The organism is Paenibacillus sp. FSL M7-0802, from assembly GCF_038004945.1.
GTDB classification, from domain to species: Bacteria; Bacillota; Bacilli; order Paenibacillales; family Paenibacillaceae; genus Paenibacillus; species Paenibacillus polymyxa_B.
Genome location: NZ_JBBOSD010000001.1, coordinates 4,205,858 through 4,263,528, shown reverse-complemented (window position 1 = coordinate 4,263,528; position 57,671 = coordinate 4,205,858). Strand labels below are relative to the sequence as shown.

At 46.5% G+C, this 57,671-nt stretch carries 47 protein-coding genes, 1 tRNA gene and 2 riboswitches (2 of these 50 running past the window's edge); of the genes, 13 read left to right on the top strand and 35 right to left on the bottom strand.

Features of this window, described 5'->3' with window-relative positions; translation table 11 throughout:
- The 19 genes from MHB54_RS19630 to MHB54_RS19540 all read right to left on the bottom strand — a co-directional run.
- On the bottom strand, positions 1–1,215 hold the 5' portion of the coding sequence (locus tag MHB54_RS19630; protein ID WP_053325969.1) for a LysM peptidoglycan-binding domain-containing protein. Its footprint begins 117 nt before the window's first position; 1,215 of the gene's 1,332 nt are visible here — the first part of the coding sequence; its start codon is at positions 1,213–1,215; the stop codon falls past the left edge of the window.
- A 126-nt stretch (positions 1,216–1,341) separates the two neighbouring features.
- Positions 1,342–2,256: an RluA family pseudouridine synthase gene (locus MHB54_RS19625; protein WP_023989960.1), complete on the bottom strand. Its 915-nt coding sequence runs from the start codon at positions 2,254–2,256 to the stop codon at positions 1,342–1,344.
- Positions 2,253–3,557 carry a glutamate-1-semialdehyde 2,1-aminomutase gene (gene hemL, locus MHB54_RS19620; protein WP_071558353.1) on the bottom strand — a complete coding sequence of 435 codons (1,305 nt, stop codon included), beginning with the start codon at positions 3,555–3,557 and terminating at the stop codon, positions 2,253–2,255. The genes MHB54_RS19625 and hemL overlap by 4 nt, the downstream gene beginning before the upstream one ends.
- Positions 3,558–3,587: 30 nt before the next feature.
- Positions 3,588–4,586 (bottom strand): porphobilinogen synthase, encoded by a 999-nt coding sequence (hemB, locus tag MHB54_RS19615; protein WP_028541574.1) that lies wholly within the window; start codon positions 4,584–4,586, stop codon positions 3,588–3,590.
- Positions 4,587–4,633: 47 nt separating this feature from the next.
- Positions 4,634–6,190 carry a uroporphyrinogen-III C-methyltransferase gene (gene cobA / locus MHB54_RS19610; protein ID WP_023989963.1) on the bottom strand — a complete coding sequence of 519 codons (1,557 nt, stop codon included), beginning with the start codon at positions 6,188–6,190 and terminating at the stop codon, positions 4,634–4,636.
- A 4-nt stretch (positions 6,191–6,194) separates the two neighbouring features.
- Complete coding sequence (gene hemC / locus MHB54_RS19605; protein WP_264454645.1) at positions 6,195–7,121, bottom strand: hydroxymethylbilane synthase; 927 nt, start codon at positions 7,119–7,121, stop codon at positions 6,195–6,197.
- Between the two features lies 1 nt (position 7,122).
- Positions 7,123–7,770 (bottom strand): precorrin-2 dehydrogenase/sirohydrochlorin ferrochelatase family protein, encoded by a 648-nt coding sequence (locus MHB54_RS19600; RefSeq protein ID WP_071558351.1) that lies wholly within the window; start codon positions 7,768–7,770, stop codon positions 7,123–7,125.
- A gap of 8 nt (positions 7,771–7,778) precedes the next feature.
- Positions 7,779–8,606 carry a cytochrome c biogenesis protein CcsA gene (ccsA, locus tag MHB54_RS19595; RefSeq protein ID WP_264454644.1) on the bottom strand — a complete coding sequence of 276 codons (828 nt, stop codon included), beginning with the start codon at positions 8,604–8,606 and terminating at the stop codon, positions 7,779–7,781.
- A gap of 16 nt (positions 8,607–8,622) precedes the next feature.
- Entirely contained in the window at positions 8,623–10,017 is a 1,395-nt protein-coding gene (gene hemA, locus MHB54_RS19590) for a glutamyl-tRNA reductase (RefSeq protein WP_013311616.1), read from the bottom strand.
- Positions 10,018–10,265: 248 nt separating this feature from the next.
- Positions 10,266–10,664: an adenosylmethionine decarboxylase gene (speD, locus tag MHB54_RS19585; protein WP_264454808.1), complete on the bottom strand. Its 399-nt coding sequence runs from the start codon at positions 10,662–10,664 to the stop codon at positions 10,266–10,268.
- A 267-nt stretch (positions 10,665–10,931) separates the two neighbouring features.
- Positions 10,932–11,519 (bottom strand): non-ribosomal peptide synthetase module, encoded by a 588-nt coding sequence (locus MHB54_RS19580; RefSeq protein ID WP_264454643.1) that lies wholly within the window; start codon positions 11,517–11,519, stop codon positions 10,932–10,934.
- 288 nt (positions 11,520–11,807) lie between these two features.
- The gene (gene yihA, locus MHB54_RS19575) at positions 11,808–12,419 is read right to left on the bottom strand and encodes a ribosome biogenesis GTP-binding protein YihA/YsxC (RefSeq protein WP_013311619.1); all 612 of its coding nucleotides are present in this window, start codon (positions 12,417–12,419) and stop codon (positions 11,808–11,810) included.
- Between the two features lie 18 nt (positions 12,420–12,437).
- Positions 12,438–14,774, bottom strand: coding sequence for an endopeptidase La (gene lon / locus MHB54_RS19570; RefSeq protein ID WP_023989969.1), 2,337 nt, complete (start codon positions 14,772–14,774; stop codon positions 12,438–12,440).
- A gap of 110 nt (positions 14,775–14,884) precedes the next feature.
- On the bottom strand, positions 14,885–16,612 hold the full coding sequence (gene lonB / locus MHB54_RS19565; RefSeq protein WP_023989970.1) for an ATP-dependent protease LonB: 1,728 nt from the start codon (positions 16,610–16,612) through the stop codon (positions 14,885–14,887).
- 217 nt (positions 16,613–16,829) lie between these two features.
- On the bottom strand, positions 16,830–17,948 hold the full coding sequence (gene ispG / locus MHB54_RS19560; protein ID WP_023989971.1) for a flavodoxin-dependent (E)-4-hydroxy-3-methylbut-2-enyl-diphosphate synthase: 1,119 nt from the start codon (positions 17,946–17,948) through the stop codon (positions 16,830–16,832).
- Positions 17,949–18,058: 110 nt separating this feature from the next.
- Positions 18,059–19,315, bottom strand: a complete 1,257-nt coding sequence (clpX, locus tag MHB54_RS19555; protein WP_023989972.1) for an ATP-dependent protease ATP-binding subunit ClpX — start codon at positions 19,313–19,315, stop codon at positions 18,059–18,061.
- Positions 19,316–19,327: 12 nt separating this feature from the next.
- On the bottom strand, positions 19,328–19,918 hold the full coding sequence (gene clpP / locus MHB54_RS19550) for an ATP-dependent Clp endopeptidase proteolytic subunit ClpP (RefSeq protein WP_016324659.1): 591 nt from the start codon (positions 19,916–19,918) through the stop codon (positions 19,328–19,330).
- A gap of 410 nt (positions 19,919–20,328) precedes the next feature.
- Complete coding sequence (gene tig, locus MHB54_RS19545) at positions 20,329–21,642, bottom strand: trigger factor (protein ID WP_028541569.1); 1,314 nt, start codon at positions 21,640–21,642, stop codon at positions 20,329–20,331.
- Between the two features lie 143 nt (positions 21,643–21,785).
- The gene (locus MHB54_RS19540; RefSeq protein ID WP_023989974.1) at positions 21,786–22,694 is read right to left on the bottom strand and encodes a hypothetical protein; all 909 of its coding nucleotides are present in this window, start codon (positions 22,692–22,694) and stop codon (positions 21,786–21,788) included.
- A gap of 257 nt (positions 22,695–22,951) precedes the next feature.
- Between MHB54_RS19540 and MHB54_RS19535 the strand changes: the two genes are divergently transcribed.
- The 3 genes from MHB54_RS19535 (at position 22,952) to MHB54_RS19525 (ending at position 25,197) form a co-directional block, all read left to right on the top strand.
- Positions 22,952–23,025: transfer RNA gene (locus tag MHB54_RS19535), tRNA-Arg, on the top strand.
- A 311-nt stretch (positions 23,026–23,336) separates the two neighbouring features.
- Positions 23,337–24,416 carry a hypothetical protein gene (locus tag MHB54_RS19530; protein ID WP_069079907.1) on the top strand — a complete coding sequence of 360 codons (1,080 nt, stop codon included), beginning with the start codon at positions 23,337–23,339 and terminating at the stop codon, positions 24,414–24,416.
- A gap of 16 nt (positions 24,417–24,432) precedes the next feature.
- Positions 24,433–25,197 carry an exodeoxyribonuclease III gene (locus MHB54_RS19525; RefSeq protein WP_071558350.1) on the top strand — a complete coding sequence of 255 codons (765 nt, stop codon included), beginning with the start codon at positions 24,433–24,435 and terminating at the stop codon, positions 25,195–25,197.
- Between the two features lie 84 nt (positions 25,198–25,281).
- Here MHB54_RS19525 and MHB54_RS19520 read toward each other — a convergent pair whose 3' ends face one another.
- The 5 genes from MHB54_RS19520 to MHB54_RS19500 form a co-directional block, all read right to left on the bottom strand.
- The gene (locus MHB54_RS19520) at positions 25,282–28,515 is read right to left on the bottom strand and encodes a cellobiose phosphorylase (RefSeq protein ID WP_071558349.1); all 3,234 of its coding nucleotides are present in this window, start codon (positions 28,513–28,515) and stop codon (positions 25,282–25,284) included.
- Positions 28,516–28,533: 18 nt separating this feature from the next.
- Positions 28,534–29,880 carry a GH1 family beta-glucosidase gene (locus tag MHB54_RS19515; protein ID WP_071558348.1) on the bottom strand — a complete coding sequence of 449 codons (1,347 nt, stop codon included), beginning with the start codon at positions 29,878–29,880 and terminating at the stop codon, positions 28,534–28,536.
- A gap of 23 nt (positions 29,881–29,903) precedes the next feature.
- A complete protein-coding gene (locus MHB54_RS19510) occupies positions 29,904–30,722 on the bottom strand; it encodes a carbohydrate ABC transporter permease (RefSeq protein WP_025721486.1) in 819 nt (272 codons plus the stop codon).
- The gene (locus MHB54_RS19505; RefSeq protein ID WP_034095085.1) at positions 30,722–31,615 is read right to left on the bottom strand and encodes a carbohydrate ABC transporter permease; all 894 of its coding nucleotides are present in this window, start codon (positions 31,613–31,615) and stop codon (positions 30,722–30,724) included. Before MHB54_RS19505 ends, MHB54_RS19510 begins: the two co-directional genes overlap by 1 nt.
- A gap of 73 nt (positions 31,616–31,688) precedes the next feature.
- Positions 31,689–33,017 carry an ABC transporter substrate-binding protein gene (locus MHB54_RS19500; RefSeq protein WP_071558347.1) on the bottom strand — a complete coding sequence of 443 codons (1,329 nt, stop codon included), beginning with the start codon at positions 33,015–33,017 and terminating at the stop codon, positions 31,689–31,691.
- Positions 33,018–33,301: 284 nt separating this feature from the next.
- On the opposite strand from MHB54_RS19500, the gene MHB54_RS19495 reads away from it, so the two are divergent.
- Positions 33,302–34,342 (top strand): LacI family DNA-binding transcriptional regulator, encoded by a 1,041-nt coding sequence (locus MHB54_RS19495; RefSeq protein ID WP_071558346.1) that lies wholly within the window; start codon positions 33,302–33,304, stop codon positions 34,340–34,342.
- Between the two features lie 85 nt (positions 34,343–34,427).
- On the opposite strand, the gene glpK is transcribed toward MHB54_RS19495, so the two are convergent.
- Positions 34,428–35,921: a glycerol kinase GlpK gene (gene glpK / locus MHB54_RS19490; protein ID WP_103744880.1), complete on the bottom strand. Its 1,494-nt coding sequence runs from the start codon at positions 35,919–35,921 to the stop codon at positions 34,428–34,430.
- 32 nt (positions 35,922–35,953) lie between these two features.
- Positions 35,954–36,778 (bottom strand): MIP/aquaporin family protein, encoded by an 825-nt coding sequence (locus MHB54_RS19485; protein WP_028541560.1) that lies wholly within the window; start codon positions 36,776–36,778, stop codon positions 35,954–35,956.
- Positions 36,779–37,094: 316 nt separating this feature from the next.
- Between MHB54_RS19485 and MHB54_RS19480 the strand changes: the two genes are divergently transcribed.
- A complete protein-coding gene (locus tag MHB54_RS19480) occupies positions 37,095–38,573 on the top strand; it encodes a PTS transporter subunit EIIC (RefSeq protein ID WP_028541559.1) in 1,479 nt (492 codons plus the stop codon).
- Between the two features lie 141 nt (positions 38,574–38,714).
- On the opposite strand, the gene MHB54_RS19475 is transcribed toward MHB54_RS19480, so the two are convergent.
- The 7 genes from MHB54_RS19475 to MHB54_RS19445 form a co-directional block, all read right to left on the bottom strand.
- Positions 38,715–39,845 carry an acyltransferase gene (locus tag MHB54_RS19475; RefSeq protein ID WP_023989986.1) on the bottom strand — a complete coding sequence of 377 codons (1,131 nt, stop codon included), beginning with the start codon at positions 39,843–39,845 and terminating at the stop codon, positions 38,715–38,717.
- Positions 39,846–39,914: 69 nt separating this feature from the next.
- Positions 39,915–40,544, bottom strand: coding sequence for a malonate decarboxylase holo-ACP synthase (locus MHB54_RS19470; RefSeq protein WP_264454642.1), 630 nt, complete (start codon positions 40,542–40,544; stop codon positions 39,915–39,917).
- Positions 40,538–42,211 (bottom strand): biotin-independent malonate decarboxylase subunit beta, encoded by a 1,674-nt coding sequence (gene mdcD / locus MHB54_RS19465; RefSeq protein ID WP_053325981.1) that lies wholly within the window; start codon positions 42,209–42,211, stop codon positions 40,538–40,540. Before mdcD ends, MHB54_RS19470 begins: the two co-directional genes overlap by 7 nt.
- On the bottom strand, positions 42,201–42,500 hold the full coding sequence (locus tag MHB54_RS19460; protein WP_023989989.1) for a malonate decarboxylase subunit delta: 300 nt from the start codon (positions 42,498–42,500) through the stop codon (positions 42,201–42,203). Before MHB54_RS19460 ends, mdcD begins: the two co-directional genes overlap by 11 nt.
- A gap of 27 nt (positions 42,501–42,527) precedes the next feature.
- Positions 42,528–43,352 (bottom strand): triphosphoribosyl-dephospho-CoA synthase, encoded by an 825-nt coding sequence (locus MHB54_RS19455; protein WP_076264941.1) that lies wholly within the window; start codon positions 43,350–43,352, stop codon positions 42,528–42,530.
- A gap of 4 nt (positions 43,353–43,356) precedes the next feature.
- On the bottom strand, positions 43,357–45,003 hold the full coding sequence (gene mdcA, locus MHB54_RS19450; protein WP_023989991.1) for a malonate decarboxylase subunit alpha: 1,647 nt from the start codon (positions 45,001–45,003) through the stop codon (positions 43,357–43,359).
- On the bottom strand, positions 45,000–45,863 hold the full coding sequence (locus MHB54_RS19445) for an ACP S-malonyltransferase (RefSeq protein WP_023989992.1): 864 nt from the start codon (positions 45,861–45,863) through the stop codon (positions 45,000–45,002). Before MHB54_RS19445 ends, mdcA begins: the two co-directional genes overlap by 4 nt.
- 175 nt (positions 45,864–46,038) lie before the next feature.
- Between MHB54_RS19445 and MHB54_RS19440 the strand changes: the two genes are divergently transcribed.
- The 5 genes from MHB54_RS19440 to MHB54_RS19420 all read left to right on the top strand — a co-directional run bounded on the left by MHB54_RS19440 (position 46,039) and on the right by MHB54_RS19420 (position 51,509).
- Positions 46,039–46,911: a LysR family transcriptional regulator gene (locus tag MHB54_RS19440; protein WP_023989993.1), complete on the top strand. Its 873-nt coding sequence runs from the start codon at positions 46,039–46,041 to the stop codon at positions 46,909–46,911.
- Between the two features lie 229 nt (positions 46,912–47,140).
- Positions 47,141–48,424, top strand: coding sequence for an ABC transporter substrate-binding protein (locus MHB54_RS19435; RefSeq protein ID WP_023989994.1), 1,284 nt, complete (start codon positions 47,141–47,143; stop codon positions 48,422–48,424).
- A 31-nt stretch (positions 48,425–48,455) separates the two neighbouring features.
- Positions 48,456–49,331 carry a carbohydrate ABC transporter permease gene (locus MHB54_RS19430; protein ID WP_034095207.1) on the top strand — a complete coding sequence of 292 codons (876 nt, stop codon included), beginning with the start codon at positions 48,456–48,458 and terminating at the stop codon, positions 49,329–49,331.
- Positions 49,332–49,353: 22 nt separating this feature from the next.
- Positions 49,354–50,181: a carbohydrate ABC transporter permease gene (locus MHB54_RS19425; RefSeq protein WP_023989996.1), complete on the top strand. Its 828-nt coding sequence runs from the start codon at positions 49,354–49,356 to the stop codon at positions 50,179–50,181.
- Between the two features lie 155 nt (positions 50,182–50,336).
- Entirely contained in the window at positions 50,337–51,509 is a 1,173-nt protein-coding gene (locus tag MHB54_RS19420) for an iron-containing alcohol dehydrogenase (RefSeq protein WP_103744882.1), read from the top strand.
- A gap of 57 nt (positions 51,510–51,566) precedes the next feature.
- Here the strand turns inward: MHB54_RS19420 and MHB54_RS19415 are convergent, their stop codons facing one another.
- Positions 51,567–52,985, bottom strand: coding sequence for an alanine/glycine:cation symporter family protein (locus tag MHB54_RS19415; protein WP_023989998.1), 1,419 nt, complete (start codon positions 52,983–52,985; stop codon positions 51,567–51,569).
- Between the two features lie 159 nt (positions 52,986–53,144).
- Positions 53,145–53,239, bottom strand: a riboswitch (glycine riboswitch).
- An 18-nt stretch (positions 53,240–53,257) separates the two neighbouring features.
- Positions 53,258–53,334, bottom strand: a riboswitch (glycine riboswitch).
- Between the two features lie 172 nt (positions 53,335–53,506).
- Complete coding sequence (locus tag MHB54_RS19410; RefSeq protein ID WP_071558341.1) at positions 53,507–54,964, bottom strand: glycoside hydrolase family 1 protein; 1,458 nt, start codon at positions 54,962–54,964, stop codon at positions 53,507–53,509.
- A 213-nt stretch (positions 54,965–55,177) separates the two neighbouring features.
- Here MHB54_RS19410 and MHB54_RS19405 point away from each other — a divergent pair, with 213 nt between their 5' ends.
- The 3 genes from MHB54_RS19405 to MHB54_RS19395 form a co-directional block, all read left to right on the top strand.
- Entirely contained in the window at positions 55,178–56,149 is a 972-nt protein-coding gene (locus MHB54_RS19405) for a LacI family DNA-binding transcriptional regulator (protein WP_023990000.1), read from the top strand.
- A gap of 233 nt (positions 56,150–56,382) precedes the next feature.
- Positions 56,383–57,225 (top strand): BglG family transcription antiterminator LicT, encoded by an 843-nt coding sequence (gene licT, locus MHB54_RS19400; RefSeq protein WP_028541551.1) that lies wholly within the window; start codon positions 56,383–56,385, stop codon positions 57,223–57,225.
- A 230-nt stretch (positions 57,226–57,455) separates the two neighbouring features.
- Positions 57,456–57,671, top strand: partial view of a beta-glucoside-specific PTS transporter subunit IIABC gene (locus tag MHB54_RS19395; RefSeq protein WP_075154656.1) — the start only. It continues 1,641 nt past the right edge of the window; 216 of the gene's 1,857 nt are visible here — the first part of the coding sequence; it begins with the start codon at positions 57,456–57,458; its stop codon lies off the right edge, out of view.

Sequence of the window (57,671 nt, the reverse complement as noted above, 5' to 3'; positions counted from 1 at the left end):
GCGCTGTACAATGCATAAGCGCACCTTGCGAAAAGGTGTTTCATCTTGTGTATGAAAAAAAAGGTTCTTCCACTTGGCATTCTCCCGCTCTTCTTCGGCTTTCTGATCCTGATCCTGCGGCTCCTGCTCCAATTGCTGCTGGTATTCGGCTTCCTTCACCGAACGGCTGGATTGGAGCAATGATGAGTAGACAACCGGGTCTGGCTCGTCTGCCCCTTCATCCTTTTTACTGTTAAGCGCCACACGCATCTCTGGCTTATCCTCAGTAAAGGTGTCATGGGCCTCGTAGTTCACCTGTTCTGACGCTTCAGGCCTGAAGTCGAAGTTATCTACTTGACTCTCCTCCAACTGTGGCTCCAAATAGACCTCGGACTCCGTGGCAAGATGCGGTTCATTCAACAAAGGGTCATATACTACATTGGGAGATGCGGAAGATACTTTAGGTTCATTCCCCCCTGTCCATGCTTCCTCTTGCTGAAATCCCCACACTTCCGGAGACCCATGCTCATGCTTGACCTCTGGAGAGCTGTCTTCAACTGCTTTACCCGTCCAAGGCTCATAGAATCGGTTAGGATCTACTGCCGACTCATAAGCTTGCTGTTCCGACGATGCCTTCTGTTCTCCTTGGCCCTCAGACAGCTGTTCCCATGAAACGGACTCCTGTTGTGCTGGCACTCTGTAGGAGGTTTCAGGGTCTGTAACGTAATCGGAGGTCGAGTCATTGGTAGAATAGACCTCTGCATGGCGATGCTCTCCATCGGCGGAATGGGATTGAACCGGTTGCTCAGGTGCATGCACTACGGTGAATTCCTCATCCAGCCAGACCGCCGTCTCCTCCGCGTGCGAGCTTTCCACGCCATGCAAAGAAAGAACACCTGTAATGTTTAGACTACGTAAAGAGAGCAGGTCCACATCAAAATTTTCAATCTCGACAGAGATATCTTCCAATCTCCCTACGCGGTTTAGCGGAATGGTAATTTCCACAGGGATCAAATGATGAAGCTCGCTCGTGATCTGTTCAGGTGTGCGGTACACGCCCTCCAGCAGCAAATGCCCTCGCAAAGCGGCATGGTCGCCGTGGGTTACAACCTGAATGCGTGGCAGAAGCTCAATTTCCTCCAACTCAGCAATCCCGGCAGCTTCCTCCGTCAAATGAATGCGTTCATAAATATCAAAACGCAAGCCTTGCGGCTGATCATTCTGTTGTTTGTTCAAGGATGGCATCCTCCTTTGGGCAGTCTCCGCACATCCTCTGACTTCTGGTCAGGCGCACGGAAACTCCATATTGCAAACCGTTTCTAGGTTCAAGTATATGCGCCAAAATAGAAGGCATGCCATCTTTTATAGCTGTTTGTGCAGCTTTTGAAAATCATCCGGCCAAGCATCCTCCACGGTAATCGTTTCGCCACTCAGCGGATGACAGAAGATAAGACGCTCTCCGTGCAGCGCCTGCCTGCCAAAATCAGTAGCCCGCCCCCCGTATAATACATCCCCAAGCAACGGGTAGCCAGCATGACTAAGATGTACGCGAATCTGGTGCGTCCGGCCTGTCTCCAGCGTCAGATATACGAGACTCACTGCACTTGAACCGCTTCCCCATACTTCCCCAAGTTCAATATGGGTAACCGCCTTCTGCCCAGTCGGAGATACACGGCGGCGCTGCTTATGATGCCTGTCCTTGCCAATAGGCCAATCCAACGTTCGCAGCGATGGAGGTACTTTCCCTCGTACCAAAGCTACATACCTGCGGCCGATATCCTTAGCTCTCATTTGCTCGTCCAGCTTGAGCAACGCAAATTCATTTTTGGCATACAGCACTGGGCCCGTCGTATCCACATCCAGACGATGTACATGCCGTACCGCCGCATGTATGCCATTCATCTCATAGTAGGATGCGACAGCATGATCCAACGTCAGCGGACCATCCTGCACAGCGCCGTCCGGATGTACTGCCATACCTGCTGGTTTATGCACTACCAGGCAAAAATCATCTTCATACAGTACCTTCAAATCATACCAACGAGGGGTGATGCCAAAGTTCATTACAGGAAAAAGGGCCAGCCGCAGCCGGTCCCCTGTAAGTTCAATCTCTTTTTCATGACGCAGTCTGCGCCACAGCTTTTCCGGTAATTCCAAACGATTCAGCAACCACTGATCTACAGCATCAGCGCTGTTTTTTTCCCCGTCTGTGACTTCCCGTCCTGGCGTGACTTCCAGCCACGGTCCTCTTCTTTTCCAGCCACCTTGCCAGCTCATAGACGTTTGAGCGCGCGATAGTTCGCCTCAATGGTAGCATCAATATCCTCTACCGTATGCACGCCCGACACAAACATACCCTCAAATTGAGATGGTGCCACACTAACTCCCTCATTCACCATTTCAGTAAAGTAACGGCGGAAGTGGTCCTGATTACTCGTTTTAGCTGTGTCAAAATTGACAACCTTTTCTTCTGTAAAAAATGGACAAACCATAGAACCCACGCGATTGATCGTGACAGGGATACCCAGCTCGCTCGCATTACGTTCGAATCCGGCTTGAAGCCTTGCTGCCCGCTCTTCCAGACGTTCGTATACTTCTGGCGTCAGCAATTTAAGTGTCGAATAACCTGCTGCCATAGCCAGCGGATTTCCGCTAAGCGTACCCGCTTGATATATTGGTCCCGATGGAGCAATCTGCTCCAGAATATCGCGACGTCCGCCGTAAGCACCTACAGGGAGTCCACCACCAATCACTTTACCCAGACAGGTAAGATCCGGCGTCACACCAAAGCGACCTTGAGCCGAATGAAGTCCAACCCGGAATCCAGTCATTACTTCATCAAAAATCAGCAGACTTCCGTACTGCTGGGTTACCTCACGCAAACCTTCCAAAAATCCAGGCTGTGGCGGTACAACGCCCATATTGCCTGCTACTGGCTCGACAATAATTGCGGCAATCTCTTCGCCAAATTTCTCAAAAGCTAGCTTCACCGAAGCCAAATCATTATAAGGGACGGTGATTGTATGGGTGGCCACGACTTCAGGTACACCCGGACTATCGGGCAAGCCTAAGGTCGCAACACCAGAGCCTGCTTTAATCAGCAAGCTGTCCGCATGACCGTGATATGATCCCTCAAATTTAAGAATTTTACTACGGCTCGTAAATCCGCGTGCGAGTCGAATCGCACTCATAGTCGCCTCAGTTCCGGAGTTAACCATACGTACAATATCCATGGAAGGAACACGTTCACAAACGAGCTTGGCCATTTCAGTTTCTGCCAACGTTGGTGCGCCGAAGCTGGTTCCTTTTACAACAGCAGCCTGTAAAGCTTTAACCACTTCGGGATGTGCATGCCCCATAATAAGCGGTCCCCATGAACATACATAGTCTAAATAGGATTGACCATCAATATCATATACGCGCGATCCTTCGCCATGGTCGATATATACAGGTGTAATCCCAACAGATTTAAAAGCCCGTACCGGGCTGTTTACGCCACCCGGAATGTATTGTTTTGCCTCATCGAAGGCTACTTTGGAGTTCGTATCCTTGCGCACTGTTCGTTGTTCATCGATCAATCTGACCACTCCTATCTTCTGAAAATAGACTTATTGCTTCAACCATCTTGCCGCATCCTTGGCCGAATAGGTAATAATCATATCTGCACCCGCACGCTTCATGCTTGTCAAAATCTCTAGCACCATTGCTTTTTCATCAATCCAGCCTTGAAGAGCTGCTGCCTTGACCATGGCATATTCACCACTAACGTTGTAAGCCACCATAGGCAGATCAAATTGATCCTTAATCGTGCGCATCACGTCCAGGTAAGAAAGAGAAGGCTTCACCATCAGCATATCCGCACCCTCCAGCACATCAGATTCCGCTTCTCGCAATGCTTCACGTGCATTAGCAGGATCCATCTGATAGGATTTACGGTCACCAAACTGCGGTGCAGAATCAGCAGCTTCCCGGAAAGGACCATAAAAAGCAGACGCATATTTGACGGAATACGACATAATCGGAATATGTGAAAAGCCTTCTAGATCCAGCCCCTGCCGAATCGCCTGTACAAAACCGTCCATCATATTAGATGGCGCGATAATATCCGCACCAGCTCTGGCCTGAGAAACGGCTGTACGTACCAGCACCTCCAGAGATTCATCATTCAATACTTCACCGCATACCTCACCATCATGCTCATGCATGTGTACCATACCGCAGTGTCCATGGTCCGTAAACTCACACAAACAAGTATCAGCCACAACCAGCAGTTCGGGATAACGAGACTTGATCAAACGAGTTGCTTCCTGAACAATACCATCGTCCACAAAAGCCGAAGTCCCTACACTGTCTTTTGTTTCCGGTATGCCAAACAGGAGCACGGCGGGAATGCCAAGCTCACTAATCTCTTTCAGTTCTTCCTCCAGCCGATCCAGAGAAAAACGGTATACACCTGGCATAGAGCTAATTTCCTGTTTCACTCCAGTGCCAAATGTTACGTAAATCGGTTGGATAAAATCAGCGGGATTCAATACCGTCTCACGCACCATACTGCGGATTGCAGCTGACTGGCGCAAACGACGATGTCTAGTAAAAGGAACACTCATGAATACAAACCTCCATTTTTTATACATTCATTAGCAAAAACAAAAAATTATAATGTCATAAGAGTACTTGATCGTTTCCAGTCACATAACGATTGAATCAGACTTTCAATGGTTGCCTTCTCTGACATAAAACTCACAGTCAAACCGGCTTGGGTAGCTGTCTCACCGGTCAAAGGACCGATCACAGCAATCGTAACTCCCTCCAGCAGCGACAACGGATCATGGATCCCCATTTGTCTGAGCGCTTCCAGAAAAAAGGTGACGGTTGAGGAACTCGTAAACGTAATCGCGTGAATGGCACGTTCCTCAAGCAGCTTGAGGAGCTCGTCATCCTGTGTGTTGGCTGCCAGCACCGTTTGATACAAATCAGCCTCGGTCACATGAAGGCCCATCTCCCTCAGCTTTTCTGGCAGCCACGACCGAGCTAGATCACCCCTTGGGAGAAATACATTCTGCCCTGCCTGCAAATCCTGCTCAAACCCTTCGAGCAAGCCCTCTGCCTGAAAAGGGCCTTCGATCTGTTCTGCCGCAATTCCGTGCGTCCGAAGCGCGGCTGCTGTAGCCGGTCCGACTGCGGCAATACGCGCTTTGAACAACGCGCGTACGTCCTTGCCCTGTTCCTTTAAGTGCGTGAAAAAGTATTCCACTCCATTAACGCTGGTAAAAAACACCCAATCATATTCAGGCAGTCGTGCAAATGCCTCTTTAATTTCCTGTTTGGTTGGCTCGTCCGAAGGGGCGACAGTCTGAATAACTGGAAATTCATAAGGCTCGCCACCAAGCTCTTCAATCCGGTGAACCAGACTGCTGGCCTGCGCACGCGCGCGAGTAACTAAAATCCGCTTGCCAAACAAAGGCATGTCCTCAGCCCATTTTAACTGTTCACGTTGATTGACCACTTCTCCGACAACGATGACGGCGGGAGGCTGAAAATTCGCGGCCTTCACCTTAGCTTCAATATCCGCCAGCGTACCCACCAGCGTATCCTGCTCGGCGCGGGTCCCCCAACGGATCAAGGCAACAGGAGTATCTGACGGCTTGCCGTGTTTTATGAGCTGTTCACTGATATAGCCGATCTTTGCTACACCCATCATAAAGATCAGTGTGCCCGTTGCGTTCGTCACTTTATCCCAATGAATACTTTTGTCGAGTTTATCCGGACTTTCATGACCTGTAATGATAGAAAGCGATGAGGCCATATCTCGGTGTGTGACTGGAATGCCCGCATAGGCGGGCACACTGATCGCTGATGTGATGCCGGGTATAATTTCATAGGAAATACCGTGTTTACGCAATAGCCCGGCTTCCTCGCCGACTCGTCCAAATATAGTGGGGTCTCCCCCTTTAAGACGAACAACTGTTTTGCCCTCCAAGGCCAAATCCACCAGCAGCTGATTAATTTCCTCTTGCTTCATGGTGTGACGATCTGGCAACTTGCCGACATATATTTTTTGGGCACCTGGCTTCATCAGTCCCAAGAGGCGTGGGCTTGCCAGTCTGTCGTACACAATGACATCGCCCAATTGAATGCATTCCCAACCCTTGACCGTAATTAATCTTGCGTCTCCGGGTCCTGCACCTACCAAATATACTTTTCCTGCCATGCTATCATCCCCTCACCTGCGCCAGAATCTGTTCCGCTCCGTTGGCTATCAAACTGGCCGCCACCGCTTCTCCCAGCTTTTGCGGATCATTTCCCTGGAGCGTTTCCTTCAAAATAACCTCGCCATCTGGCGATCCTACCATGCCCGTGAGGCTGATTTCTTGACCAGCCCAGACCGCATGAGCCCCGATCGGCACTTGACATCCCCCATTTAACACGCCCAGAAAGGTTCGTTCTGCCGCAACGGTAGCCGAGGTATCCCGGTCGTTGTAAAGGCGCAGCAAGGCCAATAGCTCTTCGTCGCTCGCACGACATTCAATACCCAGCGCTCCCTGCCCAACCGCCGGCAAACAGTCTTCTTCCGGTATATAGGACGTAATTCGCTCTTTCCAGCCCATCCGATGCAAGCCTGCTGCCGCCAAAATGATAGCGTCAAAACCTTCCGTCTCCAGCTTTTTCAGACGGGAATCAATATTACCACGCACAGGCTCCAATTGTAGATCAGGTCGCATGGACTTGATTTGACTGGCTCTGCGCAGGCTGCTCGTGCCCACCTTTGCCCCTTGAGGCAAATCCTCCAGGCTCTTGGCGCCCAATGTGATCAGGCAATCACGTGGATCCTCACGGCGCGGCACAGCGCCGTTGACAAGCCCTTCCGGTAATTCGGAAGGCATATCCTTCATACTATGTACTGCCATATCAATCTCACCAGCCAGCATGGCCTGTTCAATTTCTTTGACAAAAAGCCCTTTGCCACCCACTTTGGACAAGGTTACATCCAATATTCGATCACCCTTGGTCAGGATTTTCTTCACGACAAATTGCAAATCCATTCCATGCTCCGCGCACAGCGCGTTCAAATCTTCAATGACATGCCCGGTCTGAGTTAACGCCAGCGCACTCTGTCTGCTGCCTACCACAATTGTTCGCATGTTATTCCTCCTGATTTTGCGCAATCCATAGGTCTATTTCTTTTTCGGTCCAAGCCATAAATTCATGACGGCGTATTTGATCCAAAATTCCGCTACTCGCCAAGCGCCTCAGTAGTTTGGTCCTTTGCTGTGGAGAACTTATCTTATGTTTGATGATCTGTCGCATATCGTGCATGAAATCCAGATATGGCTCGTATTCGCTACCAAACAACGTATCCAAAGCTGATGTAATATCAGCGGTCACAGCAGGGCCAGCCCCTTCTGTGGAAATACTAATCGTCAATCTTCCTCGTCGAATGATACCCGGCGTTATAAAGTCTCCATCTTCCGATCGATCCGCCACATTTACCAGTATACCCCTTTGTCTGGCCTCATGCGCAACCTCATTATTCACTTCTCTCTGGTTCGTCGCCGCATATACAAGAAAGGCTCCCTGGAGGTCACCCTCGCGATATACGCGATTTACCCAGTGGAGCTGCTTGTGATCCGCCAGAACCTGTAAATCCGGCGTTATATTCGGGCTAATGACGGTAATGAATGCCCCACTTTCCATCATCCCCTTTACCTTTCGTTCCGCAATCCTACCGCCACCTACAACACAACAGATCCTATTCTTACAATTCAACGAAATCGGGACAAAATGCTGCAAAAGGCTTTTCACCCTCCCGTCCACTGATGAAATACAGACCAGGAATTCAGCAAAAAATTAAGAATCAATAGCGTGTAGCCCACCAATGCCCACTTTGCCATCACAAGCCCTGAACGCTGATTCAATCTTTTGCTCACTAAAAATACAATATACACGCACAAGGCAATCGCTGTCATCAGCACCTTGGTATCGAGCAAGAGACGCCAGCGTTCCTCGGCAATAATAGAAATAACGGCAACTACAATAGAGACTCCCAGCAAAGGAGTACCAATCAACAGCGCCATATGCGTATACCGATCCATCATTTCCAGACTCGGCAGGCGCCTGATCGTGTCATTCCATTTCTTTACTTTCAATTTACGATGCAAAAACAGATATAACCCCGAAAATACAGCCGCTACCGTCATTGCTACAAAACCAAGATTAGCCAGCGCAATATGAATCAGGAGCAGCCCATGCACTGTATGCCAATTTCCAAGCGGGTTGTCGAGAGGCTTCATCCATATATTGTTGAGCACTAGCACTGCAAAACTAATAATATTAAGCAGCAATACCGCAAATTCGGATCGCTGATAACGTGTCAGAATCAAAGAAATCAGTACCAAAATAACTGAGAACAGAAATAGAAAATCATAGGTCACGAAAATAGGAAGATGCCCTTCATTCCAGGTTCTTATCCCCATATAAGCAAGCTGGAGCACCAGAACGACAACAAGAAGCCCTGTACCTGTCCGTTTAGCATTCGCATTGCGACGAATCCCATCCGAGAATACAAACAGAAGGCTCAGGGCAAAAACATAAATCATTGAATCATATATAAGCATGCCTGAAGCCACGTCTGTTCACCCACCTTTACAGGCTGGCCGGCGCAAACGACGCTGGCAAAGCCTGAGCCTGAACGGTCTTTTCATGAACACCGGCTTCCGGTTTCATTAACGCAGATGCATCGCTTTTATCTACTTTCTGAGCGGCGTCATCCAAACGATCCTCCAGAGCAAAAATGTGGCTAAACATGTCTAGGGCCTCATTTCCCTGCTTTTGGACAGCCAGTTCCTTTACCCGATTGATCGGATCATGCATCATCTGATTCAGCATACTCTTCGTCAAGCGGCTAATCACTTTGCGTTGCCGTTCATCCAGCTCGGGAAGCTTATTGAACAAGCTTTCCAACGTATCCTGATGTACAGACTCCGCTTTTTCCTGTAATGCACGAATCACCGGACGCACTCCCATCGTTTTCAACCATTGATAAAACTCGCTAAGCTCATCTTCGATCATATGCTCGATTTTTGTAGCTTCGGTACGGCGCATTTCCAAATTGCTCTCCACGATCCCTTCCAGATCATCAATATCGTACAGGAAAACATTCTGTAATTCACCAATAGCCGGGTCGAGATCACGCGGAACCGCAATATCAATCATAAACAAAGGACGGGACTGTCGACGTTTCATACTTGCTTCAACCCGAGTCCGATCCAGAATATAACCCTGGGCACCTGTCGAGCTAATAACAATATCCACATCCGCCAACCGATTCATGCCTTCCTCCATCGTAACCGGCGTTCCATGAAACTTGGAGGCAAGGTCTTCCGCACGGGACAAGGTTCGGTTTGCTACAATAACCTCGGCTGCTCCGCCGCTGTACAAATGCTTAACAGTAAGCTCGCTCATTTTACCAGCACCGAGAATCAGTACCTTTTTATCGGTAAACATCCCGAAAATCCGTTTGCCCAGCTCAACTGCTGCATAGCTGACAGATACGGCACTTTCTCCAATAGACGTCTCCGAATGGGCACGCTTGCCCAATGTGACGGCCTGCTTAAACAACATATTAAACCACGTTGCCGTAATTTTCTGGGATTGAGCCTGAAGAAAAGCGTTCTTTACCTGTCCCAAAATTTGTGTTTCTCCGATTACCATAGAATCAAGACCACAAGTCACACGGAACAAATGCCGAATCGCCTGCTCGTCCTCATATATATATAAATGTTGTGTAAATTGATCACGCGGAATGCCAAACCATTGCTCCATAAAACTGCGTATAAAATAACCGCACATGTGAAGGCGGTCCACCACAACATATATTTCAGTCCGATTGCAGGTTGCGACAACTACGCCTTCCAACACACTTTTGGTAAGTTTGAGTTGTTCCAGCGCTTTTGGCAAATCTTGTTCTGCAAATGTAAAACGCTCTCTGACTTCCACAGGCGCCGTACGATAATTCAACCCAACAACGACGATGTGCATTGCAAATTCACCTGCCTAAACTGTAATAAGAATAACCACTGTTATCATAAACTATGTTAATTATATCACAGAAGTCCGAATCTCCTCCGGCTGTTTTATGAATTGTTTATGAAAATTGGATGGCTTTCATGAACATCTAGCACGTTCTGTATGATTTGATTTAGTGTAAACCACTTTTAAAACAAATAACCATGGAAATGTTCCATGGTTATAATATAGGACGCACAAATGGCTCCATAAAGAACGATTTACACTAACTCGGCCAGCTTGCACTCCGGTGATTCCACCTGAAGTTCTCCCAAGCCGCGAATCAGCTTCTTCGCATATGTTTTTTTCGGTTTTAGAACGGATACCAGGTAATCAATAGCCAGCTGCGGATCGACAGTCTCACTGCAAGTATAACAATCAATAGCGGCAAATCCTCTCTCAGGATACGTATGAATAGAGAGATGACTCTCCGACAACAGTACAAGCACGGTAGCTCCCTGTGGTTCGAATTGCTTGGATTGAACGGACATCACCGTTGCTCCGCAAGCTTCAGCTGCTTCAACTAATTGAGCCTCCAAAAACTGCGCATCATTCAGCAATTCAAACTCAACACCCCAAGTATCTACGGCAACGTGTCTTCCGAAAGTTGAGTACTCCAATTCCATCTTTCGGTTCCCCCTTCCTAGGAATAAAATGTTTGAAAAAATTTCATCCGCTAGGACCTACGTCATTCACTTCCCGAGGGAATAACCTCTCGCAACATTCAATGTCCTGAGTGAATCCTGGTTCCTATATTCATTTTCAACGAGATTAAAAATAACATCTATGTGCAGCAAATGCAATCATTTTTTTGGAATAAAAAAGCCCCTTTCGGTAAAGAAAGGGACTACACTGCATAACGATTCATTCCATATATTCATGCCTTATTAAGCTTCCAGTGCAAATAATTTCGAGCAACTCATTCGAAGCTTGTGGTCAATCTGTTCCAACTCCGAGAAAGTACGCGCCAAATTCCGCTGGTCAAGCAACGAATTAATGAGATGATATACATCTGATATTTCATTTTCGACGTTCTGATGCTGAAAAAGCTGTTGCAGTTCCTGTACCGTATTTTTATATTCAAATACCAGCTTAGAGCCTGCGGCATTCTTCTCCATAATTTTACGAACCGTACCTTCATTATAAAAATACACCATAGTGAATCCTTGATACATTCGGTAAACGATGCCTTCACCCTTAAAACGAACAAAAAGTTTGCGTATAAACAGGGTTAGTTGCGGATGAATTAAGCGGCAAGTCAATTCACACACTAATGCTCCCTCTTTGGCTTCAAAAAACAAATGAACTTCCTCACCCGCACTATGCTCCAGAACGATTTCATGTCTTCCGTTATCCAGAACTTTAATGTGATAATGCACCTGGGGATCATCCATTGCCCGCAAAAATTCGTCCATTTGAGTTTCTGACAAGGTCAAAGTGGTTTTAACATACTCTGTGGCTAACCGCTGAGCCATACCAATCTCCTCAATTCTTTCCTGAACCTATAAGTTTAAGCTTTATGCTTTATTATACATCAGACCTACAGTGCTTTTCTTGCACATCAATCATAAATTTCCGCCATACATCGAAAAAAACAGAAAATAATGAGGTTGAGACTGCATTATCCTCCATATACACTCACTTTTCTGCTTAAAGTCCACGAGTTCCTTTAGTTATTATATATTATTCCTACCCTTTTAATAAGTTTATTTTTCCGAAGCCCGAATCATGAAAAAAGGACGCCCTTAAGGACGTCCCTAGCCTTACAATTCCGTCTGCTCTTCGTCGTCATTCTCTATATAGCTGGAGATGACAGACCACAGCTCTTCCTTGCCCATACCTTCTTCGGATGAAAAGGGGATAAACAATCCCCCGGGAAGTATTCCGAGTTCCTGCTTGATTACTTTATAATGCTTTTCTCGTCGCGTTTTAGGGATTTTATCTGCCTTCGTGCCTACAACACATACGGGAAGCCCATTATGACGCAGCCAATCATACATCATGATATCATCCTTGGACGGCGGATGGCGTAAATCTACCATTTGAAGCACCAGTTTGAGTGGCTCACGCTCCAGCAAATAAGACTCAATCATCTGCCCCCAAGCCTTGCGGGACGTTTTGGATACTTTGGCGTAACCGTAACCGGGAAAATCGACAAAATAAAGATCATCATTAATCCGGTAATAATTGAGTTGCTGGGTTTTACCTGGCGTAGAACTGGTACGCGCCAAATTCTTACGGTTAATCAACCGATTAATCAGTGAAGACTTTCCTACATTGGAGCGCCCCGCCAGAGCAATCTCTGGCAAAGCGTCCACAGGAAACTGATCGGGGCCAACCGCACTTATTATAAATTCTGCTTTTGTTACTTTCATTATGTCCTTAATTCCTCTCTAATGTACCCTTGCCTGCTCAACCAAAGCATGCTTTAGCACCTGATCCATATGGGCAACGGGGACAAATTCAACATCCTGCCGGATACTGTCGGGAATATCCTTCAAATCCCGTTCATTATCTTTGGGAAGCAGAATTTTTTTGTAGCCTGCCCGGTGGGCAGCCAGCGACTTCTCTTTCAAACCACCAATCGGCAATACACGACCACGCAGAGTAATTTCGCCCGTCATAGCCACATCTTTGGATACATGACGGTTGGTCAAAGCTGAAATTAATGCGGTAGCAATAGTAATTCCTGCAGATGGGCCATCCTTCGGAATCGCACCCTCAGGAATATGAATGTGGATATCATTTTTCTCATAAAAGTCCAGTTCAATGCCCAGATCAACTGCTTTCGAACGAGTGTAGCTGAATGCCGCCTGTGCAGATTCCTTCATAACGTCTCCCAGTTTACCCGTAAGAATCAGTTTACCGCTACCAGGTACGACCGTCACTTCAATCATCAATGTTTCACCACCGACTTCTGTCCATGCCAAGCCTGTAACCGTACCGATCTGATCCTCCAGTTCTGCAACACCGTAACGGAATTTAGCGATACCTAGATAATCCTTCAGATTATCCGGTGTGATTTGAATCGGGCCTTCGCCACCAGATACAACGGACTTCGCCGCCTTGCGGCACAGAGAAGCCATTTGCTGCTCAAGATTCCGTACACCGGATTCACGGGTATATTCGCGAATGACACGCAGTAGCGTATCCTCCCCGATAACCAGTTGTTCCTCGTCCAAGCCATGCTCTCTCTTCTGCTTGGGCAATAAATACCGATTGGCGATTTCCAGCTTCTCCAGTTCGGTGTAGCCAGGAATATATAATGTCTCCATGCGGTCCATTAGCGGACGCGGGATGTTGTGCGCAGCATTGGCTGTCGTTACAAACATCACATTGGACAGATCAAACGGCAGCTCGACAAAATGGTCACTGAACGTATTGTTTTGTTCAGGATCAAGCACTTCAAGCAATGCCGCCGATGGATCCCCTCGAAAATCGGAAGCCATTTTATCAATCTCATCCAGCAAAAATACCGGATTAGACGTTCCTGCGGTCTTCATCCCTTGAATGATCCGCCCTGGCATCGCGCCAACATAAGTCCGGCGGTGACCACGGATTTCCGCTTCATCCCGCACACCTCCGAGAGAGATGCGAACAAATTCCCGACCCATGGATTTGGCAATCGAACGGGCCAACGAGGTCTTGCCGACCCCTGGCGGACCTACAAGACACAGAATCGGTCCCTTAATGGTCTTCACTAGCTTACGTACAGCCAAATACTCCAATACACGCTCCTTGGGTTTATCCAGTCCGTAGTGGTCGTTATTGAGTACCTCTTCAGCTTTGACGATATCCAGATCATCATCGGTAAACTTGTTCCATGGCAAGCTTAACAACCAATCAACATAATTACGGATGACGCCACCCTCGGCAGAGCTTGCTGGCATTTTTTCCAGACGGTCGATTTCCTTTTCAACCTTCTCCTTCACCGGAACAGGCAACTCCAGTTCACTTAGCTGGTTGCGTAGTTCTTCAACTTCTCCTGCGCGACCTTCCTTCTCACCAAGTTCCTTCTGAATTGCCTTCATTTGTTCACGCAGATAATACTCCTTCTGCGTCTTTTCCATCTGCTTCTTCACACGCTGGTTGATTTTACGTTCCAGCTCCAGTACTTCACGCTCATTGTTCAAAATATCCAGAAGCTTCTCCAGACGCTGAGTAACGTCGATCGTCTCCAGTATATCCTGCTTTTCCTTAATTTTGAGCGTCAGGTGACTTGTGATCACGTCTGCAAGCCGTCCTGGCTCCTCAATATCGGATACCGCAGCGAGAGTCTCTGGTGTTACCTTTTTGGACAAGTTGATATAATGCTCGAACTGAGTTAATACAGTGCGCATAAGCGCATCCGTCTCAGGCTGTACGTTTTCTGCCTCGTGCAGCTCCTTCGCCATTACCTCGTAATATTCTTCATTGTCCGTATATTGAATAATCTCGGCGCGTTCCAGCCCTTCCACCAATACTCGAATGGTTCCATTAGGAAGCTTGAGCATCTGACGTACCTTGGCTACCGTGCCGACTCGAAAGATGTCCTCTTGTGTGGGTTCTTCAATATTTACTTCTGATTGAGAACACAGGAGAATCAAATTGTCTTCAACCATCGCTTTTTCCAAAGCCTTGACCGATTTTTCCCGGCCCACATCGAGATGCAGAACCATGCTCGGGTAGACCAGAAGCCCTCTTAAAGGCAACAAAGGAAAACGACGACCTTTTGTCTTGGTGGGTCCCATCGCTTTCGCACCTCCAGTGATTCTCAGGTTCCGGATTTTACAATCCTCACGTTGCTATCTTTCATATTTTATCAAATGTTTTATGAAAAAACCAATGAAAGGGTGGTTTATCAGCAAGATCCTGTATCTGATATCGTCCCGTTATGCGTTCCATCAGCCTGTAACAAGGAAGATTGGGATGGGCGAAAAGTCTCAATTGGCGCATGTACAGGCAAATCCGACGTCATCTCTTCCCCAAACACATGTCGGAACACTTCTGTAACCGACTGTACGGGGATGACTTTTAGACCCTCAATGCTGTCAAAAAGAGCTTGCCAGTTATCCTGCGGAATGATCACTTTTTTGGCTCCCGCCTGAAAAGCGGCTTCAACTTTGGCTAATACACCACCAATCGGTTTGACACGACCATGGATGCTAACTTCGCCGGTCATAGCAATTTCATGATCCACCGGAATTCCCCGCATCGCGGAAGCAATAGCTGTTGCCATCGCAATTCCTGCGGACGGGCCATCTACCGGCGTACCCCCGGGGAAATTGATATGCAGGTCGTAATTCGACGGAGCCAATCCGAGCGTACGCAAAACGGTCAGAACATTTTCCACAGAACCTTTAGCCATGCTCTTACGGCGCAATGTGCGGGACCCACCTCCGATTTCTTCCTCGTCCACGACCCCCGTAATATTATAGCTTCCCTTCCCCTCAGGAACCGGAACCGCGGTAACTTCAATTTCCAGCAGCATTCCCATGTTTGGGCCATATACAGCTAATCCGTTAACAAATCCGATTTGCGGCAAGCCCGGTATTTTTCGGTCAGGACGCGGCTGAATTTGACTGCTGCCCGCTACCCATTCCACGTCGGAAGCATTGAGACGTTCCCTTTTCTCGGTAAGTGCCAAACCAGCAGCAAGCTGGATCATATTGACCGCCTCCCGACCGTTCGTTGCGTAACGCTGTACAACTTCTACCGCCTCAGGACAAGGACCAAAGCCTAGCTTGTGGACAGCATCCTCAGCAATACGGGCAATCTCCTGTGGCTGCAAGGCACGGAAATAAATTTCCATGCACCGGGAGCGAATCGCAGGTGGCAACTCATGCGGCGAACGGGTCGTCGCACCTACCAAACGAAAATCCGCTGGCAAACCGTTTTGGAATATATCGTGGATATAAGCAGGAGTATGCGAATCTTCCGAGTTGTAATACGCACTTTCCAAAAATACCTTGCGATCCTCCAGCACTTTCAACAGTTTATTCATCTGCGTTGGATGCAGCTCACCAATCTCATCAATGAACAGCATACCCCCATGTGCCTTCGTTACAGCTCCAGGCTTAGGCTGCGGGATACCCGCCACCCCCATCGCTCCTGCCCCTTGATAGATTGGATCATGTACTGAACCTATCAGCGGGTCCGCAATACCGCGCTCGTCAAAGCGGGCCGTCGTGGCATCAATCTCCGTGAATTTGGCATCTCCCTTGAACGGGGATGACAGATTCTTCTTCGCCTCTTCCAACACCACGCGTGCAGCAGCCGTCTTCCCTACACCCGGCGGGCCATAAATAATGACATGCTGCGGATTCGCACTACATAACGCCGCCTTGAGCGCGCGCAATCCGTCCTTCTGACCCACGATATCCTGTAATGTGGCAGGACGTGTGCGTTCAGCCAATGGTTTGGTAAGTGAAATTGAACGCAATTTGCGTAGCTTATCTAATTCCTTCCGGGATTCTCGATCCACCGCACTACGGTTCGTTTTCTGGCTCCGCAGGAGGTTCCAGAAATACAGACCAATAACAATCCCGAAAAACATTTGCACCAATAACAAAATCATAGTCAAGTCCATCGTATTTCCTCCGTTTCTCATCTCAGCAATTTGAAAAATGCCGCTCTATGAAAAACAGTATTTCCTTTTCCGCGATAGCTAAACGGCGGTCTTTCAAAAGATCAGAGAGAAATACAAAAACACCGCGAAGAACAGTTCTGTAGCAGAGCTGCTCTCCACGGCGTATAAATGATGACAATAGATTATGACTATGCCTCTTTATAATAACTGCTTTTGCCTACACCTTCTCGGCGGTATGACGTTCTTCACGTCCAGGGATTTTCCCTGTTTCCTCATATGCCTTGACGATGATATCAATTTCTTTTTTCAATTCCTCGACCATATCAGCCTCAGGTACTTTGCGAATCATTTTTCCATAACGGAACAAAAGGCCTTCCCCGCGCGCTCCGGCAATTCCGATATCAGCTTCCTTCGCTTCACCCGGGCCATTCACTGCACAACCCAGTACTGATACTTTAATCGGTACCTTGAGTTTTGCAATGTAGTCTTCTACCTCGTTAGCAATAGAGAACAGATCAATATCCAGACGTCCGCAAGTCGGACAAGAAATCAGTGTAGCTGCGTTTGTGATCAATCCAAACGTCTTGAGCAACTCACGTGCTACCTTCACTTCTTCCACCGGATCGGCGCTGAGCGAAATACGCATTGTGGAGCCGATGCCTGATGCCAGCAAAGCGCCCATACCTGCCGCGCTTTTAACCGTACCCGTAAAGAGCGTCCCAGCTTCGGTAATACCCAGATGGAGCGGATATTTAATAATTTCAGCTGCCTTCGTGTAAGCGGCAATCGCCATAGGAACATCAGACGCCTTCAATGACACGATAATGTCATGGAAATCAAGCTCTTCCAGTATCCCGATATGATACAGTGCGCTTTCTACCATCGCTTCTGGCGTAGGGTAGCCATACTTATCAAGTAAATGCTGTTCCAACGACCCGGCGTTCACACCAATCCGAATTGGAATCCCTTTTTCCTTACATGCCTTAACGACAGCTTCCACTTTTTCACGTCGTCCAATGTTACCTGGATTAATGCGAACCTTATCAATTCCATTTTCAATTGCCAGTAGAGCCAGCTTGTGATTAAAGTGAATATCTGCAACCAGCGGAATATGAATCCGTTTTTTTATTTCCTTAATGGCTGCGGCAGCTTCCTCATTGTTGACGGTAACCCGCACCAGTTGACATCCGGCTTCTTCCAAGCGAAGAATCTCGGCTACAGTTGCTTCCACATCTGCTGTTTTGGTTGTACACATGCTTTGGATGATGACTTCATTGCTGCCGCCAATCGTCAGATTCCCGACTTTAACGGGACGTGTGTCTTGTCTTAAGAACATGTACTTTTCTCTCCCATTAACGCCAAACCTCCACCCCTTAAAACCTCATACAGGTTTAGTGAAGTGGAGATCCGGCTTCTCATGTTTTAGAGATCGCGAAGTATCAATCCTTAGGCGCTCTCTTCTTGTTTTTTATCCTTATCTGTACCACCGAGTTCCGGTGCGATTTTATCTTTTACAACCTGCTCATTGATGACGCAAGTAGTGATATCATCACGGGAAGGAACCTCATACATCACATCCAGCATAATGCCTTCAATGATCGCACGAAGACCACGGGCACCCGTGTTACGCTTGATGGCTTCACGGGCAATGGCTTCCAGAGCATCTTGCTTAAACTCCAAAGTAACATTATCCAGTTCAAGCATCTTCTGATACTGCTTGACTAACGCATTTTTCGGCTCAGACAAAATACGAACCAATGTGTTCTCATCAAGCGGCTCCAGCGTAGAAATAACCGGCAAACGTCCTACAAACTCCGGAATCAGACCGAATTTCAAAAGATCCTCAGGCAATACCATTGAAGTATATTCGCCTGGTTTCAGATCTTTTTGTTCGCTAGTAGCGTTAAAGCCGATGACCTTTTTACCGATACGGCGTTTAATCATTTGCTCCAAACCATCAAAGGCACCACCGCAAATGAACAGGATATTCGTGGTGTCAATTTGAATGAACTCTTGATGTGGATGCTTGCGACCGCCTTGCGGAGGTACAGAAGCAACCGTGCCTTCCAAAATTTTAAGCAACGCCTGCTGTACACCTTCACCCGATACGTCACGCGTAATGGACGGGTTTTCGGATTTGCGGGCTACTTTATCAATTTCGTCAATGTAGATAATGCCGCGTTCGGCTTTTTCCACATCATAATCGGCAGCTTGAATCAGTTTCAGCAAAATATTTTCAACGTCTTCACCCACATAACCTGCTTCCGTAAGGGAAGTGGCATCTGCGATAGCAAAAGGAACGTTCAAAATTTTAGCCATGGTTTGCGCAAGCAACGTTTTACCCGAACCTGTAGGTCCAAGCATCAAAATGTTACTTTTTTGCAGTTCCACATCATCAATTTTGTTTTGAGTATTAATACGTTTGTAGTGATTATATACCGCTACAGACAACGATTTTTTCGCTTGATCCTGACCAATGACATATTGGTCCAGAATGTCACGGATTTGCATTGGTTTCGGAATGTCTTTCAGATCTACTTCTTCTTCATGACCCAATTCCTCTTCTACAATCTCCGTGCATAACTCAATGCATTCGTCACATATATATACGCCCGGTCCAGCAACAAGCTTGCGAACCTGATCCTGAGATTTACCGCAGAAAGAACATTTCAATTGTCCTTTTTCATCATTAAATTTAAACATAGAGCCACCCCTTTACAGATTAATCGGTTTAGACAGCACCTGGTCAATGATACCGTATGCTTTTGCCTCTTCCGCTTCCATGAAGAAATCCCGGTCAGTATCACGTTCGATTTTTTCGAGGGGCTGACCCGTACGCTCTACATAGATTTGATTCAGCTTAGCACGTGTTTTGATAATCCAGTCCGCATGAATCAGCATATCGGAGGCTTGCCCCTGAATGCCACCGAGCGGCTGATGGATCATGACTTCACTGTTGGTAAGTGCGTATCTCTTGCCTGGTGCACCCGCTGTTAGCAGCAACGACCCCATACTTGCAGCCATGCCTACACAGATCGTCGATACGTCCGGCTTAATGAATTGCATTGTATCATATATACCCATGCCCGCAGTTACAGAACCGCCTGGCGAGTTAATGTACAAATTAATATCCTTCTCTGGATCTTCCGCAGAAAGGAACAATAGCTGTGCAATGACGAGATTGGCGACATCGTCATCAATCGGGCCACTTAGGAAAATAATACGATCCTTAAGCAACCGCGAGTAAATATCGTAAGATCGTTCTCCTCGATTCGTTTGTTCCACAACCATAGGGACGAGACTCATCACGACCAACCTCTTTTCTTTATTAAAATGAACACCTGTATTCATCCGCTTCCTTATGTCCCATTAAAACGGAAGCAGCAAGCATGAAACGTGAACACCTTACAAAATATTTTAACATGTTCAGAGTCTCGTGTCATATTTGCATGCGCTCATATATGCAGTGCGGGCTGTTTAAAGTACACTCTGCCGAGACCTTCTCATATTTAACCATGTTTCGTATGTATGTGCAAATATACGGTAGTGACTTATGTAAAACAAGAAAACACGACTCACAGCACTTTCCATAAACGACTAAAATTTGGGTTACCAAAGGTAAAAATAAGGCACGTAACTTTCACTACGTGCCTTATCCCTATCTAATTGCTACGTTGCAGCTTGTTACAGCATACTCCGTATATTTATCGTCTGAATTATTCAGCAGCTTCAACTGGCGCTTCTACTTCTTTGCTGTTTTCCACCAACAAAGCAATTGTTTTGCGCAGTGAAATTTCTTCTTTCAGGTTAGCGAACGAGCCGTTACCTTCCAGAATGCTGCGGATTTCCTCAACTGAACGTTTGTAAGCTTCAGCCATGTTTTTCAGTTCTTCATCAATTTCCGCTTCGGAAACTTCGATGTTTTCTGCTTTAGCCACTTGCTCCAGCACGAGGTTGTTACGTACGCGCTTCTCAGCATCAGCTTTCATTTGCTCTTCCAGGTCTTCCTTGCTTTGACCAGAGAATCCGAGGAACATTTCAAGGTTCATACCTTGGCTACGCAAACGGTTGTCAAAATCGCGAACCATGTTTTGCACTTCGCTCTTCACCATTGCTTCAGGAATGTCGATTGTTGCATTCTCAGCAACTTTCTCCACTACAGCACCCTCACGGGCTGCTTTAGCTTCGTTTTCCTTACGATCCAACAATTGCTTTTTCAAGTCTTCCTTGAATTCAGCCAGTGTGTCAAATTCGCTTACATCTTTAGCAAATTCATCGTCCAGTTCAGGAAGAACTTTGCGTTTCAGTTCGTGAACTTTCACTTTGAATACCGCTTGTTTGCCAGCGAGGTCAGCAGAATGGTAGTTCTCAGGGAACGTTACTTCAACGTCCTTGGAATCACCAGTGTGCAAACCAACCACTTGCTCTTCAAAACCAGGGATAAATGTGTTAGAGCCCAGTTCCAAAGAATACTTCTCAGCTTGTCCGCCTTCGAACGGCACACCGTCCACGGAACCGTCGAAGTCAATAATAGCTGTATCACCGGATTGAGCAGCATCTTCATCAACGACAACCAATTCAGCATGACGTTGTTGCAGGCGCTCCAGTTCTTGAGCCAATTCTTCGTCGCTTACTTCGAGTTTGCTTACAGGCACTTCTACGCCTTTGTAATCGCCCAAAGTTACTTCAGGTTTAACAGTAACCTTCGCTTTGAACTTGAAAGATTCGCCTTTAGCAAATTGATCAATTTCAACGTCAGGGCTGTCAACCGGGAAGATGTCCGTTTGCTCTACAGCTTGGCTGTAAGCTTCTGGCAACAGGATGTCAATTGCATCCTGGTACAGACTTTCAATACCATAGCGTTTTTCAAAAATAGGACGTGGTACTTTACCTTTACGGAATCCTGGTACACTTACTTGTTTTGCCACTTTATTAAAAGCTTTGTCGAGTGCAGCGGCTACACGATCCGCGTCAACCTCAACTTCAAGAACCCCAAGGTTCTTCTCTATTTTCTCCCAAGTTGCTTTCATTTTATGCTTTCCCCTCCAACAAAATCTTCACTTAGTTTTCATTACAATCAACGCACACAAAATAACCACTATAGTATATCTAACATTACTGTCTTTTTCAAGAGCAGCCCTTTGAATGCTTCACAGGTAAACGTTTCCGGTCATTAAGGAGTGTTCATTCCCGCCGCTACGAATAGTCGCATCGAGCGATACGCCTGCTCAAAACGGAAACGCAACGCATCTGTAATGCCATATATAGCACGGGTTTCTTCCTCATTATTATTTCCGTTCAAACTTTCCGAAACTGTCTGGTGGAGTGCTGCAGCCCAAATATCCGGCATTCCGTCCTCTTCCACCAACATTGATCTATAATCTTTCGTACCGTATACTGCCATCACAAACTGTGACCACAGCTCCTGTGCAAAATAGAATAGTGTAGGCTCGTGCACCTCAGTCTGATCGGCCACCCGTTCCAAAATACGCATAATCGACTCTGGAAAATCACCTGGCTGTAACGGAACCGTTTCAATGTCGATTTCCGCTTGTTCATCACCCCGTCTGATTTCTATCGTCCCTTCCGTTCCGCGTCGTCGCATGGTCTGTAGAACACGGAATTGAAGTAAAGGATGGATTTCCCGTTCCGTAATCCAGCGAAGCAAGGCATCGTCGATTTCTGGGAGTTCCAGATAGGACAACTGCTCCAATGCTAAAATCGTCTGTTCGGATAAGGGTTCATCCATAGCCATCCGCAACAGCTTGTTGCCGTAGCCTGCATCCTGCTCCTGCTTAAAGCGTGCATGACGGCGAGCTAACTCTACTTCACTGACTTCTTCTTCCACAGCGTCCGTTACCGCCCCACTGTCAGCGTACTGTGGAAATGCAGCTTCCAGCCATTGTAATAGAGCGTTCCATTCATCGTACTGCTTCTGCTCCTGTCCCTGACACTGCATTAAAAAACGCAGCATCGCCATCGCCTCTCCGTAACGTTCGTTTTCAAGCATCACAGTAAGTTGAATTTGATAATAGTCCAGTGTCTTCGGAAACAATACAATATTATTTTCTTTTGTCGTCACCTTGGAGTCCTTTATTCAAGGCACCCCCTCTCCTTCGCAAGCTCAAGTATTTGTAGATTATATGAGAAACAGTAGCCGAAGTCCAACCACTCGTCTTACACATATTCACCTGTATTCTAACATACCCTTTTATAAGGCAAAAAAAACTACGTCTACTCAGAATTTATGCTGTATTAAGCTTAAATAAGCGATATATGCAAAATAAGACTTGAATTTCTTTTATCCATATGATATATTAATATTCGCTTGAATTTTATGTCCCAGTAGCTCAGCTGGATAGAGCAACGGCCTTCTAAGCCGTCGGTCGGGGGTTCGAATCCCTCCTGGGACGTCATAACAAGTAGCTTCCATAATGGAGGCTTTTTTTGTTCTCATGAGATAAACCACGGGGGAACGTCGGGCCATCGGCATCGTTAGCCTATACTTCGCAGTCGACCATAGGAGAGTTCTCTCCTGATATATTACACCAAAAAAAGCTTCCGCAAGGGAGCTTTTTTTCATTATAAATAATGTAGAAAGAGTAGTCTGCCCAACGCTACTTTAGGCGCTAGTTTCAAGTCTCTACTCTTTCAAAAAAACGCAGAAATTGCTATCATCTATCATGTTGCACCATTTTTAAGTAAAGGAGGTAGACTGACTCCCTTGACTACGAATAACCTCCAAAAGTCGCGGGAAATTCATCGTTTTCTTGCCACTTTGCTTTCTATATTAGGTACTGGATTGGGTATGTTTTATCTCGCCATTCCTTCCTATATGATTGGAGGAGCGGCTCTTATCATCACACAGGGAATTCTGATCTATTTTACAATGTTTTCACTCGGATACCTGCTTATTATCTCGGGACCGTTGGCCATTTTTTTTCACATTTTAGGCATTGTTTTTACAGTACGATCTTTTCAAATTCCACACCATGCGGAGAGAGCACCGACAGGTGTATCCTTGCCATCCAAATGGCGCGCTTTACTCAGTCTCGCTTTGGGAGCTACACTTCTACTTCTTGCAGTCACAATGAAATACGTAGATATTATCGAGCCTTTTACACAAACAGGTGAAAATAAACGCAACGTAGCCGCAGAATCAGAGCAATATCTGGAGCAGAAATATGGAGAGGACTTTCAAATTCAAAATATTAGCTATCATAGTATTCCCTCTACTGAATATACCATGGAGGTGATCTCTAATCGTCATCCTTCCGTACTCTTTAACATGACTAAGCGTCCTTATGAGGATGTCCCATTTAGAGAAAATTATCTTAACGCCCTTTGGGAGAGTCAACTGGACATGAAGCTCAAACCCGTTATACAAAAGCTATACGATGATTCAGCCGCTGTTCATTCTGGAGTGCAAGAAGGGAACACGGATAAAATGATCAAAGAATACGACGATTTTAAACTGAATCCCAAAGCGGTCGGCGATCAGTATATTCGTATAATTGTATTCGAGGATCTAACTGACTCAGGATTGCCATTGGAAAAAGAACGAGTATTACAAACCGCGAAAGTTCTCAAGACAGTGTTGGCCGGAAATAAAGCCTCATTAGATATCGAATACTTCCCTTCGACTATGAATACCAAACGAAACCTTAAGGCAATAGAAATAAACGATTATATGTTTGGTCAGGACCATTTTGATGAAAAGACCTATGAAGTCCAGATAGAAGACATTTATAAACTTATGTCAACAAAGGATATACAAATCACATCGCTTGACCGCGTGAATTAGCAAGGAGATTAATCAAATGAAATTAATATCTTGGAATGTAAATGGCTTAAGAGCCTGTGTGACCAAAGGGTTTTATACTTATCTAAAAGAAACAAATGCCGATATTTTTTGCGTACAGGAAACGAAGCTTCAAGAAGGTCAAATCCTCATGGAGAACATGGAGGAATACACACAATACTGGAATTATGCTGAGAAAAAAGGATATTCCGGCACGGCTATTTTCACCAAAATCAAGCCGCTCTCTGTGCATTATGGACTTGAAGAAAATGAAGAACCGGAGGGCCGAACCATTACTCTGGAATTCGAAAAATTTTATCTCGTCAATGTGTACACACCAAATACCAAACGGGACTTATCCCGACTGCCCTACAGACTGGAATGGGAAGACCGTTTTCGCAGCTACCTGCACCAACTGGATGCTTTGAAGCCTGTCGTCGTTTGTGGAGACTTGAACGTAGCTCATCAGGAGATTGACCTCAAAAATGCCAAAGCTAACTACGGAAATGCCGGATTTACGCCTGAGGAACGGGAACGCATGTCACAGCTGCTAGACGCCGGATTTATAGATACCTTTAGATACTTTTATCCTGACCGGACGGATGTTTATTCCTGGTGGTCCTACATGCCAAAGGTGAGAGAAAGGAATATCGGCTGGCGGATTGATTACTTCCTCGTCTCGGAGAGACTTCGTCCGCTATTGATGGATGCGAGCATTGATTGTCATATTACAGGCAGTGACCACTGTCCTGTGATATTGGAATTGCAAGATATTTCAGCATAGGCCCCTGCCTGGCACAAGGATTTATGAAGTCTTAAAAAGCCGTCATGCTCTGTTATTGCAGCATGACGGCTTTAATTCATGGAGCTATGTCCCCAAATATACCTCGATACGGGAAATCAACCGCTCTCTCACATCTTGCGCCTCTTTTTGATCTAATACAGCCTGGCTTATCGTCTTCTTTTCGCCACTGGCGTAATGCAGTACATACTGGGTCACTATGCATTCCGGTGCATAAGTATCCTTGCGATCCTTATTTAAATAAGTCACCTGGCAGCTTCCGAGAAAACAGAAAGATAGCTCACTTGTAGCTGTGAACAGCCAGCCTGGCAGCTTGGGCTCCAGTCTCAAGGATAGGCCCCTATGATCATAGCCAAACGGTTGCCCGCCGGTCATCATCCATATCCACATATGAATAAATTCTGCCGTAGATCCGCTCAGCCTCGCAATATATCCCGTTCCATGCAAACTTGCATCAGGATTAGCAATACTAGCAATAAAGGAGCTGTTCTCCAGCGTGCTTCTTCCGTAGACCTCTGGGTCCATAAAAGGCGGTAACGCTTTTTTAATGTCTGAAAAAAATTCAGTGTATAGACCCGCCCTTAAGCATTCAAGTAAATATTTATATTCCATATGCATAAATATAGATTCATTTTCCAGCCAACCCGGTGTAAAAGCTCTGGAACGACCGAGTTCGAATGGCTGCCCCGCCAGACTTTCATTCACCTTATACATGCCCAGCTTCCCGTCGTAAAGTCCACTCTGCCTGATTTGCCGATACAGCTTCTGCCCATTTACAATGTCACCAACCACTTTCATAGCCCGGGTCGGTCCCTCCAGAAAATATGGTGTATCCTTACGTTCGAAGGAATGTATGTTTACGAGCTTGTCTTCGCAGTCATCCTCCTGTACCTCGAATTCTCTGGCTTCATAATAAAAGAAGGTTGGGTATATCCCCTCACCGATAAGCAGAGCCTTATCCATCCCCTGTTGGAGCTTACGTTCAGCCTGGCGCAAAAACACCAGCACATCATCAAACGCTAGTGGTGTTTCTACCCCTTCAAATCCAAAACGAACTGTTTCTCGATACGCTTCTCTAGCATCCGAAATTCGTGACCAGAAGCTGTAATCCTTGCTTTCATTCCTGTAATCAGCCTCATCAGAAGCGTGGTAGTATTCCTCCATTGTGAGCCTCAGCTGTTGGATTAACTTAGCAACTTCTCGCGGCAACCGTAGCACAGAATCGCCCGAAAGCTTCACCTGTGCATTTATTAAAAATCTTACGAGTCGCTGTAATTCACACAGTTCACTGAATCCAGAAGCAAACAGCCCCGGAAGTCCGTTCATGGAATCATTCCATCCCGGCTTGCCCGCCTCCATCTCAATTCCCAAGCCCTCCGGGTCCAGCGTGGACAGCTTGATGGCTGCCAATGACAGCAGCTTTTCATATAAATTGGACTTATAAATCTCTCCGCTTCCATGTTCGGTTCGAACCCAATGAACATCGCGATCCCGGGCGTGCAGCTGAGCTTCTTTCTCCTTGCTCTCTACGACCGCCCCGTACTGACGGATACGTCCGTCCTTCATCTGCACGTATTTGTTTCGACGTGGCTGTACCCATGCAGGACTGTCGTAATACATGTACTCTCGGGTCGCGAGCAAGAGTTCCTCTTGTTTGTCTGGATAGATACTTAGATAACTTTCGATGAGATCCATGTTATAAGTCCAATGGTCGATCCAGAAACCTTCACCAAAATCAGCCTCATAGCATTGTTCGGAATGCTTGAGAGCTTCGGTTACAAACGTCTCAACCGTTTGCTTTAGCGCGATGTTGTCATGAATGATATGTTGAATCAGCTCACCCGGGGTGAACGACGATTGGAAAAAAGCACGCAAAGACGAATGATCTGCCACCTCCACCTGTCCTAGCAACGGTTCCAGCTCTCGTATTTGAAAGCTACACCCCTTTACAACAAGCGGATTATAGCCGTCTGGCTGAATCAGGCTCATAAACAAACGGATATTGAAATCTCCTACGCCGGGGTTAAACCACACATCATTTCTCCGGTTCTGGTTTGCATCGCGAAAATTACCATTTCCTTGAGAATAATATCCCGCCTGGAGCTTAAAGAAATTATAGTCCCGTTCCAGATCCCCATGCTTGCGCGAAAATACATGATATACAAATGGTTGCTCGGTGCCGTTATCCAGCAGCAATGGATAACCACCGCGTAACAGGTTATCCAGATAGTTCTGACGGCAGTATTCGTCAAATAACGGAATGGATGTCCGCGTTGCCATTTCATCCGTCAACTCTTCGATCAACGCTTTGGCTTCCTCCGCCTTCCGCTCAATATAAGACATGGTTGCAATTTCCGTAATCCGTTCATTAATAGAGTGAATATCATTCACATGCCCGATGATCGTACAGTGATTGACGGCAGTACCTGCCGCTAGTCGTGCTGTGTAGCCGCTAAACCCACAAGGCACTTTATTCGTCGTCACAGGCTGCTGTGAAACCAAGTCTTCGACGCGTGAATGGATAAAGCGATCCGGGAAGGTCAGTGCCGTATTTTCACCAAATATTACGGACGGATCGACAATTGGACTCAATAGCCTGGTCTTGCCCTCCTCCTCCACAAAGCTGTACATAAAATGTCCCGCTTCAATTTGATGAATCTCACTTGTATCCGCTGTACTTCCACGTACCTTATAGTAAGGAATGCTGTTGTTGAGATTATACACATCCATCCAGCTTTTCAGTGTATGTCCAAGCTCCTTGTATGCCCCATTATCAATACCGAAGGGCAACACGGCAGGCATGCCGTCCAGCACCTCCAGTTCAAGCTCTTGAGCGGAATGATTGACAATCTCCACCTTGCGCACCAAAGCAGCGTAACTTTCATGAGGAAGCGTGAAATATTGCACACGTACCTCAAGACCTGCGTCTGGATTGGAGCTATGTATTTCCAGCATGTGGCGGGATATCAGCATTTTTTGCTGTTCACGCTTCATAGGATGCACAGCCGAAAATGGCTCCACATAGTTCCACTCCCCCTGCATCTTCACCTTTAAAAACGTTCGAAAGCCATGTATCGGCACGAGACTATAGCTGCGGTTGGCCGGGAAAAACTCCATGATTGCTCCATTCTTATCCTCCACACCAAAGCTCGCAATTCCTTGTCCACGATTAACATAATATGCCCACAGAGGAATCCCATGAACCCCAGCAATACCGGGTAGAAAACTGGAAAAGGGCTTGACCTGCGCATAATTCTCAATCACAAAACGTCCTTGATCGTCAAAATAATACTGCTGCATCGTATCCCCCTTTTCTATTTAAAACCCGTTATTCGCCATCACTTGTTTGAACCACAGCGCACTTTGTTTGGGAGTCCGTTCCTGTGTGTCGTAATTGATGTGTATAATACCGAAACGTTTGCTGTATCCCCAGGCCCATTCAAAGTTATCGAGGAACGACCAGACAAAATAGCCCTTAAGCTGACCTCCCTCCCCAATAAAGCGATGGCATGCCTTTAAATGTTCCTCAATGTAATGCTGACGCTCAATGTCCTCAATCTTTCCATTCACCAGTTCGTCCTTCATCGCTGCTCCGTTTTCCGTAATCAGGATAGGTAATCCCTTGGTAAAATCCTTCTCAATCCGCGTTAGCAGCTTATAAAAGGATTCAGGGTGAATCTCCCATCCCATATCCGTTACCGGTTCCTCTATGGAAACCTGCTCGACCTGAAGCAACGAAGCGTCTGTAATCGCTCGAATGATGCTGCGGGCGTAGTAGTTGATGCCAAAAAAATCCCCTGGTTGCTGAATCAGCTCCATATCACCAGGCTGTACAAAATCCAATCCGTTCAAGTGCCCCCCGTACCATTCCACCATATCCTCAGGGTATTTCCCGTTAAACAATGGCTCGGCAAACCAACGATTAATAAAGCCATCCCGCCGGACAGCAGCGGCTACATCTTCGGGGTGTTCAGAGGCTGCATCGACATGCTCCATGTTTAGCGTAATACCGATGTTGCCCGTCAGGCCCTTTTCCTTGTGTAAATTCATGGCTATCCCGTGACACATCAGAATATGGTGAGCGGCAGTAAAGGCTTCCCTCCAGTTCTCATGGCCGGGGGCATGCTCGCCTGTGCCATAGCCCAAAATAGAGGCGCAATAGGGCTCATTTATCGTATTCCACCAGCTTATACGCTGTCCAAATCGATCCATGATTACAGAGGCATACGTTTTAAAATGTTGGATAATCTCTCGCTGCGTCCAACCGCCCTCGTCCTCAATCCACTGCGGTAAATCCCAATGATACAGCGTCAGCATTGGAATTAGCCCGGCCGACTCAATCTCATCCAGCAGACGCTCATAGAAAAGTAGCCCCTGTTCGTTAACCACGCCGGGTGCGGGAATAATGCGCGGCCAGGCCACGGAAAAACGGTAATGTAAAAAGCCAAGTTGCTTCATTAATTGCACGTCTTCCTTAAAGCGGTGAAAATGGTCACAAGCCACATCTCCGCAGTCCCCTCCTATCACCTTCCCGGGTGCTCGACAGAAAGTATCCCAAATAGAAGGCGTTCTCCCTTCCTCATCCACGCCACCTTCAATTTGATAAGAAGAGGTCGAAGTTCCCCACATAAACGTGGTGGGGAATGTATAGGTATTCTCACTCATACTCGGTATCATCCTTTCAGGAATCAAGACTTCACAGCTCCGGCCATTGCACCGCCGACAATAAAGCGTTGGAGGAAAATATACAAAATAACGAGCGGTAGTGTAACAATCAGAATGCCGCAAGCGAGCAGCGGCCAGTTGTTCATGTATTGTCCGTAGAAGGAGAACAATCCCTTGGTCACTGGCTGATAAGCAGGATCAGACAAATAAATAGTAGGACCTATAATGTCGTTCCACGCCCCAATAGCTGTCAAAATAATGCCTGTCGCCAACACCGGCTTCATCAGCGGGACAAGAATTGTAAACAAATATCGTGAATATCCGCACCCGTCCATTGCAGCCGCTTCATCCAGCTCTCGGGAGACAGACTTGATATATCCCACAAACATCAGGAAAGCGATGCCAGTACCTGTTGTTTTCAGCAAAATGAAACCAAGCTGGGTATTGTAAAGTCCCAGGCTATTAATGAGAGCAAATTGCGGAATCAGCGGATTCGGGAGATACATGGATATCAGAAAAAACACATAAAAGAAGGTGCTGAACTTAACATATCCCCGCGCCAGTGGAAAAGCTGCAAACACGGATATAATCAGCGTTAATAACGTAGATACGCCTGTATACAAAATGCTGTTCCACATGTATTGAGAGAAGTTTCCTTTTTCCCAAGCATCCATGAAATTCTCCAAGCGTATACTCTTGGCTAGAGCTACAGGGTCCATCAGATACTCACTTTGAGTCTTCATCGATACATTAAAAAGGTAGAAAAGAGGGAACACATACAACGAAAGCATGAGCAGTACGATAATGTAGCTCAGTATTTTGGCTCCTTTGGTACTGCTCATTACATTTCCACCTCTCTTCTACGTAAGTAATACAGGGCAATCATCGATACCGTAAACACGAACACGAACTGGATCATAGCAACTGCGGAAGCAAGGCCGTAATCTGATGTCCCAGAGCCAAAGGCTGTGGCATATACATCAAACGCAAGTGTCGTCGTGTTGAATTTACCACCTGTCAGCACATAAATAATGTCAAAGGTCTGCAATGCGCCGATAATGGACAGCAGCATATTGACGGTAAAGGACGGTGCAATCATCGGAAAGGTAATATTTTTGAACGCTTTCCATCCAGAGGCACCGTCCATATACCCTGCTTCATATAAGTCACTGGGGATAGATTGGAGTCCGGCTAAGAAAATAGTCATCGAGTAACCCATGTACATCCAAATTTGCACAAAAATAATCAACTCAAATGCAATATCGTAATCCCCGAAGAAGTTGGAGCTGGTTCCAAAAAAGTTCATCAAGGCTTGCGCAGGGCCCCCAAGCGGATTGGCAAGCAGCTGCCAGATCAGGCCGGATACCGTTACCCCGAGCACAACGGGTAGGAAAAATACAGAGCGATATAACACATCCCCTTTGAGCTTCTTATTAATAAGGATGGCCATGAACAGCCCCACTGCATTTTGAATCACAACCACCGCTACGGCAAAGTATAGGGAACGGCCAATGGAAGCGATGCGATCTCCAGAATCGGAGGAGGTGAAAAAGGTCGTGTAATTCTCGAATCCGATAAAATGCCACGTCTGCCCCGGAACCCCGGTAGCATCTGTAAAGGAAAAAAGCACGGTTACCATAGAGGGTCCAAAACCAAGAAGCAAATAGAGCAGCACCGGAATACTCAGCAAAAGATAGGGCATTATCCGGGCCGCACCCTTTCCGAAGGGATACATGGGTCTCACACCTTTTTACATTATTATGGGAGCTTTGCAGTTGCCCATTTATTTTCCTGTAAAATCTATAGATTTATTTAGGGGCTGCCGCATCCCAGTCTGCCTGAGATTTCTGGGCAAGCTCCAAAGGCGTCTTTAACGGACCGGCAGGCGCCAAAAATTCTGCATGTACGCTGGCTTCCTTAATGTACTGTCCAACATTCTTACGATTGATAAACAGCTGATCCCAAGAGAGCTTGAAGTTTTCCAGTGAAGGCTGGATTTCATTAACAAAGTCGCTGCTTATCTTCACATCAGACTGTGTTGGCAAAAATCCAGCAGCGTTCACGAAATCGGTATAGTTCTGCTTCTCGGAGAGCATTTCAAGCCATTTGATCGCATAATCCTTGTTTGGCGATTTTTCTAATACCATCCAGGTCATATCGTACTTGCCTGCAAGGTTTTTATTTTTGGCTGGATCGTTACTGCCCGGAATCGGGAAATAACCAAATTTCAGCTCTGGATTGGCTGTCTGGATCGTAGTTGCATCCCACGTACCATCCGCAATCATAGCTACACGCCCTGAAGCAAACAAACTTGGCAAGGTTCCATAGTCAATCCCCATAAATCCACCAATGGCGTTGTTCATTAAAACTTGTGTTTTTTCCAGCACTTCAAGCTGGGCGGGGTCTGTCAGCTTCGTCTTACCTGTCCACAGCCCTTTGATATATTCCAGCTGATCATCATGGATAGAGGCTTGAAGCCCTTGGACAGCAAGGTTAATAGGCCATACATCCTTACCGCCAAAACCAAGCGGTTCTACGCCATTATCCTTGAGCACCTTCATCACATTCACCAGTTCGTCCCATGTCGTTGGCACAGTAAGATTATATTTTTCAAAAATCTTTTTGTTGTAAAACAGACCTGTCAGGGCCACCTTTCCCATGTTTACACCGTATACTTTGTCGTTGTAGGTCATGGCATTTTTGACATCTGTAGGATTATAGTTTTTGATAAAAGCTTGATCCGACAGATCTGCAATGAGTCCTCCCTCAATCCACTGCTTCCACATCGGATCAGCTGCTCCCTTAGACCATTCCTGCGGTGCGCCTACGAAGCTGAATTTCAAAGGAATAATGTCTGCATCACCGGTTGAACCAGCATTCATACGCGTTTGCATCAGTTGATCATAAGTTGAATCAGCAGGAACCGTCGTATACTCCACCTGAACATCGGGATACTTCTCTTCAAACTTTTTATTAAATTCCTTTATATAGTTATTAATATTTTCTTGCTGCCAATGAATAATCTTTAACGTGACCTTTTTATTCCCGTTCTGTCCAGCTTCACCACCTTTGCCGCAAGCAGCCAATACCACTATTAAAGCGGTTACAACAAGTAAAGAAAAACACTTTTTCAGCATTGCAAAATTCCCCCTGTAATCTTAGAATAAATGCATTTACTTTTACGAAAGCGGTTTAGTTAATTACAGCTACTATTATGTATCGGATAGCCTGTATTTGTAAATAGAGATTTGTAAATTATCGAAAAAAACACAAATTATCGTTATTACTCTTTAAAATATTAGGCAACATCCTTTATTCGCACTGTTGACTCACTTCTATGAGGTAGCATAGAATACGAGTAATCATTAAGTTTGAAAAGCAAAGTCAATTTAACTAAATCAGTTTAGTTACGGAGGATTCCATGAATATAAAAACAATAGCTAGCATGGCAGGCGTTTCAGTGGCAACGGTTTCGAAAATCATTAACAATTATACGGACATCAGTGAGGAAACCCGGCAGCGGGTACTTAAAATCATGGAGGAAACAGGCTATAGACCCTCCTCCTCGGCTAAAACGCTTGCTACCAAAAAATCTAATCTGGTAGGCGTTATATTTGCCGGCAAGCTGAATGTTGATTTTAGTCATCCTTTTTTTGTAGATATCATAAATGTCTTCAAAAAACAGATTGGCTTGCTCGGTTACGATCTGCTGTTTTTTTCAAATGAGAAATTTCTGGATAATGGAGAGGACTATTTGGCTCGCTCGAAATATTTTTCAGTGGACGGGTGCATTATTATTGCTGGAGATGAGGTGGAGAAGAGTGTTTTTGATCTCGACGCCAGCCCTATCCCCTGCATCGGTGTCGATATTGAGCTAACCGGAGCTAGTTCCTGCTATATCATGTCCGACAATCAGAAGATTTCAATGAAGGTTGTTGAGCACTTTTACATGAATGGATACCGCGAAATGGGTTTTATAGGCATTGAACGCCCCTCCTTGGTTATTAAAGAGAGAGAGGAGGCTTTTATCGCTTCACTAAAACGGTTTAGTCTTGATGTCAGACCTGAATGGATCGTGTATGGTAAGGACTACGCGGCAGAAGATGGATACCAGATCGCGAAGACGTGGATACAGCAAGGAAATTTGCCAAAAGCTATTTTTGCGGCGACCGACTTACTTGCTTTTGGTGCCATACGTGCTTTCAAGGAAAGCGGCTTGAGGGTACCCGAGGATATTGCTGTAGTGGGATGTGATGATATAGAAGCCTGTCGTTATACCGAACCTCCACTGACGACGGTAAAACAAGACAAGCAAAAAATAGGCCGTCTAGCCGCTATGGTGCTGTTTGACCTGATGAATAAACAAATGGATACGAAATGTATTAAAGTAGAGCCGGAACTAGTCATTCGTAGCTCCTGCGGAGCCCGGCAACATTGGAACCATACGAAGGTCAAGAGTTAGCACATGCCTTAAAAAAGATGACTCCTGATAAATTCAGAAGTCATCTTTTTGCAATTTAATATTCAGAGACCCATCGCTTAATCTATTACTTGTAGGCCATCGTCGCCTTCACAGCCTTTTTCCAGCCTTCATACAAGCTTTCACGTGTTGCTTCATCCATATTCGGGGCAAAAGAGGTTTCCACCCTCACCCGCTTGCGAAGTTCATCCGTGCTCTTCCAATATCCAATAGCCAAACCTGCCAGACATGCAGCCCCCAGTGCCGTCGTCTCATGGATAACTGGCCGCTCCACTGTTGCATCCAAAATATCGCTCTGGAATTGCATCAGAAAATTGTTCAATACAGCTCCTCCATCCACCCGCAGTGTCTTCACTGCAATACCTGAATCAATCTCCATGGCTGTAAGCACATCCTTGGTCTGATAAGCAAGTGACTCCAATGTGGCGCGGATTAAATGCTCCTTCGTGGTCCCGCGTGTCAGGCCGAACATCGCTCCGCGCACCTCGCTATCCCAGTAGGGGCTGCCCAGTCCGACAAAAGCGGGTACAAGATACACTCCTTCTGTAGACGAAACACGGGCGGCATAAGGCTCACTGTCCTTCGCTTCACGGAACATACGCAGCCCGTCTCGCAGCCACTGGATCGCCGACCCCGCTACAAACACACTTCCCTCGAGTGCATATTGTACTTTGCCTTCCTCCAGTCCCCAAGCGATGGTCGTAATCAGACCGTGCTTGGATTCAACAGGCTGATCCCCCGTATTCATCAGCATGAAGCAGCCTGTGCCGTAAGTATTTTTGATCATCCCTTTTTCGTAACATGCCTGACCAAACAAGGCTGCCTGCTGGTCACCTGCTGCACCGGCGATCGGTACATTCTGACCAAAGAAATGATAATCCACGGTGTGCGCATATACCTCGGAAGAAGGTCTTACCTCAGGTAGCATGATTTTCGGAACATCCAGAATGTCCAGCAGCTCTTCGTCCCACTTTAGTTCATAAATGTTGTACATCAGCGTCCTGGCTGCATTGGAGTAGTCTGTTACATGTGCCGTTCCGCCGGATAATTTCCAGATCAGCCACGAGTCAATCGTACCGAATAATAGGTCACCTCGTTCTGCCTTTTCCCGAGCGCCCTCCACATGGTCCAGTATCCACTTTACTTTAGTGCCTGAAAAATACGGGTCGATCAACAGCCCTGTTTTGCTGTGAAACAGCTCCTCGTGCCCTTGCCGCTTCAATTCTTCACAGATGTCCGAGGTTTGGCGTGATTGCCATACGAGTACGTTATACACGGGCACTCCTGTATTTTTGTCCCACACAGCCACCGATTCTCGCTGATTGGTAATGCCGATGGCAGCCACTTGATTTGCTTTTACACCGGATTCGGAAAGACAGGAGGCAATGACTCCGAGAATAGAGCTCCAGATTTCATTCGCATTCTGCTCTACCCAGCCGGGATGAGGAAAATATTGCGGAAATTCTCGCTGAGCCGAGTACACTACATCTCCTTCGCTATTGAACAAAATCGCTCTTGAGCTTGTCGTTCCCTGATCTAGTGACAGAATATATTTTCCCATTGTTCATCTCTCCCCGTGTAAATCCATCGTTTTTACGCTGTAAGTTTGTGATCCGTTTTATGATTTTTATAAGTACGACTCATACGGAAGGTAATCAAAAGTACAATCACGATGATCCCTAGTAAAATCCAGAAAGCCGGAGTCACACTCCCCTTAAAAACAGCCTGATAAAATAGCCCTGCGAAAGATCCACCCAACAGCGGCCCTACAATGGGCACCCAGGCATATTTCCAATTGGATGCTCCCTTACCGGGAATCGGTAGTAAATAATGCATCAGACGCGGCCCAAAATCTCTCGCTGGATTGATGGCATAGCCCGTTGTGCCTCCAAAGGATAAACCGATACTGACAACCAAAAAACCCACAATCAGCGGTTTCAAGCCCCCTGTAAATGAATTGGCACCAAATGACTGCAGAGCAAGAACAAAGATGAAAGTACCTATCATTTCACTAAGCACGTTGGCAAACGGATGATCAATAGCCGGTCCTGTCGCAAATACACTGAGTTTGGTTGCTGTGTCCTCCGTCTCTTTCCAGTGAGGCCAATAATGCAAAACGACGATTATCGCACCCGCCATGGCCCCGAGAAGCTGAGCCACAATATAGCCGGGAACGTCCTGCCATGGAAAAATGCCCTGAAATGCCAACGCCAGTGTCACTGCCGGATTCAAATGCGCTCCGCTGATTTCACCCACTGCATACACCCCAATAGCAACCGCGAGCCCCCATCCCATTCCAATCACAATCCAGCCGGAAGCGTGAGCAAATGACTTTTTCAGAGACACCCCTGCGCACACTCCGCCACCTAGGGCAATAAGAATCATTGTCCCTATGAATTCGGCTGCGTATGGCGACATACAACCTACCTCCTCAATAGATCATCCGATTTCGATCGCTTTCATCGTGCAAAAAAAGAAAAGCCATCACAAACCAACCCTATGCTGTACCATGGGTGTCTGCGTGGCTCTCTTGTCTCCGTCACGATTATTAACTTAAATTTGATACTATATAAGCATGTAAGCGATGTCAACTACGGATTTACGTCTTTTCATAGCTTAAAATAATCGTTGACCATGTTAGTTTCTCCGATTTATGATGTAAAAAAATGGTTTAATGTAAGGGTTTCAGGATGAATACGACACTCCCAAACTCGATGAAGAAGGGAAGAATGTTATGCTGAAATTTCTGCAAAAAATCGGCAAGTCGTTAATGCTTCCAGTAGCCACTCTACCCGCCGCAGGGATTTTACAAGGATTAGCACTGATTAATTATGAAACGGATATACCACTTGGTCCCGGAGTTGGCGGATTTCTGAATCATTATGTCACTCCTTTTCTGAACGAAGGGGCAGGGGCCATCTTCGGTAACCTGGCGCTCATTTTCTCCATCGGTGTTGCCATTGGTCTGGCAGGCGACGCAGTAGCCGCATTATCGGCAGTCATTGCCTATATGGTGCTGACCCGTATTTTGGCGGCAGTGCCGGGTATATTTGCATATATTCCAGACGACGTCAAGCTGGACATGGGCGTATTGGGTGGTATTTTTATCGGTGGATGGTCTGCTTTTCTGTTTAAAAAATATCACAATATTCAGCTCCCAGATTGGCTTGGCTTCTTCTCGGGCAAACGTTTTGTCCCCATGATCACCGCCTTTACGACCATGATTCTGGCCATTCTGCTCGGTATGATCTGGAGTCCGATACAAGATGGGATTGCAGTCTTCGGCAACTGGATTGTCGGCTTTGGCGGAATCGGATCAATGATATTCATGATTGCCAATCGGCTGCTGATCCCGCTCGGTTTGCATCATGTGTTGAACTCGATCGCATGGTTTCAAATTGGTGACTACACCAATGCTGCCGGTGAGGTCGTTCATGGTGACCTGACGCGTTTTTTCGCAGGCGATACATCGGCGGGTATATTCATGTCCGGCTTCTTCCCCATTATGATGTTCGCTCTGCCAGCAGCAGCCCTCGCATTCATTCATACGGCCAAACCGGAAAAACGTAAAGCCGTCGCTTCCATTTTCATCGGTTCTGCACTGGCATCGTTCCTGACCGGAATTACCGAGCCCCTCGAATTTTCGTTTATGTTCATTGCACCATTGCTTTACGGCGTTCATGCTCTGCTGACAGGCCTGAGCGGCCTGGTCGTATACCTATTGGATGTCAAACTCGGCTTTTCTTTTTCAGCAGGACTCATTGACTATCTGGTCAATATGAAACTCTCCACCCACCCATTGCGAATGATCCCGGTCGGGCTTGTCTTCGCCCTCATTTATTACTTTCTGTTCCGATTCATCATTCTCAAATTCAACCTAAAAACTCCTGGGCGTGAAGATGATGTAGAAGACGGTCTCCTGTCTGAGGCTAACGAATCTGTACCCATTGGAAAGGCAAGCGCCACATCCGACACTCAGTCCAGTCAGGCAGGCAGAATACTAACCTATCTCGGCGGTTCAGACAATATTCAAAGCATTGATGCCTGCATCACACGGCTGCGTCTTGTCGTCAAAGACGACAAAGCGGTTAATGATCAAGCTCTCAAGCAGCTCGGAGCATCGGGAATCATCAGGCTTGGTAACGGTACCCTGCAGGTTATTTTCGGGACTCGGTCCGAAATTCTGAAAGATGAAATACAGCGATTGATGTAAGTAAGTTCAGGTTCACAAAAAGGGTATCTCTTCAATCATCGAGATACCCTTTGGGGTTGCCGTCAATACGCCAATAACTTAGATACGCCTAAATTATGATGTCATATATGCGTTGTTATCTGTATTATTTCTTTTAGGCATTTATCTTAGATCGGTGCTTTGCGCTCTTTTTTGTTTCAACAATAACCATTCACGACATACCTTTACCTTTATCTGCGCAAAGGCATAGACGATGCCGAAGGAGCATGCTACAGTCGTCAGATAAACCAAAAGCAGTGCCACAAATAAAGGAAGCTGACTTAGCAAATCACCGACCAAGCGCAGCACGATGACCAAAATAAATACGTTCGCTGTAAAGGCCCGGTACGCATAAGTAGATAACCATTTGTAATAGGGAAGTGAACGGGAATTTACGCTGATCAAATGTCTTGCCAGCATGTAAATCAGGAAAATCACTACCAAGCTGTACAAGGTCATGGATGGCTTCAGATAAATCAGATTTCCGAAGGACATATCCTCAAAACCAAAACCGAAAAATTCGTGATTTGTCCAAATGAGAATAAGAAGCATTACCGGAATGAGTATGAACTGAATCCGGCGAAGCACTCCGTCGAACTGTTTCTTATATACCCAAGCGATTCCACCTAGTAAAGCATAAATAAAATAACTAACGAAAAAGCGGTCAAGGTAACGCAGACTAATCGCATATGCTCCTTGGAATACGAAGGTATCGTACATCCATAGCCACGCTCCGAAGATCACGAAGCTCACAATAAGCAGCGGAATGACCCGCTTAGGCTTAGCCAAGTATTTGTAGCAGATGAAAATAAGGACTGGCATCAGCAATTGAAATTGCAACATCATCACCGTGTACCAAAACTGTGATGATGCATTACCGAGCACAAATGACTCGATGAGCGTCCGGAATGATGCAACGTGCTGATTAACCTGAATTTCCGGGAAGAAAATTAAGCCAGCCGCTGCCCACAGTAAATAAGGGATCACGAGCTCCCCGAATTTTTCCTTGTAAAAATGGGATACCTTCGTATGCTGATTATTTTTCACCATCCCATATACAATGGCAAAAATAAAGACTGGCGCAGTATACTTTACTATATTGAAAATGACGCCTAATAAGGCTAGGTTATCGTTAGTGTGTGCATACTTCAGAAACATCCCCAGAACGCTTTGCAAGATCGCTCCGCTGACGGCAAACACCTTTAAGATGTCGCTCTCATTAATATTAATATTCCGCTCTTCAGTGTTTTCCATAATACGCACTTCCCCTTTGACAGCTTTCCTGAAGCCAAATGGTCGTGCATTCCTCCCTTTTGCCGTTGATTATAGCTCCTTATTGCCGAGGATTCGAACGAGCTTGGGACCCGAAGAAGTTCGCAGCACCACAGTGCTGGCCCGTCTCTCAAGAATTTCGCGCAGGACGTAGGCACCGTCTCTTGTCTCCAATTGAATGTCAATTCGAACACCCAGATGCTCCAACTTGTGCACAAGTCTTTCAGCTACTGCATAATCAATAACCTCTGAACCATCTATAACAAGGTCAAGATCACTCGTTTCCTTCACAGTCGGGTATTGCGTTACTATTTCGAATCCTGCGCTCCCCGCTGGCCCCCAGCGCCAATCCGCCATCATTTCTGCTAACAAGTCCATCAACTGAAGGACAGGCTGCTGCCGTCTCTCTGTAGGCAAGGAGTTCCACATCTGACGTTTCACTATCGCATAGGGAGACACGAGCTGGGACACCCCCTTCGGGTCCAGGAATGCAGCTTCCCGTTGATTTCGCTCCTGTCCACGTACTCCGACGGGAATACAACCATCCGCCGACGGATCGGCTCGGCGAACGACCACAAAGGGGGTCCGCCTCAGCGAGGCGGTTACCCACTCCTTGTCTTCATATAAGGAGAGATATTTCAAATTGGACACTTCAATCAGATCATGTGGATGGATTACCATTGCTCCAAAAGCGCATCTCGAACGCCACGGGTTGCAGTCCGCCCACCCGCCATAGCTTCCTTAGTCTGCAATCGGAAGCTAAGGTCGCGGGGCGCTCCTTTTGTACTCTCGATTGCCTCGGAAACGGTCTTTTCCACGATGGCTACATCACTACTCTGTGGATCGTCTGCATGGATACCGCTCAGCATCTGATATAATGCCCCCAGAGTACTGTAGCTACGAACATCGTAGGCCATAGCTGGAACTTTCTTGGTAGCTTCTTCAAGCTCGGCAATCGTCCGCTTGGTAATCCGAGCAGCAGAAGCCTTGGACATGGCCTGAATATTGACCTTGCTGTCATCCAGTGCGATCAAACGATTCGATTGCAGCCCATGAGCGAGGAAGCCCCCGGAAATCGCGTTACCGACAATCACATCGATAACTGGATGGCCTTCTAATCTAGCGGTTGCGTAAGCATCTGCACTTGCAGCCAGGGCAAGACTGATACCGACCATTTCTTCCTTATAGCCATAGGCTTGACTGGGTACATCAATGATGGCAATGATCGGACGTTTGGTTTCTTTTTTCTCATCTTGACGGATTGCGTCCCTGATGATTTGAGCCACCGTCCAGCCTTCAAGCATACCAACCTCACCGTTTCTGACACGCGGGAATCGGTTGGAGGCATTCGGAACAATGGCGATATATCTGCACAGTTGTCCGTGCTTATCCACGTCTGCCGCAAGCACTGAAGGAACATCGCTGATTGGGTGAGCAATGCCCGTCAAGCGAGAGAACCAGCGATAACCTCTACTATCCGACATGTCGGCCGCACCCTCTTTTGCCAGCGGGACAGGCTGCTGCACAGGCTGTATCTGCGTGTAAAATTCGCGATAGCGCTCAGGTGTCCAAGCTTCTGTAGGATCAAGAGTGTTTAACAGGGTCAGATAGAAATCGATTTGCTCTGTTTTAGCAGGCTTCGCCGGTGCCTTGAGCGCAGTATCAATCGCTTCGACAACTGCATCCGTCGTATCTTCCACCATTTCGTCAATCAATCCGGTTTGGAAGCGCTGGTTAGCTCCGATTGTGTTCCAAATCAAGGCTTTGTCGCTTGCATCGAACTCCATGACCCCTGCTTCCTGCTCAATGACCTCCGGCCCGTTCAGACCGAGGCGCGCTTTCTTCGTAGCAATCAGAGTGGTAAACAATTCTGCAGTAATGGACATTCCCCCAAATGCCCCTACGCGGCCCGGGATCAGTCCGATAACAGGAACGTATTTACGCAGGGCAACGATCTGGGTAGCAATCTCCGAAATCGACAACAATCCATAGTTCGCTTCCTGTAGCCGAACACCCCCTGTATCGAAGATCATGACGGGATATAGTTTGTTCCCTCTCTTATTCTCTTCCAGTGCCAGTTCGAGCGCTCCGGAAATTTTGGCCCCGCTGACTTCTCCAATCCCCCCTCCTTGAAAAGCGCCTTCCATCGAAATGATCAAGACCTTCTGTTTGTGTATTTCGCCAAGAGCCAGAATAATCCCGTCGTCGCTCTGAGGAACAATGCCTTGCGGCTCTAGGTGGGGGGATTGGATTTTGTCTAACGGCCCAAGTATCTCACGGAAAGTCCCTTCGTCCAGCAGCGCTTTAGCTCTCTCGCGTCCATTCAGCTCCACAAAACTATTCTGCATAATCCAGCACCTCCAGCACTTGCGTAAATCTAAGCATTACTACACCCGGAGTAGCTCCGAAGTCATGAACTGTAATATTGGCAGTAATCGGATAACGGTTAAAAAAACGGGTCAGAACATTCTCCCATACTTGTTCAAATCCTTCACTGCCTGTTAAAATGCTGACGTTGGTGGTCTGGCCTTTTACAGGTTCTACAATAATCTCCAAATCTCCCGAACCGACAACACCTATATGTGCCGGCTTACAGATGGGCTTCGTAGTCTGGTATTGAAACTGTAATTTTTCCATCCTTCAGAAACACCTCCAATTAAAGTATCAATCGATTAGAAATAATGTGGCAGCTAGCAGATCGGCACTACCTCCGGGTGAGAGTTGTCTAACATTACAATACTCGGACAAGCGGTAGAGCAGCTTTCTGCCCGACTGGGTTCTTAATCCATCTGCTGCAAGGAAGGCTGCGGCCATACTCTGAATCGCCATCAGATCCGTCAACTGACCGCGGTGTAGGATGCAGGTATCATCCACACATGCCACCAAGGCCAATAAAGCTTCTAAGCGTGCTTCGACCTCTGTCTTCCCACAAGCCCTAGCGCGCAGCAAAGCAGGTAAAGCTTCGTCCCGGATGTGCGGAAAGCCTAGCTTCGCTTCTTCCTCTGCCCCCACTACCGCGTATTTCTTCTTAACCGTTCGTCCATTCGTATGCTGCATCGGACGGTACCGGTCATGGAACGATGCAATTCTTCCTGCAATGCTCATAATCTGATGTGGGTCCCGCTCCCTTGGAAAGGCTGCCCGTGCACTTGTTAAAAGCCCAAGGGCCCAAATGGCACCCTTATGTGTATTGACACCGTTCGTTGCACTGAGCATCACCTTCTCGCCCTCCCGCCCGATTAGAGCGATCTGCTCACGCAAAGTCTGGTCCACCGGGTGAAGGTATGACACAATGGCTATTTCCCGAAACGTATCCTCCAATGCTCTTGCGGATGCAAGCATAAGATCGATGGACATATCAGTATGAGAGCCATTGTCTCTGGCATCGACAAGTCCAGGCTTGGGCGTAAGAAGAGCCTCTTCCATCAGTGCCTTTACAGCTTTGGCAGCCAGAGAAGCCGCGAAAGCTGAATGATTCATCGTGAGCATGGCTTTAAGACCAGCTCCGGAATTTAGCCGGTGGATCATACAATCCGTCTGACCAATCTACGAGATCGTTAATCGTCTGTGCTGCCAGCATCGAGCGCTTGGCTTGTCTGCGCATGATCCCAAGATCCTCCGGATAGGCCACGATCCCTCTGTCACGCAACAGGCTTGCATCGCTTTCATTACTTTCCATTCCTAAAGGTGTTACGCCTCCGATTGCCGCGAGAGCCTTCTTTCTCTCCTCTATGCTGTCCGTCTTGTAGAGGTATGCAATGCCTTCCTCGGTAAGGACGTGGGTGACATCATCCCCGTAAATCATGATTGGCGTAATGGCGAGACCAGATTCATCCTTCACCTTGATGGCATCTAGCGAATCTACAAATACTGGCTTTTTGTTGGCACCGTATGTTTCAACCATCTGCACGACCAATTTCCGGCCTTTGGAGAGTTCCGTCGGGCGCTCGATCATGTCAAGCCAGGCAGGAGTCGCATGTCGCCGCCCCCGAGGATCATGCCCCATATTCGGCGCTCCTCCAAAACCGGACAATCTGCCGGAAGTAACGGTAGACGAATTACCTGCACAGTCCATTTGTAGCGTTGATCCGATAAACATATCTACAGCGAACTGGCCTGCAACCTGACACATCGCGCGGTTGGAGCGCATAGATCCGTCCTTGCCGACGAAGAACACATCTGAACGAGCCGCAATGTATTTCTCCATACCGACCTCGCCTCCAAAGCTGTGAATGCTTTCGACCCAACCCGATTCAATCGCCGGAATCAAAGTTGGATGCGGATTCAGGGCCCAGTGCTTGGCAATCTTCCCTTTCAGGCCAAGCTGTTCACCATAGGTCGGCAGCAAAAGCTCAATCGCTGCAGTATTAAAGCCAATGCCGTGATTAAGCGACTGCACCTGATGTTTTCCATAAATACCCTTGATCGCCATCATGCCCATCAGGATTTGCAGTTCAGTAATATTCTGCGGATCACGGGTAAACAGTGCTTCCAGTGCGTACGGTTTTTCGGCCTGTACAATGACGTCGACCCAGGACGCTGGAATATCGGTTCGCGGTAGCTCATCCACGATTTCGTTAACCTGCACGATTACGATCCCATCCTTGAAAGCCGCTGCTTCCACGATCGTCGGAGTTTCTTCCGTATTGTTTCCGGTATACAGATTGCCCTCGCGATCTGATTTGTCTGCCGCTACCAGCACCACATCTGGAATAAGGTCAATGAAGAGACGTCCGAACAATTCCAAATACGTATGGATGTCACCGAGCTTAAGTATCCCGTCATCAATCATTTGCGCAACACGCAGGCTTTGGGAGCCACTGTAGGAGAAGTCCAGCTTCCCGGCGATGCCCTTCTCGAAAATATCCAAATGTTCGGGTCTTGAAATGCTGGACATAATCATATGCAAATCATGCACTTTGCCAGGATCGACTTCCAGCAGCTTCTGGGAAAGGAAAGACGCTTGCTTCTGGTTATCTCCTTCCAGGACGACCTTCGCGCCTGGATCAATTAGCGCCTCCATCAGGTCGACAATTCGGGAGGAGTCGATGTATTTTCCGTCGAGCCACTTTTCCACCTTTCCTAACTTTTCCTGCTTTTTATCACGTTTTTGTGACCAGGATCGCAGTACTTTATTCATTCTTCTTGCTCCTTCCATTTTCTAATCAGATACTGAGTCGCTTCCAGACCGATCTCGTCCACGGCCATTTGCCGGGTATCCTTGTGGGCTTGCTTGACAAGTCTGGAAAGAGTATGACCCGGCGGCATCTCGATGAAACAGTCAGCTCCCGATTCGACGCAGACAGCCGCCATATCCATCCACCGAACGGGATATGCTACGTTTAGTGCAAGGTCCTCCGCGATTTTTTCCTTGGCTTTCGTCTTTCTGCCCGTATGATTCACCAAATATGGTATTTGAGCGTCCCGCAAAGAAAAAGTGTGTATTTTCAGCAATAGCTTATTGGCTACCTCTGACATCAGCAGGGAGTGTGAAGGAATCGGAACCTTCAGAAACGCCGTTTTAGCGGTCCCAAGCTCTTTCACATGCATAAATGCTTTATTTAACCCTACCAATGATCCGGATACGACGATTTGCTGCTCTGCGTTTATATTCGAGAGGTAGACTGGCGTCGCCTCACTATGGGAGAGAAGCACGGCTTGTTGAACCTCGGCCTGCGTAAGCCCAATAATCACACCCATTCCATAGCCTTCAGGAAAGGTTTCTTCCATCAACCGGGCACGGAGCCATACGATCCGAAGCGCATCCTCGAACGAGAGAACTCCCGCGATGACCGCCGCAGGAAATGCACCAATGGAATGCCCTGCCACGAATTGGGGCCGGATACCCTGCTCGATCAACCGGTAGGCTATTGCCGTCTCCTTAACGAAGAGTGCCATCTGAATCCAGACCGTTGAGCCCATAGCCTCCTCATCATCACGCAGTTCAGTTCCGATGATACTTGTTGCCTTTTTCACATACTCGGGTACATCTTGGAGCATTCCAGGAACCTGTGACCCCTGGCCGGGAAATGTAAAAACGATGTTCAGAATCTCACCACCTTTAGCGGATTCATTTTCTTTACATTGTTAATTGTAAGAAGTGAGTAAATACCTGTAAAATATATATATTCACATATGATCGATAACCTAGTGGTTATAAAGGAGATTTTTCACTATGGATTATTTGCAGCTTAAGTATTTTCAAGTGACCTCGAAGTATGAGCATGTCACACGTGCCGCGAACGAGTTGTTTATCTCACAGCCTGCCTTAAGTAAAATGATTAGAAACCTGGAGACGGAATTGGGTGTGCAGCTATTTGACCGCGAAGGAAAACATATCGTGCTGAATGAATATGGCAAGAAGTTCCTGAAAAGAGTGAACCAGTCGCTATCAGCGCTAGAGCAAGGCGTATCCGAAGTCAAAGAAATGAAGAACGAAAAGGTAGAGGTCATCACGTTATACGTCGCTGTCGGCTCTATGCTATTGCCCAACCTTGTCGGCAAGTTTCGCGATCTCTATCCTCAAATTAGATTCAACCTGACCCAGCACCCTGCGAAGATGAAGAAAGGACCGGCGTACGATTTTGCGATTACGTCCGAAGAGTTGGCGGACAACGAGCATGCGATCCTGCTGGAGGAGGAAATTTTGCTTGGCGTACCAAAATCTCACCCTCTGAGCGTTCAGGACACCGTATTCCTGAAAGATCTAGAGCATGAGAAGTTTATCAGCCTTACACCTGGTAATTCGCTTAGGAAAACAACGGACCTCTTTTTTACTCACATCCCTTTTGAACCCAACATCGTCTTTGAAAGTGATGATCCGGCTACGGTAAGAGGGTTGATTCAAACAGGACTTGGCATCTCCTTTATTCCTTCTATCCTGTGGAGGAACGTCGTAACCGAAGACATTAAGCTGCTTCAAATCAGGGAGCCTCGATGTACGCGAACAATCTATCTGTCCTTTCCTACTGGGGAACTGCACACCGATATAGAGAAATCGTTCTTCGAATTCATCATTAGATTTTTCCAAGATATTGCTCAGCATTGACGATTTAGATACCTTTTGACATAATATCTGCCTTATTGTTTTATCATTCTTCGGATTAGTAAGATCAATATCTTTAGAGTATTTAATTTCTATACATGCTTTGTTTCAATTTTTTTGTTTTTGGTTAAGTCAATGCACATAAATGGGTAACAGCTTCATATGATGGAGCTAAACCATTTACAACTTGTTTAGCAGGCAGATTATCTCAGACAGCAAGGAGGGAAATGATGTGAAAACAGTACAATGGCTGGTATTATGTCTTGCTTTTCTCACGATGTTCAGTGCTTGTAGTGGACCCTCGTTCTCTGAAAGTCAATCATCTGAAACTAATTTGTCAAACGGAAAAAAGATAACGCTTACATTGTGGTACTGGAACCGTTCCATTGACGATGAACTACTCGCCCAGGCGGAAAAACAATTTCCCAACATTGAATTAAAAACTCAAAAAATAGGCGGTGACTTCAAAGCCAAACTGAAGACAACGCTCGCAGCTCGTTCCGGTGAACCAGACATCGTAGCTCTGAACGATTGGATGGTGGAGCTGTTCCCCAGTGCGGATCGTTTTTATGACTTAAGGGAACTCGGAGCAGACCGCTTAAAGGATCAATATTTGGAATGGAAATGGAATCAGGGGATCACTCCTGATGGTAAAATGATCGCATTTCCCATGGATACAGGACCTACCGCCCTCTTCTACCGAAGTGATCTGTTTGAACAAGCAGGCTTGCCTAGTGATCCTGAAAAGGTTAGTGCCTCCATTCGCACATGGGATGATTACATGGCGGCCGGAGAACAACTTCGCCAGAAATTCGGAAGCCGTTCATTTTTGGCTGACAATATTGTAAACGTTTACAATCAGGTACTCGCTCAGCATACAAACCTTTACTTCAAGCCAGATGGCAGCTATATCGGCAATCAATCTCCTGACATCCGTCTGGGCTGGAAAACCGCTGTCGATTTCCACAAGAAGCATCTGCTCGCCAATGCGGATGGCTGGACTCCCGAATGGAACGCTTCAGTCAATAACGGCAAAATCGCCTCTTTTGTAGGGGCTATCTGGATGAAGCAAGTTCTCACAGAGGCCGCGCCGGATACAGCGGGTAAATGGAGAGTCGCCCGTGCTCCTGGAGGAGACGGCAACCTGGGTGGTTCTTTCATTTCTATCCTCAAATCCAGCAAACATCCCAAAGAAGCCTTTGAAGTGCTGACCTGGCTGCAAAACCCGGAACACCAGCTGGAAGCCTACCACAAAATCGGACTGTTCCCGTCCACTCCCGGCGTCTATAACGATCCTATCATGGGGACACCCGAGCCTTTCTTTGGTGGTCAGGCCACCGGACTCATCTTTGCCACCTCCGCACGTAATGTGAAAAGCAGCTATTTCGGCGAGCGCTATCCTGTCATCCACGGCATTGTGACCCGTCGTCTTGCTAATGTCGCCAAGCAGGATGCCAATTCCGATGCATTATGGACGGAAACAATGGATCGAATCGAACGGGAATTACAGCGGTAAAAACAAAATTCAAAAAAGGCGTGTGGACATTATGCTGAGAGAAATCTGGAAGCACCGTGCCGTTTATGCTGCGATCTCGCCGTTTTATCTACTGTTTGGCATCTTTGGACTGTTTCCGATTGGTTTTTCATTATATCTAGCGTTTCACAAATGGGACGGGATCGGAGACATGACCTACAACGGCTGGGGCAACTTTCGCTACCTTGTAACAGATCATGAATTTTGGCAGGCTGTAGGCAACACCTTTGTGATCTGGGTGTATGCAACGATTCCGATGCTATTCTTCGCACTGATTATTGCCTTTCTGCTTTATGCCCCTTTTGTGAAAATGCGTACCTTATGGCGAGTCGGATTCTTCCTGCCAAATGTGACGTCTATTGTAGCTGTTGCCATCATATTCGGTGCCTTATTTGCCAACAATTTTGGATTTCTTAACTACCTTCTGCAACTCATGGGGCTACCCATGGTTCAATGGCTGAATGTGCCCTGGGGTATCCAAATCGCCATTTCTTCTATGGTCGTATGGAGATGGATGGGCTATAACTCAATCATCTATCTGGCTGGACTCCAGAGTATTCCGCATGTGCTGTATGAGGCCGCCAAAATAGACGGGGCAACCGGAGCGCAAGCTTTTTTCCGCATCACTATCCCCATGCTACGCCCAGTCATTCTGTTTACGGTGATTACGTCCACCATCGGCGGTATGCAGCTCTTCACCGAGCCACAGGTCCTGGTCGGTAATGACGGCGGTTCCGGGGCAAGTGGCATGACCATCGTTTTATACCTGTATCGCGAGTCGTTCATTAACAACTATTTTGGATATGGTGCAGCCGTCGGATGGGGCATGTTCCTCATCATTGCTCTATTCTCCATCATAAACTGGAAACTCGTTCAAGGTAAAAAATAACGATGGGAAGGAGCTTCACAACATGATGCAGACACGCGCAAAATCCTTTGTTTTATATGCCGGATTGTTGGTGGGAATCATTCTGTCGATGTTTCCATTTTACTGGCTGATCGTCATGGCAACCCGTACAACCTCAGACATCTATCGTTTTCCACCACAATTGTGGTTTGGCAGCCACTTCTTGGATAACATAACGAGAGTATTACAACAGATTAATTTTGCCGGAGCCTTTTTTAATACCCTTTTTGTAGCCGGTTCTGTTACCCTATTGGTTCTGTTTTTCGATTCACTAGCAGGTTTTGCATTCGCCAAGTTTGATTTTCCGGGCAAAAAAGTGCTATTTATCGTTCTGCTAGCTACGATGATGGTCCCTTCACAACTTTCGCTTGTCCCCTCCTTTGTCATGATGGCCTCCTTTGGATGGGTAGGTACGTTCAAAGCGCTTATCATCCCGGGGATGGTAAATGCCTTCGGCATTTTCTGGATTCGTCAATATGCGGAAGAATCCATTCCAAAGGAACTGCTGGATGCGGGCCGGATGGACGGATGCAGCTTTTTTCGACTGTACTTGAATGTAGCACTGCCTATTCTACGTCCTGCGTTCGCTTTTCTCGGCGCATTTACCTTTATAGGAGCCTGGAATGATTATTTATGGCCGCTAATCGTCTTAACGGATGAACGTAAATTCACGCTCCAGATTGCACTGTCACAATTGAACGGGATTTACAATACGGATTATGCGATGGTCATTGCGGGCACCCTGCTGGCTGTACTGCCACTTATTATTTTATTTCTTTTCATTAGCCGCCAGTTTATTTCCGATCTTGCCGCCGGAGCGGTCAAAGATTAGATTTACTTGAATTCCCTTATTCATTTCATGTATAATAGCTAATCGTCATTTCAAATAGCTTACATGATGAAGTTAGGTATCCAACAGGCAATCAGGTTAAGCGATTTACGATTTGAACATGAACTATGAACTATGAACTGAGGGAAACTTACCAGATGAACAAATTCACATATTATAACCCCACCAAATTAATTTTTGGAGACAATCAAATTGAAGAACTCCAGCAGGAACTGCTGAATTACGGCAAAAACATTTTGCTGGTATATGGAGGCGGAAGTGTCAAACGAAATGGTCTATATGACCAGGTATTAAACGCGTTAGAACCGCTACATCTGAACATTCATGAATTGTCCGGCGTAGAACCGAATCCGCGCTTGTCCACCGTTAAGAAGGGTATCGACATTTGCCGAAATGAAAAAATCGACTTCTTACTTGCTGTAGGCGGTGGAAGCGTTATTGATTGCACCAAAGCCATCGCAGCAGGGGCTGAATATGACGGCGATGTGTGGGATATTATCAACAAAAAGCACATGCCGACCGAGGCTCTGCCATTCGGCACCATCCTCACACTCGCCGCCACCGGTTCAGAAATGAATCCGGATTCTGTTATCACCAACTGGGAAACGAACGAAAAATACGTATGGGGCAGCGCGGTGACGCATCCGAAATTCTCGATTCTGGACCCAAAAAACACCTTCTCTGTGCCACGTGATCAGACGGTATATGGCATGGTGGATATGATGAGCCATGTGTTTGAACAATATTTTCACAATGTTAAAAATACACCGTTGCAAGATCGTATGTGCTTTTCCGTGCTGCAAACCGTGATCGAAACTGCACCTAAGCTGCTGGAAGATTTGCACAACTACGAGCATCGTGAAACGATTTTATATGCCGGAACGATTGCCCTTAACGGAACACTACAAATGGGCTACTTCGGGGACTGGGCTTCGCATACGATTGAACATGCATTATCCGCTGTATATGATATTCCTCATGCTGGCGGTCTGGCGATCCTCTTCCCCAACTGGATGAGACATACGGTGGATCAGGATGCTGCACGCATGAAGCGGCTGATGCTCAGCATGTTTGATTTAGATACCACTGGTAAAACGGATAAGGAAATTGCTTTGGAGGGGATTGATCGCCTGAGTGCATTCTGGACAAGTCTCGGTGCCCCTTCCACCCTGGCCGATTACAATATTAATGATGAGCAATTGGAAAATGTCGCAAACATTGCAGCCCGTGAAATGGAATACGGAGGCTTCGGTAATTATAAAAAGCTGAATCAAGAAGATATTTCAGCTATTTTGCACGCATCGTTATAACATTCAAAAGGGAGTGTCCTCAAGCCTGTGATGACTGAGGGCACTCCCTTTTGGAATTTATGAATTAACCGTTTGTCCTTTTTCTTCTACTTGGATAGCTGCCCCTACACTGGCACCTGCAAGAATGCCCTTTTTCTTACTAGAATTCAGAGAATCCATATAAGTTCGGGTTTCTGCGACTACAATTCCTGATAAGCCGAGCAGGGCAATCAGGTTCGGGAAAGCCATCATTGCGTTAAAGATATCTGCCAGCAGCCAAATCGCATCCAGTTTAATGAACGCGCCCCCGGCAACCAATAGGATGAACAGATAGCGGTATGGCTTAATCCACTTGACCCCAAGCAAATATTCAACACAGCGTTCCCCGTAATAGTTCCAGCCGAGCATGGTGGTGAACGCGAACATAATCAGAATGATTGTGAGCAGTTCTGCCCCCAGCGGGAATGCGCTGGAAAATGCTTGCTGAGTCATCAGGCCCGCATCGGTAGGCCCGCTCCACACACCACTAACCAGTAGCGTCAACCCGGTCATCACACAAATAACCATCGTATCAATAAACACGCCTGTCATGGAAATTAGCCCTTGCTCCGCAGGCCATTTGGTTTTGGCAGCTGCGGCTGCAATCGGTGCGCTTCCCAATCCGGCCTCATTGGCAAAAATACCTCTGGCTACCCCACTTCGCATCGCCAGCATAATCGTAGCTCCGGCAAATCCGCCCGTTGCAGATGTAGTTGAAAATGCCGAATGGAGCACCAGCGCAATTGCGGCAGGTAGTTGGTCAGCAAACCGAATCAGTACGATGAGACAGATCAGTACGTACAAGCCTGTTTTAAAAGGAACGACCTTCGTCGATACCTTGGCAATGCTTTTGAGTCCTCCAATAGTAACAAGTCCTGTAAGGATAGCAATAATCAGTGCCGTTACAATGGGCGGAACGCCAAAACTGTTTTCGGTCGAAGATACAATCGCTTTGACCTGCGGAAACGTTCCAATCCCGAACAACGCTACCAGCATGCCCGAAAAAGCAAACAGCATCGCCAGCGGTTTAAAACGGCGTCCCAGACCTTTCTCAATATAATACATCGGGCCGCCGGAAAATTGCCCATTCCGATCCTTCACCCGGTATTTTACCGCAAGTACACCTTCCGCATATTTCGTCGCCATCCCAAAAAAGGCTGCAACGACCATCCAGAACAAGGCACCCGGCCCGCCCAGCTTAATGGCTGTCGCTACGCCGACAATACTTCCTGTGCCAACTGTAGCCGCCAACGCTGTACTCAAAGCCGCAAAACTACTTACATCCCCGCTACCTTCATTCGGGGCCTTACCGATCAGCTTGATCGCCAGGGGCAGGCGGAATACCTGCAGCATCTTCAAACGTATGGTCAGCCACAACCCCGTTCCCATGACAAGAATGATGAGAGGCGCCCCCCATATCCAACTGCTAATCGCTTCTAACACATGTACCAAATTCATTTCAACCCGCTCCTCCAGCATATTAGAAAACAAAAAAGAGTCAAATCCGCTGATTCGACTCCTGGAGAGGTTAAAGGCACGAAAAAATACAACCATCTTGCGCAGGTTTCTGCCTCTAATAGCTTATAAAAAAGCCTAGGGCATTCCCTGTCACAGGTTATTCGCGTCTCTGTCCTTTTGCCTGAGAGTTTAAGCAGATGTTCTCTGCGGTGCACCTTCGGCGCCCAATTAAGGGTCTCTCCAGAGTTCTGTCCGTTTACGGTCCCCGCTTGTTGCTGTAATCAGCCTAAGCACCTGAGAGTTTTGCCCCTTCGGTCGGAACTTTCGTTCCATCTCCCGCAAACATCAACCAGACATATGAAATTTTTATTTATTATACAGAAAACTTTCAGCTTATTACAAGTGAAAAGTTTGTGAAGCCCTCTGAAATAAATATTATTATTATGTCTATCAAAAAAGCGGGTACAGCAGATTGCATCCTTAGGATGTCCTCTGCTATACCCGCCCGAGAAAATTTGGAATTACAATTCTTCACCATTGGTTGCTATCACATTTTTATACCAGTTAAATGAGTCCTTTTTGGAGCGTTTGAGCGTTCCGTTACCGTCATCATCCAGATCGACGTAAATAAATCCGTAGCGCTTGGACATTTCGGAAGTAGACATGCTCACAAGGTCGATAGGACCCCAGCTGGTGTAACCAATCAGATCAACACCGTCGGCAATCGCTTCCTTCATCTGAACAATATGCTGACGCAAGTAATCAATACGATATGTGTCATGCACAGAACCGTCTTCTTCCACCTTATCATACGCACCCAAACCATTTTCCACGATGAACAGCGGCTTTTGGTAGCGGTCATAAAACGTGTTCAGCGTAACACGCAGGCCGATCGGATCGATCTGCCATCCCCAGTCAGAGGACTGTAAATATGGATTTTTCACGCCGCCAATCAGGTTTCCTGCTGCTTTCTCGCCTTCTGGACCTGCAGATACGGTCAAGGTCATGTAGTAGCTGAATGAGATATAATCGACCGTGTTATTTTTTAAAATTTCGGCATCGCCTGGTTCTGTGTGTATAACAACATTATTTTCTTCAAAATAACGATTCATGTAGTTGGAATATTCCCCACGGGCATGCACATCCGTAAAGAACAGGTTCATCTGATTTTCATGCTGGGCTTTCAGTATATCCTCTGGGTTACACGTATGTGGGTAGCTTTCCAAACGAGCCAGCATACAGCCGATTTGAGAGCCCGGGATGATCTCATGTCCTCGTTTTGTCGCCAGTGCACTAGCTACAAATTGATGATGCAGTGCTTGGTATATCGCTTGCTGCTTGTTTTCTACGCGGTCAATGACCACCCCGCCACCAGTAAACGGACTCATGGTCATTACATTGATTTCATTAAAGGTCAGCCAGTATTTTACTTTATCCTTATAACGCGTGAACACAGTTTCGGCATAATTTACGTAGTGCTGTATAACTTCACGACCCAGCCAGCCATTATACTTCTGAGTCAAACCCAGCGGTGTCTCATAATGTGACAATGTTACCAGCGGTTCAATACCATATTTGCGCAGCTCATCAAATACATTGTCGTAGAATTGCAGTCCCGCTTCATTCGGCTCGGCATCATAGCCATTTGGGAAAATCCGCGACCAGTTGATGGACATACGAAATACCTTAAAGCCCATTTCCGCGAACAATGCAATATCTTCTTTGTAGTGGTGGAAGAAGTCCACACCTTCACGTTTTGGAAAACGGGCATTGACTTTGCCTGCCAAAATGTCTTCGAGTCGCTCGGACGAAATCTCCATAGCATGATCGTTCTTGCGCTCTGCTTTGGGTACATAGGCAACCATGTCCGCACTGGACAATCCTTTTCCATCTACGTCAAAAGCACCTTCCAATTGGTTGGCTGCGGTTGCCCCGCCCCACAAGAAGTTTTTCGGAAATCCTTTTAGCGTCTTCGTCATGGTATAAAAACCTCTTTCCGTATTTAAGATTTTTACTTTGGTCAAGTAATCCCATCAAGTGCTGCAAATGTGAATCAATACCTAACGGTAACCGTTCTTCCTTTGAAAAGGATTGACAGATGCTTTAAAATAGACGTAATGCCTTCATAAGCATCCTAATCGTTGTAACGCGTTTCATGTCAAGTATTTTTTTCTTATGTGAGGAGAAGCATCATGTCGAATCTTGATCAAATTGCAAAACTGGCGGGCTTTTCCAAAGCTACGGTATCCAGAGTATTAAATCAGTCACCCCATGTCAGTCACGAAACAAGAACTAAGATTTTGAAAATCATGCAGGAATTGGATTATGTTCCTAATCGGAATGCCATTTCTCTATCCAAGGGTCAGACGCTTCAGATCGGTATCATTACTTCAACTATTAATGAAATTGTTCTCGCTTTTCTGGACAGCTTTGTGGAAGTAGCCGGCCAGTATGAATTCCAAACCATTATTTATACTTCGGGAGAAGACAAAAAGAAAGAGCTTCAAGCCTTTGAGGATTTAAAAAGAAAAAGAGTCGATGCGCTGGTCATCATTTCCTGCGTGAATGACACTGATTTTTTGAGTACCTATTGCAAATATGGCCCGATCGTTTCGTGGCAACGAATGGAGCATACCGATATTCGCTCCGTCGCTATGGATCAGTATGAAGGATATATGTTAGCGCTAAAACATTTGATACAAAAAGGCTATACTCGTATAGCCAATGCTTTTGGTCGTCCGAGCAGCATCAATACCCATAGCAGACAACGAGCCTACGAACAGATCATGAGTGAGCACAATCTGCCAGTGTTGCAACACTGGAATCACTCTTCTATTTATAATATCCGTGATGGCGAACAGGTCGTACGGGATTTGTTACAGCGTCGGGAAGAATTCCCAGAGGCTATTTTATGTGCTAACGATTATGTAGCAGTGGGCATTCTCTGCGAAGCACGCAGACAACGGCTGAACGTACCGGAAGATCTGGCGATTGTCGGATTCGATAACACGGAGCTGGCGCATACGATGGGGATTACAACGATTCAAAATCCCATCATGGCTCAAGCACAAAATGCTTTTTTCATGCTTTCCCCTCAGCTGATTGGACGCCAAATGGAGCTTCATTCGCTAGAGTACTGCCTCATTGAACGTACGACCACGTAAGGTAACGATTTAGTTGCAAATTAGGCAAAAGGGCCTTGATATGAAATATTTTTTGTCGAATCAGAATAAAATATGTTGAAATCGCTTTTTTTTGTGCTACAATAGCACTATATCGAAGGATTGTGACCGGTGATGCGGGCAATGCCTGAGTTCAATTGAGTGCTATTGCTAACAATAGTGTTGAATTGTGCTTAGGCATTTTTTATTGGTAAAGGATGGGAGGGGGAACTTCAATGATTATTGAGAAGGTGCTCAATAACAACGTCCTATTGACTAAAAACGATAAAGGCAAAGAGGTCATCGTGATGGGAAGAGGTATTTCCTTCAAAAAGGTGGCTGGCGATCAAGTCGATGATGATAAAATAGATAAGATTTTCATGTTAAATGAAAACGAGTTCACGGCTAAACTAACTGAGCTGCTGAACGATATTCCAGTGTCTCATCTGGAGGTCGTGAGTGAAATCGTAAAGCATGCAACGGAAGTACTGGATACGGAGTTAAGCGATAATATTTATTTAACGTTGACCGACCATATTCATTTTGCCATACAACGGCAAGAAAAAGGACTGGCACTCCAAAACGCGATGCTGTATGAAATTAAACGCTTCTACAAAAAAGAATTTGCAGTTGGACTGGATGCTCTTCAAAAAATTGAAAATACGCTCGGAGTAAAATTGGGCGAAGATGAAGCAGGATTTATTGCATTGCATATGGTGAATGCACGGATCGACGGTAACGAAATGAAATCTACACTGAAAATGACTGAGATTGTCCAACATATATTGAACATTATTACGTATCATTACGGAATTGTGCTGGATGAGTCTTCTTTTAGCTATTCGAGATTTTTGACACATTTGCAATATTTTGCGATGCGAGTGATTCGCAAAGAAGTCATTCACAGTGGTGAAGAATTTTTGTACAACCAGGTGAAGCAGACGTATACCGAAGCTTTTGCTTGTGCCCAAAAGATTAATGAGTATCTGGAAAAAACATACGATCAATATTTAAGCAAGGATGAATACGTATATCTAACTATCCATATTCATCGGGTAACTGAGCGTAATAACATATAAGATTAACAACTTCATATCCTCATCGTTCATGGATTGTGACTGGTAAGGCAGGCAAAACCTAAACTGATGGTGAAATCGACGTTCCTCTATAGGAGAGTGCGTAGTTTTCACCACGAGTTTAGGTTTTTCTTGTTTACAAGTTTAAAAAGGTGCACGCCGGCGCATCTTAGCAACAGATGTAAACAGTAAATCCTATCAGTAGCAAGAATAACCCATAAGGAGTTCTGAACATGAGTGATAAAGAACTATCTAAAAAAATAGTGACCCTCGTTGGTGGCGAAGAGAATGTCAATTCGGTATTCCATTGCGCTACACGCTTGAGATTTAAATTAAATGATCGTACAAAAGCAGACAAAGCCGCACTGGAAGCAACCCCTGGTGTCATTACAGTAGTGGAAAGCAGCGGCCAGTTTCAAGTGGTCATCGGTAACAATGTAGGTCAAGTG

Coding starts and splice junctions, on each gene's coding strand:
- MHB54_RS19425 (WP_023989996.1), top strand. CDS start 49,354: ATGATGCAGACACGCGCAAAATCCTTTGTTTTATATGCCGGATTGTTG.
- MHB54_RS19525 (WP_071558350.1), top strand. CDS start 24,433: ATGAAATTAATATCTTGGAATGTAAATGGCTTAAGAGCCTGTGTGACC.
- MHB54_RS19520 (WP_071558349.1), bottom strand. CDS start 28,515: ATGCAGCAGTATTATTTTGACGATCAAGGACGTTTTGTGATTGAGAAT.
- MHB54_RS19475 (WP_023989986.1), bottom strand. CDS start 39,845: ATGGAAAACACTGAAGAGCGGAATATTAATATTAATGAGAGCGACATC.
- clpX (WP_023989972.1), bottom strand. CDS start 19,315: ATGTTTAAATTTAATGATGAAAAAGGACAATTGAAATGTTCTTTCTGC.
- tig (WP_028541569.1), bottom strand. CDS start 21,642: ATGAAAGCAACTTGGGAGAAAATAGAGAAGAACCTTGGGGTTCTTGAA.
- MHB54_RS19445 (WP_023989992.1), bottom strand. CDS start 45,863: ATGCTCCAAGATGTACCCGAGTATGTGAAAAAGGCAACAAGTATCATC.
- MHB54_RS19485 (WP_028541560.1), bottom strand. CDS start 36,778: ATGTCGCCATACGCAGCCGAATTCATAGGGACAATGATTCTTATTGCC.
- hemB (WP_028541574.1), bottom strand. CDS start 4,586: ATGAGTGTTCCTTTTACTAGACATCGTCGTTTGCGCCAGTCAGCTGCA.
- MHB54_RS19495 (WP_071558346.1), top strand. CDS start 33,302: ATGAATATAAAAACAATAGCTAGCATGGCAGGCGTTTCAGTGGCAACG.
- MHB54_RS19580 (WP_264454643.1), bottom strand. CDS start 11,519: ATGGCTCAGCGGTTAGCCACAGAGTATGTTAAAACCACTTTGACCTTG.
- MHB54_RS19430 (WP_034095207.1), top strand. CDS start 48,456: ATGCTGAGAGAAATCTGGAAGCACCGTGCCGTTTATGCTGCGATCTCG.
- MHB54_RS19415 (WP_023989998.1), bottom strand. CDS start 52,985: ATGAATTTGGTACATGTGTTAGAAGCGATTAGCAGTTGGATATGGGGG.
- yihA (WP_013311619.1), bottom strand. CDS start 12,419: ATGAAAGTAACAAAAGCAGAATTTATAATAAGTGCGGTTGGCCCCGAT.
- MHB54_RS19505 (WP_034095085.1), bottom strand. CDS start 31,615: ATGTATCCCTTCGGAAAGGGTGCGGCCCGGATAATGCCCTATCTTTTG.
- mdcA (WP_023989991.1), bottom strand. CDS start 45,003: ATGAATAAAGTACTGCGATCCTGGTCACAAAAACGTGATAAAAAGCAG.
- MHB54_RS19500 (WP_071558347.1), bottom strand. CDS start 33,017: ATGCTGAAAAAGTGTTTTTCTTTACTTGTTGTAACCGCTTTAATAGTG.
- MHB54_RS19410 (WP_071558341.1), bottom strand. CDS start 54,964: ATGACGAAGACGCTAAAAGGATTTCCGAAAAACTTCTTGTGGGGCGGG.
- MHB54_RS19470 (WP_264454642.1), bottom strand. CDS start 40,544: ATGGTAATCCATCCACATGATCTGATTGAAGTGTCCAATTTGAAATAT.
- MHB54_RS19455 (WP_076264941.1), bottom strand. CDS start 43,352: ATGCTCACGATGAATCATTCAGCTTTCGCGGCTTCTCTGGCTGCCAAA.
- lonB (WP_023989970.1), bottom strand. CDS start 16,612: ATGGACTTGACTATGATTTTGTTATTGGTGCAAATGTTTTTCGGGATT.
- MHB54_RS19420 (WP_103744882.1), top strand. CDS start 50,337: ATGAACAAATTCACATATTATAACCCCACCAAATTAATTTTTGGAGAC.
- licT (WP_028541551.1), top strand. CDS start 56,383: ATGATTATTGAGAAGGTGCTCAATAACAACGTCCTATTGACTAAAAAC.
- lon (WP_023989969.1), bottom strand. CDS start 14,774: ATGGGACCCACCAAGACAAAAGGTCGTCGTTTTCCTTTGTTGCCTTTA.
- MHB54_RS19515 (WP_071558348.1), bottom strand. CDS start 29,880: ATGAGTGAGAATACCTATACATTCCCCACCACGTTTATGTGGGGAACT.
- mdcD (WP_053325981.1), bottom strand. CDS start 42,211: ATGCAGAATAGTTTTGTGGAGCTGAATGGACGCGAGAGAGCTAAAGCG.
- glpK (WP_103744880.1), bottom strand. CDS start 35,921: ATGGGAAAATATATTCTGTCACTAGATCAGGGAACGACAAGCTCAAGA.
- MHB54_RS19460 (WP_023989989.1), bottom strand. CDS start 42,500: ATGGAAAAATTACAGTTTCAATACCAGACTACGAAGCCCATCTGTAAG.
- MHB54_RS19440 (WP_023989993.1), top strand. CDS start 46,039: ATGGATTATTTGCAGCTTAAGTATTTTCAAGTGACCTCGAAGTATGAG.
- cobA (WP_023989963.1), bottom strand. CDS start 6,190: ATGGCAGGAAAAGTATATTTGGTAGGTGCAGGACCCGGAGACGCAAGA.
- MHB54_RS19405 (WP_023990000.1), top strand. CDS start 55,178: ATGTCGAATCTTGATCAAATTGCAAAACTGGCGGGCTTTTCCAAAGCT.
- MHB54_RS19510 (WP_025721486.1), bottom strand. CDS start 30,722: ATGAGCAGTACCAAAGGAGCCAAAATACTGAGCTACATTATCGTACTG.
- hemC (WP_264454645.1), bottom strand. CDS start 7,121: ATGCGAACAATTGTGGTAGGCAGCAGACAGAGTGCGCTGGCGTTAACT.
- MHB54_RS19480 (WP_028541559.1), top strand. CDS start 37,095: ATGCTGAAATTTCTGCAAAAAATCGGCAAGTCGTTAATGCTTCCAGTA.
- hemA (WP_013311616.1), bottom strand. CDS start 10,017: ATGCACATCGTCGTTGTTGGGTTGAATTATCGTACGGCGCCTGTGGAA.
- MHB54_RS19625 (WP_023989960.1), bottom strand. CDS start 2,256: ATGAGCTGGCAAGGTGGCTGGAAAAGAAGAGGACCGTGGCTGGAAGTC.
- clpP (WP_016324659.1), bottom strand. CDS start 19,918: ATGAGTCTCGTCCCTATGGTTGTGGAACAAACGAATCGAGGAGAACGA.
- ispG (WP_023989971.1), bottom strand. CDS start 17,948: ATGTTCTTAAGACAAGACACACGTCCCGTTAAAGTCGGGAATCTGACG.